Genomic DNA, 54,739 nt, shown 5'->3' with positions numbered 1-54,739 from the left:
GTGGCCTGCGACCTCCAGCGCCCGAACGCCGTGAAGCAGCTGCAGGTCGGCGGCGAGCGCGCCGGCGTCCCGGTCTACGCGCCGCACCCCGGCGTCTCCTCCGAGTTCGAGGCCGCCACCGGCGACCCGGTGCAGGTGGCCCGCGACGGCGTCGCCGAGGCCAACACGAAGTACCACGACGTGGTCATCATCGACACCGCGGGCCGCCTCGGTGTGGACGCCGAGCTCATGCAGCAGGCCGCGGACATCCGCGCCGCCGTGGACCCGGACGAGGTGCTCTTCGTCATCGACGCGATGATCGGCCAGGACGCCGTGGCCACGGCCCAGGCGTTCAACGAGGGCGTCGGCTTCACCGGCGTCGTGCTCACCAAGCTCGACGGCGACGCGCGCGGCGGCGCCGCGCTGTCCGTCCGCCACGTGACCGGCAAGCCGATCATGTTCGCCTCCACGGGCGAGGGCCTGAAGGACTTCGAGGTCTTCCACCCGGACCGCATGGCATCGCGCATCCTCGACATGGGCGACGTGCTCTCCCTGATCGAGCAGGCCGAGCAGAACTGGGACCGCACCGAGGCCGAGAAGATGGCCCGCAAGTTCGCGGACCAGGAGGACTTCACCCTCGACGACTTCCTCGCCCAGATGCAGCAGCTCAAGAAGATGGGCTCGCTGAAGAAGATGCTCATGATGATGCCGGGCGCCCAGGGCATGCGGCAGCAGCTCGAGCAGTTCGACGAGTCGTCGATCGGCCGCGTCGAGGCGATTATCCACTCGATGACCCCGCACGAGCGCGTGGCCCCCAAGATCATCAACGGCTCCCGCCGTGCCCGCATCGCCCGCGGCTCGGGCGTGAGCGTGTCCGAGGTCAACGGCCTGCTCGAGCGCTTCGCCGAGGCACAGAAGATGATGAAGCGCATGGCCGCCGGCGGCGGCATCCCGGGCATGCCCGGCACGCCGGGCGGCGCCTCCCGCAAGGCGAAGGGGAAGGGCAAGAACGCCAAGCGCGATCGCGTGAAGTCCGGCAACCCGGCCAAGGCCGCGGCCGAGCGCAAGGCGATCGAGGAGCGGCGCGCCCGCGCCGCCCAGGCGCAGGCCGGGGCCGTGTTCGGCCGCGACGGCGCGGGGATGGACGGCTTCGACCCGTCCACCCTCAACCTGCCGGCGGGCTTCGAGAAGTACCTCAAGGACCGCTGAGTCGCCCGCTGCCCGGTCGCGGCGCGCCGGGTGTGCACCGGCCCGCCCGATCTGGCAGAATGGCACGGTACTGAGCGTGAGCCCGGACGACCCTCTATGCTCCGCTGCGCTCCGTTCCGTGTGCCAGGTCGTCGACGCCCGCTGCCCCCACGCGGCGTCGTGCCCCGGCCCCCCAGATCCACTGAAGGAGAACCACACTCGTGGCTGTCAAGATTCGTCTGAAGCGGTTCGGCAAGATCCGCGCCCCGTTCTACCGCGTCGTCGTCATGGACTCGCGCACCCGCCGCGATGGCCGTGCCATCGAGGAGATCGGCAAGTACCACCCCACCGAGGAGCCCTCGTTCATCGAGATCGACTCGGAGCGCGCCCAGTACTGGCTCTCCGTCGGCGCCCAGCCGACCGAGCAGGTCGCCGCGCTGCTGAAGGTCACCGGTGACTGGCAGAAGTTCAAGGGCGAGTCGGGCGCCGAGGGCACCCTGAAGTCCAAGTCCGAGAAGGAGGCCTTCGTGGCCCCCGAGAAGGGCTCGGTCATCCTGCCGGAGGAGCCGAAGCAGGAGGAGGCCCCGGCCGAGTCCGAGCAGGCCGACGAGGCCCCGGCCGAGGAGGCCGCTGAGGCGCCGGCCGAGGACGCCGAGAAGTCCGAGTGACCATGCTGACCGAGGCCCTCGAGCACCTGGTGCGCGGCATCGTGGATACGCCCGAGGCGGTCCGCGTGGACGCCCGCTCCCAGCGGCGCGGCGACATGCTGGAGGTCCGCGTGGCCCCCGAGGACCTGGGTCGCGTGATCGGCCGCCAGGGTCGCACCGCCACCGCGCTGCGCACCGTGCTGGACGGCCTGGCCGGCCACCCCGTCCGCGTGGACGTGGTGGAGACCGACCGCCGCTCCTGACGGCCCGTGACGCACGGCCCGCCCGCCCCTCACCGGGCCGGCGGGCCGTCGTCGTCTGCGGCCCCGCCCCCTCCCGCCACCGACCGTCCCACCCAGGAGAGCCCATGAGTCCCGCAGCCCAGGACGACCTCGTCCGCGTCGCCCGCATCGGCAAGCCGCACGGCATCCGCGGCGAGGTGACCGTGCAGGTCTTCACCGACGACCCGGACGCCCGCTTCGCCCCCGGCGAGCGCCTCGTGGTGCGCGACGGCGCCCCGGGCCTGCCGGCGGAGCTCACCGTCACCCGGGCCCGGTGGAACAAGCAGATCCTCGTGGTCGGCTTCGCCGAGTCGCTGGACCGCAACGTCGCCGAGACCCTGCGCGGCGCCCAGCTGTTCGCCGTTCCCGCCGCGCCCGAGGAGTCCGACGAGTGGTACGAGGAGGACCTCGTGGACCTCGAGGTGCGGGTCGACGGCGAGCGCATCGGCGTCGTCACGGCCCTGACCACCGGGGCGGTCCAGGATCTGCTGCACGTCGCCGTGGACGGCGTCGAGGGGGAGGCCCTGGTGCCCTTCGTCGAGGAGATCGTCCCGGAGATCGACCCCGAGGCCGGCGTGCTCGTGCTCACCCCGCCGCCGGGGCTGCTCGAGCTCGCCACCGGCGAGGACGAGGACGCCGCAGACGGGCCCGCCTCCGCGAGCCCCGCCGATGCGGATGCGGAGGGCTGAGCGGTGCGCTTCGACGTCGTCACGATCTTCCCCGAGTACCTCGCGGTCCTCGACGTCTCGCTGCTGGGCCGTGCCCGCCGCGAGGGCCTCGTGGACGTGCACGTCCACGACCTGCGCGACTTCACCGTCGACCGGCACCGCACCGTGGACGACACGCCCTACGGTGGCGGCGCCGGGATGGTGATGAAACCCGAGCCGTGGGCACTCGCGCTCGAGCACGTGGCGGCCCAGGGGTCTGTGGCGCCGGCCCCCGCCGATCCGGCGTCGGCGGGGCCGGGGGACCGCCCCGTGCTGCTCGTGCCGACGCCCTCGGGGGAGCGCTTCACCCAGCGGCTCGCCCGCGAACTGGCGGGCCGGGAGCACGTGGCGATCGCGTGCGGCCGCTACGAGGGCATCGACGAGCGCGTCTTCGGCTGGGCCGAGGAGCTCTTCGAGGTGCGGCTGGTCTCGCTGGGCGACTACGTGCTCAACGGCGGCGAGGTCGCGGCGCTGGCGATGATCGAGGCCGTCGGCCGCCTCGTGCCGGGCGTCGTGGGCAACCCGGCCTCGCTCGTCGAGGAGTCCCACGAGGACGGCCTGCTGGAGTACCCGGTCTACACCAAGCCCGCGGACTGGCGGGGCCGTGCGGTGCCGCCCGTGCTGCTCTCGGGCGACCACGGCAAGGTCGCGGCCTGGCGTCGGGCCCAGCAGGAGGAGCGCACGCGCGAGCGACGTCCGGACCTGTGGGCGGCGTACGACTCCGAGGACTGACCCGCCACGCCCGACGGGCTGGAGGGGCGTCGCGACGTCGTCGGCTGTGGCATAATGGGTCCTCGTGTCCGCCGGACGCCCGACCTGCCACAGGGGGCGCGCGTCAACGGATCGGACCCCGGGACCGCACCCCACGTGCGGAGCCCGGCCCTCGGCTCGGGACCCGGCCCCCTCGTCATGCGGACGTGGACGGGCCGTGCGCCCGCATACCACGCGGTTGACCTGTGGCATCCGCCAGGAGAGACGACATGCACATTCTCGACTCGTTCGACAAGAAGACGCTGCGCGACGACATCCCGGAGTTCGCCCCCGGCGACACCGTCAAGGTGCACGTGAACATCATCGAGGGCAAGACCGCCCGCGTCCAGGTGTTCCAGGGCTACGTCATGGGCCGTCAGGGCTACGGCGTGCGCGAGACCTTCCGCGTCCGCAAGGTGTCCTTCGGTGTCGGCGTGGAGCGCGTGTTCCCGGTGCACTCCCCGGTCATCGACAAGATCGAGGTCGTCACCAAGGGCGACGTGCGCCGCGCGAAGCTGTACTACATGCGCGACCGCCACGGCAAGGCCGCCCGCATCCGCGAGAAGCGCGTCGACGCCAAGTGATCATCCCGGTCGGCCCCGCCGACCGGTGATCGACCCATGCGCACCTCGGAGCCCCGTGACCCCCGCCGGTCACGGGGCTCCGTCGCGTCCGGGGCCAGCTCCTCCTCGAGCACGACGGCGGCCCCCGCCTCCGGCGCGAGCCGCTGGTGGGCGTGGCTCGGCCTGACCGTGGTGGCCGCCGTCGTGGTGGCCGCGGTGCTGCGGGCCCTCACCGGCCCCGTCTACCTCATCCCCTCCGGGTCGATGGAGCCGACCCTGCAGCCCGGCGACCGCGTGCGGGTGGACGCCGCCGCGGCGGGCGGGCAGGGCCTGCACCACGGCGACGTGGTGGTGTTCGACGGCGCCGGCAGCCTGGCGCCGTACCGTTCGGCCGGATCGCTCGAGCGCGGCCTCGAGGACGTCGCCCGGTGGTGGGGTGTCGGCGCGGCCGAGGACGTGTTCGTCAAGCGCGTGCTGGCCCTGCCGGGGGACCGCCTCGAATGCTGTGCCCCGGACGGTCGGCTGCTGCGCAACGGCGAGCCGCTGGATGAGCCGTATCTCGGCAGGCCCGTGACCGCGGACGAGCCGGCCGCGGCGGGGACCTGGTCCTTCGAGGTGCCCGACGGGCGCATGGTCGTCCTGGGCGACCACCGCGCCGCCTCCCGGGATTCCCGCGCACTGCTGGGCGCCCCCGGCGGCGGGCTGATCCCGCTCGAGCGGGTCGAGGGCCGGGTCGCGGAGGTCGTGTGGCCGCTGGCCCGCCGCGGGACCGTGGACGTCCCCTCCGGGGACACGCCGTGACCGGGCGCCGCACCGCGCTGATCGCCGCCGCCGTGACCGTGCTCGCCTGCGTGCTGGCGTGGGCGTTCCTGGCGCGCATGTACGCCATCCCGTCCTCGTCCATGGAGCCCGGGCTGCAGGCCGGCGACCGCGTGGTCGCCACGCTGCTCACCCCGGATCCGTTCCCGGTGCGCCGCGGTGACGTGGTGGTCTTCGAGGACACGAAGGGCTGGCTGCCCGGGGGCGGCCACGTGATCAAGCGGGCCGTCGGACTGCCGGGGGACACCGTCTCCTGGACGCCCGGCGAGGAGACGCTGCGCGTGAACGGGGTGCCCGTCGAGGAGCCGTACCTCGCGCCGGGGGAGACGCCCGCGCAGGAGGCGTTCGAGGTGACCGTCCCCGAGGGGCGGCTGTGGGTGCTCGGCGACCATCGTTCGGCGTCGGCGGACTCCCGCGCGCACCGCGCCGGGCCCGGGGGCGGGTTCGTGGCCCTCGACGACGTGGTGGGCCGCGCCCGGTTCGTGGTCTGGCCGCTGGACCGGGTCGGCGGCGCCGGCGCCGACCCCGACGCGTTCGCCGCCGTGCCGGACGCGCCCGTGCCGGGGGCTCGCACGTGACCGTCCGTCGGGGCGGCGGCCGGCCGACGGTGCGCGCCGGTCTGGACGTCGAGGCGGGGCTGGCCGCGCCGGTCCTCGCCGCGCGGGGAGTGGACCGGGTGCTGGTGGCGGGCATGGACGAGGTGGGCCGGGGCGCGCTGGCCGGGCCCGTCGTCGTCGGGGTGTGCGCCGCGTGGCTGCCCGCCGCGGGGCAGATCCCTCCGGTGCGCGACTCCAAGGCGCTCACGGACCGACGCCGGCGCGCCCTGGTCCCGCAGATCGAGGACTGGGCGGCCGGGGTGGCGCTCGGGGAGGCCGGCCCCGCGGAGATCGACGCGCTCGGGATCTCGGCGGCCCTCGGTCTCGCCGGGCGCCGGGCGTGGGCGGCGCTGTGCGACGCGGTGGGGCAGGAGCCGGTCGCCCTCGTGCTCGACGGCCGGGACGACTGGCTGAGCCGCTCCGATCCCGACGCCGGCCCCGTGCCCGCGCCGCGCCCGGTGCCGCCCGTGCCCACGATGCTGGTGCGGGCCGAGGACCGGTGCGCGACGGTGGCGGCCGCGTCGATCGCCGCGAAGGTGGCCCGCGACGACGTCATGATCGCCCTCGACGCGGCGCACCCGGGGTACGGGTGGGCCGGGAACAAGGGGTACGGCTCGGCCGCGCACCGGGCCGCCCTGGCCGAGCGCGGGGCGAGCGAGCAGCACCGGCGCAGCTGGAACCTCGGTCTGCCGGGCGCGCCCGCGCAGGCGCCGCCCACGCTGTTCGACTGAGTCCCCGGGGCCGGGCGAGGCCGCCCGTTCGACGTGCGACCCCCGGACGGGGGAGGATGGAGGCCGTGCGTGCCCGGACTGTCGGGGGTGCGCGGCGAACACTGAGGAGGCATGTCATGAGCGCAGACGACGTCGAGGACTTCGAGGCCGAGGCCGAGCTGCTGCTCTACCGCGAGTACCGGGACGTGGTGGGCCTGTTCCGCTACGTCGTGGAGACCGAGCGGCGCTTCTACCTCGCCAACGACGTGCGGCTGACGCCCCGCCAGGCGGACGGGGACGTGTTCTTCGAGATCGTGCTCGAGGACGCCTGGGTGTGGGACGTGTACCGCACGCAGCGGTTCATCAAGCGCGTGAAGGTGCTGACCTTCAAGGACGTGAACATCGAGGAGCTGCCCACCGAGGACCTGACGGTCCCGCCGGACGGCCAGCTGCCGAGCTGACCCACCCCTGATCGGCCCCGAGGGCGGGGCGCCGACGTCCACTCCTGCACAGGCGTCCGGCCCCGCACAATCCCCGCCGTCGCCGACCCGGTGAACCCGCCCCAGGCCACCCTGGTGCCCAGGAGGTGGTCGGGATGACGGGGACCGCGGAACGGACCGGGGCGCAGCCGCCCGGAGACAGGCGCGCCAGCCGCGCGCACACGGCGCTGGGCCGGTTCGGCGAGGACGCCGCCGCGCGCTGGCTCGCCGAGCGCGGCTACGTGATCGCCGACCGCAACTGGCGGGGCGAGGCCGGAGAGCTGGACATCGTGGCCCACCACGCCGGCTGGTGGGTGGGCGTCGAGGTGAAGACCCGCTCGGGCCTGGCCTTCGGCGACCCGTTCGAGTCGATCGACCGGCGCAAGCTCACCCGGCTGCACCGCCTCACCGCGGCGTGGGTGCGGGCCCACGCCGCGGACCGCCGGGGAACGCCCTGGCGCGTCGACGCCGTCGCCGTGCTGGTGCCGCGCACGGGAGGGATCCGCTTCGATCTGCTGCAGGACGTGCGGCCGTGAGCGGCATCGGACGCACCCGCTCCATCACGCTGGCGGGTCTGCGCGGGGAGGTCGTGCACGTCGAGGCGGACATCGCCCAGTCCCTGCCCGGGTTCACCCTCCTCGGCCTGCCGGACCAGGCGCTGCAGGAGAGCCGGGACCGCATCCGCTCCGCCGCGCGCAACGCCGGACTGCCCCTGACCCGGCGGCACCTGACCGTGAACCTGCTGCCGGCGGGGGTGCACAAGCGGGGTGCGTGCCACGACCTGGCGATCGTCCTGGCGGCCTACGCCGCGGACGGGCGGGTGCGGAACGTCGAGGGGCCCGTGTTCCTGGCCGAGCTCGGCCTCGACGGCGCCCTGCACCGCTCGCCGGAGACCGTGGCGATGGTGATGGCCGCCGTCGACGCGGGGTGCTCCGAGGTGGTCGTCGCCGAGGATGCGGAGGCCGAGGCCCGACTGGTCCCCGGCGCCGAGGTCCGCGGCTTCGCCCATCTGCACGACGTCATCCGCGCCTTCGGCGGGGAACCGGACGGAGAGCCGCCCCACCGCCCGGCCCGACGGCAGGTGACAGCCCCGGAACCGGAGCCGGCCCGTGCGGTGCCCGACCTCGCCGAGGTCGCCGGACAGGCCGAGGCCCGGTTCGCGCTCGAGGTCGCAGCCGCCGGCGCCCACCACCTGCTGCTCATGGGCGCCCCGGGGGCGGGCAAGACCATGCTCGCCGAGCGCCTGCCCGGAATCCTGCCTCCCCTGGACCGGCGCACCGCGCTCGAGTGCGCCGCCCTGCGCTCCCTCCGCGGCGGCGACGCCCGTGTCCGGCGCAGGGGCGGGACGGCCCAGGGGTTCGACGGTGACATCGACCGGACCCCGCCGTTCGAGGCACCCCACCACTCGGCGTCCCGCTCGGCCCTCGTGGGCGGCGGCAGCGGCCTCGCCCGGCCGGGAGCGGCCTCCCTCGCCCACGGCGGCGTGCTGTTCCTGGACGAGGCCCCCGAGTTCGAACGGCGCACCCTCGAGGCGCTGCGCCAGCCCCTCGAGTCCGGGGAGGTGCTGCTGCACCGGGCCCTCGGCGCCGTCGTCTACCCGGCCCGGTTCCAGCTCGTGCTGGCCGCCAACCCCTGCCCGTGCGGCAAGGGCGGTGGCACGGGCGTCGAGTGCCGGTGCAGCGTGCCCGAACGCCGCCGCTACGCCCAGCGGCTCTCCGGGCCGCTGCTGGACCGCGTCGACCTGCAGGTCACCGTGCGGCCCGTCGAAGCGCGGCAGCTCACGGGGGCGCCCGCGTCCGAGACCACGTCGCAGGTGGCCGCCCGGGTCGCCGCGGCCGCCGACCGCCAGGCCCGGCGCTGGGCCACCGCCGCCGAGCGCGGGCTCGCCCCGTCCGGGCTGCGCCGCAACGCGCACGTCCCCGCCGGGGTGCTGCGGCACGGCCCGTACGCCGTGCCCCGGGCGGCCCGCCGGCCCGCGGACGACGCCGTCGACCAGGGCCTGCTGAGCGCGCGCGGCCACGCCCGCGTCCTGCGCCTCGCCTGGACCCTGGCAGACCTGCGCGGCGCCGAACGGCCCGCACCCGAGGACACCGACGTGGCACTCACGCTGCGCCACCAGAACGAGGAGGACGCATGACCACCCACGTCACCCCGGCGGCAGACCACGTCGCCGGGCCGCGCCGGCCGGACGCCGCCCGGCTCGCCCGCGCCGCCCTGACCCGGCTGGTCGAGCCCGGGGACGCGCTCGCGGTGCAGACCGTCACGGCGCTGGGGCCGGAGCGGGCGCTCGCCCTGCTCACGGGCCGGGAGACGATCCAGCCCGCCGAGCGCGATCTGCTCGCCGATCTCGCCGGCGCGCCCGACACGCTGCCCCGGCGCTGGGCCGCGGGGCTGGCCCGCTGGGCGCCCCGGGCCGCCCGGCTGGAGCCGGAGCGTGACCTCGTGACTCTGCACCGGCTCGGGGGAGGCCTGCTGATCCCCGAGGACGACGCCTGGCCCGCCGCCCTGGCGGACCTGGGCGAGGAGGCGCCCCTGGGCCTGTGGTTCCGCGGCTCCGGAACGCTGCCTCCCGCGGACCGGATGCTCGCCGTCGTCGGCAGCCGGGAGGCGACCGCGTACGGGCGGACGGTGACCGCCCGCTGCGCCGCCCACGCCGTCCAGCAGGGCGCGTGCGTGATCTCCGGCGGTGCGTACGGCATCGACGGCGCCGCCCACCGGGCCGCGCTGCAGGCGCCCGCCGCACCGGAAGACGCGGCGGATCGCGACGGCGTCCCGCCCACGGTGGCGGTGCTGGCCGGCGGCCTCGACCGGTTCTACCCGGCCGGCCACGAGGACCTGCTTCGCGCGGTGATGGCCGCCGGGCTGCTCGTGTCCGAGATGCCGCCCGGTGCGAGTCCCACGCGGTACCGGTTCCTGCAGCGCAACCGGGTCATCGCCGCGCTCGCGGGGGCCGTGCTGGTGGTCGAGGCGCGCTGGCGGTCGGGAGCGCAGAACACGGCGGGCCACGCGTTCGGCCTCGGCCGCGAGGTGGGCGTGGTCCCCGGCCCCGTGACCTCGCCCAGCTCCGCCGGCTGCCACCGTCTGCTGCAGGAGAGCCCCGCCCGTCTCGTGACCACCGAGCAGGAGGCCCTCGCCCTGCTCGGCCAGGGGCCCGCCCGGAGCGGCGGCGCGGGCGGGAGGACCTCCACCCGGGCAGCTCCCGAGTCCGCCGCGCGGCCCACCGACGGGCTCACGATGGAGGAGGCCCTCGTCCACGAGGCGCTGCCCCTGCGCCAGGCGGTGCCCGTCGACCGGATCACCGTCAGCGCCGGGCTCGCGCTGCCCACCGTCCTGGCGTGCCTGTCCCGGCTGCAGCGGGCGGGCCTGGCCGAACGGGTCGAGGACCGGTGGCGGCGGGGATGACCTCCGGCCGCGTGCTCCCGGGCGGCGCCGCCCTGGGGCGGATGGCAGAGTGGGGGGATGACCCCGTCGTCCTCCGTCCGTCCCGTCCCGGTCCCGCGCGCCCCCTCGCCCCGGGACACGGCCTGGCTCGAGGCGTTCGAGGAGCACCTGCGCCACGAGCGGAACCGCAGCCCCCAGACCGTGCGCGCGTACCTCGCCGATCTGCGCGCCCTCATCGACCACGTCGCCGGCACAGCCGGCACCGCGGCGGCGCCCGCCGTGGATGACGACGCCCCCGCTCGCCACGTGCCCAGCGCACCGGACGTCCTCGCCGAGCTGGACATCGAGGACCTGCGTGGCTGGTTGGCGGCCATGAGCGGGGCCGGCCTCGCCCGCGCGACCCTGGCCCGCCGGGTGGCCGCCGTCCGCACCTTCACGGCCTGGCTGCGCCGGGAGGGCCTGCGCTCGGACGACCCCGCCCTGCGGCTGCGCTCGCCCCGACCCGAGGGGACGCTGCCCCACGTGCTCCAGGAGCAGCAGGCGAGGCGGCTCCTCGCGGCTGCCCAGGAGCGTGTGGACGCCGCCGCCGCGGGCGACGACCCTGCCGCCCACGCGCTGGCCCTGCGGGACGCCGCCCTGCTCGAGCTGCTCTACGCCACCGGCGCCCGGGTGGCCGAACTCTCCGCCCTGGACGTGGACGACCTCGAGGCCGGCCGCGGCGTCGTCCGGCTGACCGGCAAGGGAGACCGGCAGCGCACCGTCCCCTACGGCGCACCCGCGGGCCGCGCCCTCCAGGAGTGGCAGCGGCTCGGTCGCCCCCGCCTGGCCCGGCCGGACTCCGGCCCCGCCCTCTTCCTCGGCGCGCGCGGCGGCCGGCTGGGGGTGCGCCAGGCGCGCACCGTCGTCGACCGGGCACTCGAGGGCCTGGGGGACACCGCGGCGCGCGGGCCGCACGCGCTGCGCCACACGGCCGCGACCCACCTCCTCGACGGCGGCGCCGACCTGCGCAGCGTGCAGGAGCTGCTGGGGCATGCGTCCCTGCGCACCACGCAGGTCTACACACACGTCTCGATCGATCGCCTCCGCGAGGGCTACCGGCAGGCCCACCCACGCGCCTGACGCCTCCCCGGAGCACCCCCGGCCCGTCCCCTGCGCCGCCACGACACGCAGGGCGCCGCGCCGCCTCGTTGCCGGCCCAGCATCCCTGGTGCACAATGGCCCCAGGATCCACCGGAGCCGCGACGTGGTCGTAGGGGAAGACGCACCGCATCGCACCCTCGGAGGCATCCATGACCAGCACCCATACCCGCGGCGTGGTCCACATCCTCTCCGCCCCCACCGCCCTCTGCCCCCACGTGGAGTGGGCGCTGAGCTCCGTGCTCGGCCCCGCGACCTCGGTGGAGTGGGAGGGTCAGCCGGTCGCGCCCGGCCAGCACCGCGCCGAGGTGCACTGGACGGCGCCCGCCGGCACCGGCGCGCGTCTGGCCTCCGCCCTGCGTGGCTGGCCGCACCTGCGCTTCGAGATCACGGAGGAGCCGTCCGCCGGGGTCGACGGCTCGCGCTGGTCCCACACCCCGGACCTCGGCATCTTCCACGCCACCACGGACGTCTCCGGCAACATCATGGTCTCCGAGGACCGCATCCGGTACGCCTACGAGGCCGGTGCGGGCGACCCCAGCGTGCTGATGCACGAACTCTCCCTCGCGCTCGGCGAGGCCTGGGACGATGAGCTCGAGCCGTTCCGGCTGGCCGCCGCCCACGCCAACGTGCGCTGGCTGCACCGCGCTGTCTGAGCCTTCGCCCGGCCGGCGGCGCTCCGGCTCAGACGCTGCGGAACACGGCCACCGCGTTGTGGCCGCCGAACCCGAACGAGTTCTTCACGGCCACGCGCGGCCCCTCGGGCAGGCGGGCGGGGGAGCCGGTGACCACGTTCAGCGGGATCTCCGGGTCCTGGTGGTCCAGGTTGATGGTCACGGGCGCCTGGCCGTGGTGCACGGCGAGCACGGACAGGATCGACTCGATCGCGCCCGAGGCGCCCAGCAGGTGGCCGGTCTGGGACTTCGTGGCCGAGACCTGCACCTGGTCCAGGTGGTCGCCGAACACGGCCCGCATGGCCAGGTACTCCGGGGCGTCGCCCTTGGGTGTGGACGTCGCGTGGGCGTTCACGTGGCACACGTCCTCGGGGGTGATGTCGGCCGACCTCAGGGCGGCGCGCATCGCACGGGTCGCGCCCAGGCCCTCGGGCTCGGGCGCGGTGATGTGGTGGGAGTCGGAGCTGACGCCCGCGCCGGCCAGCTCGGCGTACACGCGCGCGCCGCGGGCCTTCGCGTGCTCCTCCGACTCGATCACCATGACGCCGGCGCCCTCACCGAGGACGAAGCCGTCGCGGTCCACGTCGTAGGGGCGGGACGCGGCCTGCGGGTCGTCGTTGCGCTTGGACAGCGCCTGCATCGCGGCGAACGCGGCCATCGGCAGCGGGTGCACGGCGGCCTCGGCGGCGCCGCAGATCACGACGTCGGCCTGGCCGGAGCGGACGAGCAGCAGCGCGGTCTCGAGCGCCTCGGTGCCGGCGGCGCACGCGGACACCACCGTGCGGGCGCCGGCACGGGCGCCGAACTCGAGGGAGAGCGCGCCGGCGGCGCCGTTGGGCATGAGCATCGGGACGGTCATGGGCAGCACGCGGCGCGGGCCGCGCTCGCGCAGGGTGTCCCAGCCGTCCAGGAGGGTCCACACGCCGCCGATGCCGGTGCCGAAGGCCACGGCGAGCCGGTCGCCGTCGACCTCCGCGCCCTCGAGGCCGGCGTCCTTCCAGGCCTCGCGCGCGGCGACGGTCGCCATCTGGGTGACCGGGTCCTGGCGTTTCTGCTCCACCTTGGAGAGGACCTCTGAGGTGGGCACGGCCAGCTCGGCCGCGAAGGTGACGGGCAGCTCGTACTTCTCCACCCAGTCGTGCTCCATGGTGCGCGCACCGGAGACGCCCTGCAGGGCGTGGGACCAGAAGGTGGGCACGTCGCCGCCGATGGGCGTGGTGGCGCCGAGGCCGGTGATCACTGCGGTGCGGGTCATGGGTCTGCTGCCTCTGGGTCTCGAGTGGGGATCGGGCGGAGGGGGAGTCGTCGGCACGACGCGCGGCGCTCGCCGGGGTGCCGGAAGTCGAGGGTGGCGGGGCCGGGGGCGCTCACGCGCCCCCGGCGCTCACCGAGGGGACGGGACGGGCCGGGCCCGCCGCCGTCGTGGGCCGATCAGGCCTGGGCGCCGTCGATGAAGTCGACGGCGCCCTGGACGGTCTTGAGGTTCTTGACCTCCTCGTCCGGGATCTTCACGCCGAACTTGTCCTCGGCGTTGACCACGATGGTCATCATCGAGATCGAGTCGATGTCCAGGTCGTCCGTGAAGGACTTCTCCGGCTGCACCTCGGCGGTGTCGAGACCGGTCTCCTCGTTCACGATCTCGGCGAGGCCGGCGAGGATCTCTTCCTTGGAAGCCATGGGGCGTCTCCTTCGGTAGGGGTGTGAGGTGTACGTGGACAGTGAATCAGACGGCGCCGCCTCAGGGGAGGCGGACCACCTGGACGCCGTAGACCAGCCCGGCGCCGAAGCCGATCTGCAGGGCCAGGCCGCCGGAGAGCTCGGGGTTCTCCTCCAGCAGACGGTGCATGGCCAGCGGGATGGACGCGGCCGACGTGTTGCCGGCGTCCGCGATGTCCCGGGCCACGACGACGGACTCCGGCAGCTTCAGCTGCTTGGCGAACTCGTCGATGATCCGCATGTTGGCCTGGTGCGGGATGAACGCGGCGAGGTCCTCGGGCTCCACGCCCGCGGCGTCGAGGGCCTCGCGGGCCACCTTCGCCATCGACCACACGGCCCAGCGGAAGACGGAGGGCCCGTCCTGGCGCAGCGTGGGCCAGAGCATCCCCTCCGCGCCGGTGATCGCCGAGGCGTCGCCCGTGGTGCGGGCGTGCTCCACGGCATCGCGCAGCTCCAGCTGCGAGTGCGTCATGGAGATCGTGGACCAGCGCTCCCCGTCCGAACCCCACACCGAGGGGGAGATGCCCGGCTCGTCCGCGGCCGACACGATCACGGCGCCCGCGCCGTCGCCCAGGAGGAAGGAGATGGAGCGGTCCGTGGGATCCACGACGTCGGAGAGGCGCTCGACGCCGACCACGAGCACGTGCCGCGCGGTGCCGGAGCGCACGAGCGCGTCGGCCTGCGCGACGCCGTAGCAGTAGCCGGCGCACGCGGCGGAGACGTCGTAGGCGGGCGCCGGGGTGGCGCCGATCTCGTGCGCCACGAGGGCCGCGGCCGAGGGGGTGGCGTGCGGGAAGGTGACGGTCGAGACGATCACGGCGTCCAGGTCCGAGCCCTGCAGGCCGGCCCGCTCGAGGGCCTCCCGGGCGGCGCCCACGGCCATGACGGGCACGGTCTCCTCCGCCGTGGCGCGCTGGCGCGTGACGATGCCGGTGCGCTGGCGGATCCACTCGTCCGACGAGTCGATGGGGCCGACGAGGTCCTCATTGGGGACCAGGTTCGCCGGGCGGTAGGCGCCCACGGCCACGATGCGGCTGGCCGCGGGGCGCTCGTGCTGCTTCAGGGTGACGGTCATGGTGCTTCTCTCTGCCGGGCGGTGCGCGGGGTTCAGGCCGAGTGCTCGGCCAGGAACGCCCGCGCGGCGTCCAGGTCCTCGGGGGTCTTCACGGCGAGCTGCGCGGTGCCCTTGAGACCGCGCTTGGCCAGTCCGGTCAGTGTGCCACCGGGCAGCAGCTCCAGGACGCCCGTGACCTGCCGCGTGGCCATGGTCGCCATGCACAGGTCCCAGCGGACCGGGCGGGTGACCTGGTCCACGATCCGGGCGAGCACGTCCGTGCCGGACTCGACGGCCTCGCCGTCCCGGTTGGACAGCAGGGGCAGGCGCGGGTCCGAGGGGGAGAGGCCGGCGACGTGGGCCGCGAGGTCGTCCACGGCGGGGCGCATGTGCTCCGTGTGGAACGCGCCGGCCACCTTGAGCGGGATCACGCGGGCGCGGGCGGGGGCGGACTCGGCGAGCGCGCCGAGGGCCTCCGCGGTGCCGGCGGCGACGATCTGGCCGGCGCCGTTGACATTGGCGGGCGTCAGGCCCGCCGCGTCGATGGCCGCGAGGACCTCGTCCTGGTCCCCACCCACGACGGCGGCCATGCCCGTGGGCGTGGCCGCGGCGGCCCGGGCCATGCCGGTGGCGCGCACGCGCACCAGGGAGAGGGCCTCGGCGGGGGACAGCACGCCGGTGACGGCGGCCGCGGTGACCTCGCCCACGGAGTGGCCGGCCACGACGGTCGACTTCGGTGCGGCGGCGTCCGCCTCGAGGGCCGCGGCGGCCACGAGGCCGGCCGCCACGATCAGCGGCTGGGCGACGGCGGTGTCCTTGATGGTCTCCTCGTCCGACTCAGTGCCGTGGCGGATCAGGTCCACGCCCGCGGCGTCGGAGAGGGATGCGAGCAGGTCGCGGGTCCCGTCCAGCTCGAGCCAGGGGGCGAGGAAGCCGGGCGTCTGGGACCCCTGTCCGGGGCACACGATGGCAAGCATTCCTCCATCGTGTCAGGATCGGCCGCCATCCCGGGCAGATCGCGCCACGAAGCACGGCGAGTCGGTTTGGAGGGTTTCTACAAGCGGGGGTGTGCGCCGCCCCGGCTCAGTCCGACCCGTCCCCGGTCGTCTGCCGCGCCCCCGCGAGCCGGCCCAGGGTGATCGCGGTCTGCAGGACGTACGCGTCGCGGGGGACCAGCGGGTCCCAGCCGGTCACCTCAGCCACCCGCTTGAGGCGGTACCGCACGGTGTTCGCGTGGACGAACAGCTCGCGGGCCGTGCCCTCGAGCGAGTGGCCCAGCGCGCCGTACGCGTCCACGGTCTCCAGCAGGGAGGTGCCGGCGTCGGCCAGGGGCGTGAACACCCCGTCCACGAGGGCCTCCCGGGCCGTGGGGTCGCCCAGCAGCGCCCGCTCGGGCAGCAGGTCCTCCGCCGGGGTGGGCCGGCTCGCCCGGGGGTGGGCGGCCGCGGCGCTGAGCCCGGCGAGGGTGTGCCGCGCCGAGACGTGCGCCGAGACCAGCGAGTCCACGACGGGTCCCACGATCACCGGTCCCGGCGCGAACCAGGGCGCGAGCGCCTCGCCCACCGCCCGCGCGTCCCGCACCGAGCCGACCACGAGGACGAGCCGTTCGGACTGCACGCCCACGAGCAGGTCGCAGTCGAGCCTCGCCGCGGCCCGCCGCAGGTCCGGGATGAACGCGGGCTTGTCCTGCCCCGGGGCGAGACCCGCCATGACCATCACGTCGTGGTCCCCACGCCAGCCCAGCGCGGTGGCCCGGTGCCGGATCTCGTCCGGGTCCTGCCCGCGCAGCACCGCGTCCAGCAGGACCGACTCGAGCCGCGAGTCCATCGCTCCGCGCATCTCCGCGGCCCGGGCGTACACGTCTGCGAGCGCGAACGCGACCTCGCGCGAGTAGTGGAGGATGTGCTCGCGGACGGGCGCCTGGTCGCGCTCGGCCAGCAGCTCCGGCACCCGCGTCTCGACGACGTCCACCATCGTCCGGATGAGCTGGAGGGCCCGCTGCAGCGAGATCGCCCCGGTGAGATCGGTGGGCGCGGGCCCGAAGACGTCCTGCAGGACGTGGCCCGTGGAGGTGGGCCGCTCGAACCACGTGAGGAAGCCCTGCAGGGCGCGCTGGGCCACGAGCCCGAGGGCGCTGCGCTCGTCCGGGGTGAGTCGGCGGTACCAGGGCAGGGTGGCGTCCAGCCGCTGCAGCACCGCCGTGTTCAGGGCCCCCAGGTGGCTCCTGAGGCGGGCCAGCCCGTCGGTGCTCACGGGGCGAGGGGCGGCGGGGCGGGGCTCGGGCATGCGCTTCATCCTAGGCGCGTGTTGTGGGGTTCCTACAGCGACGACGCCGGCCGCTCGCCTCCCTGGCGGAGGCGAGCGGCCGGCGTCGGGACGGGAGGGCGTCGGCCTCCCCGCGGCATGCGGGTCAGGCGTCGCCGCCCGCGATGCCGGTGGTGCCGGCGTTGACGTCGTCCAGGCGGTACTTCTCGTGCGCCTTCGCGGCCGTGCCCCGCTCGACCTCGCCCTCCTCCTCGAGGAGCTGCAGCGCGCGGACCACCATCGAGTGGGTGTCGATGAGGAAGTACCGACGGGCGGCGGCGCGGGTGTCCGCGAAGCCGAACTCGTCGGCGCCGAGCGCCGAGAAGCGGTTCGGCACGAACGGGCGGATCTGGTTCGTCCACGAGGTGGAGTAGTCCGAGGTGGCCACGATCGGGCCCTCGGCCCCCTGCAGCGCCTGCGTCACGTAGGGCACGCGCGGGGTGGCGGACGGGTCCTTCAGGGCGTCCTTCTCCGCCGCGACGGCGTCGCGGTACAGCTCGTTGTAGGAGGTCACCGACCACACGGAGGCGTTCACGCCCCACTCCTCGGAGAGGATCCGCTGGGCGTCGAGCGCCCACGGCACGGAGACGCCGGAGCCCAGGAGCTGGACCTTCGGGCCGTCGCCCTGGCCCTCGGAGAGGCGGTAGATGCCCTTGAGCAGGCCCTCCACGTCGAGGCCCTCGGGCTCCTCGATGTGGGTGATCGGCTCGTTGTACACCGTGAGGTAGTAGATGACGTTGCGGACGTCGTCCCCGCGGTCGTGGTCGCCGTACATGTCCTCCAGGCCCTGGCGCACGATGTGGGCGATCTCGTACGAGTACGCCGGGTCGTAGTGCTTCACGGCCGGGTTCGTGGACGCCAGGACGGGGGAGTGACCGTCCATGTGCTGGGTGCCCTCGCCGGCGAGGGTGGTGCGCCCGGCGGTGGCGCCGATCATGAAGCCGCGCGCGAGCTGGTCGCCTGCGGCCCAGATGTTGTCCGCGGTCCGCTGGAAGCCGAACATCGAGTAGAAGATGTACACCGGGATCATCGGCTCGCCGTGCGTGGAGTACGCCGTGCCGACCGCGTTGAATGCCGCGGTGGCGCCGTCCTCGTTGATGCCGACGTGGTAGATCTTCCCCTGCGGGGACTCCTTGTAGGACAGGAACAGATCCCGGTCCACGGACAGGTAGTTCTGGCCCTTGGGGTTGTAGATCTTCGCGGTCGGGAAGAACGAGTCCATGCCGAAGGTGCGGGCCTCGTCCGGGATGATCGGCACGAAGCGCGGTCCCATGTTCTTGTCCCGCATCAGGTCCTTGAGCAGGCGCACGAACGCCATGGTCGTGGCGGCCTGCTGCTTGCCCGATCCCTTGCGAGCCTGCTTGTACGCGGACTCCGGAGGCAGCGGGATCGCGTGGTAGTCGCTGCGCCGCTCCGGCACGAAGCCGCCCAGCTCCTTGCGCCGCTCCATCATGTACGTGATCTCCGGAGCGTCGGCGCCCGGGTGGTAGTACGGGATGTCGTACGGGTCCTTCTCGATCTGCTCGTCCGAGATCGGGATGCGGTGGCGGTCCCGGAACACCTTGAGGTCGTCCACCGTCAGCTTCTTCATCTGGTGCGTGGCGTTGCGACCCTCGAAGGACTTGCCCAGGCCGTAGCCCTTGATGGTGTGGGCCAGGATCACGGTGGGCTGGCCCTTGTGCTCCATGGCGGCCTTGTAGGCGGCGTACACCTTCTTGTAGTCGTGGCCGCCACGCTTGAGGCCCCAGATCTCGTCGTCGGTCATGTCCGCCACCATCTCCTTGGTGACGGAGGACCGGCCGAAGAAGTGGTCGCGCACGAAGCCGCCGGACTCGGCCTTGTAGGTCTGGTAGTCGCCGTCGAGCGTCTCGTTCATGATGCGCACGAGCTCGCCCTCGTCGTCGGCCTCGAGCAGCGGATCCCACTCGCGGCCCCACAGGACCTTGATGACGTTCCAGCCGGCGCCCCGGAAGTAGGACTCCAGCTCCTGGACGATCTTGCCGTTGCCGCGCACCGGCCCGTCGAGACGCTGCAGGTTGCAGTTGATGACGAAGGTGAGGTTGTCGAGCTTGTCGTTGGCCGCGATGTGCAGCTGGCCGCGCGACTCCGGTTCGTCCATCTCGCCGTCGCCGAGGAAGGCCCACACGTGCTGGTCGGAGGTGTCCTTGATGCCGTTGTTGTGCAGGTACCGGTTGGTCTGCGCCTGGAAGATGGCGTTCATCGGCCCCAGGCCCATGGACACGGTGGGGTACTGCCAGAAGTGCGGCATCATCCGCGGGTGCGGGTAGGAGGGCAGGCCGTGGCCCTGGCGGGACTTCTCCTGGCGGAAGCCGTCGAGGTCCTCCTCGGTCAGGCGGCCCTCGAGGAAGGCTCGGGCGTAGTTGCCCGGCGAGGAGTGGCCCTGGAAGAAGATGTGGTCGCCGCCGCCCGGGTGGTCCTGGCCGCGGAAGAAGTGGTTCAGGCCCACCTCGTAGAGGGTCGCCTGGCCTGCGTAGGAGGAGATATGGCCGCCGACGCCGACGCGTTGGGCGCGCTGCACCAGGGCCATGGCGTTCCACCGCAGGTAGTTGCGGTAGCGGCGCTCGAGCTCCTCGTCGCCCGGGTACTCCGGCTCCTGGTCCGCCGGGATCGTGTTCACGTAGTCCGTGGTGGTCACGTAGGGCAGGGCGACGGACTGGGCGCTCGCGCGCTGCATGAGGGAGCGCATGATGTACTGCGCCCGCTCCGTGCCGCGCTCCTCGATGAGTCCGTCGAGGGACTCGATCCACTCCGACGTCTCCTGCGGATCCTTGTCCGGGAGCTGGTCGGTCAGACCGCTGCGGATCTGCGAGCTCTCTTCAGCTGCGCTCACGGTGCCTCCTGGTTCTCGTGCGGAGGGGTGCTCCGCGGTGGGCTGCGGGCAGACGATCCGGTCCGGGCCCGCGACGCCGAGCCGGGCGCGTCGCCCGGAGAGTGCGTCTGTTCCTCCCCAGAGTAGACCGGAGCCGCCGCGTCCGCCCGGCCGGAGGCCCCGGAACGGCGGCGTCCACGGCGTATGGTGGTCATCATCACCCGCTCGACGGCGCGGGCCGCAGTGCCCGCCACCATCAAGGAGGACCGGACACTATGCAGGCTGGGTCGACGCCGACCTCGACGGACAGCGCCCTGCTGGCGGAGCTCGCCCTCTCGAGGGGCGACCTGGTGCAGGAGTGGGGGTACGACGACGACGTCGACGTCACCTTCCGCGACGCGCTCGAGGACGCGCTCGGCGAGGAGCTGCTGACCGAGGACGACCAGGAGCCGGCGGACGCGGTCCTCTTCTGGTGGCGCGCGGACGACGGCGACGTCATGGATCTCGCGGACGCCCTCGTGGACGCCCAGCGCTCCCTCGATGCCGGCCCCGTCTGGATCATGACCCCCCGCAAGGGGCGCCCCGGCCACGTCAGCCCGGCGGACGTCGCCGAGGCCGCCTCCACCGCGGGCCTGCACGCCACCACCGGGGCCGGTGCCTCCGAGGACTGGGCCGCTCAGAAGCTCGTCCAGAAGCGCGGTGGCTGAGCCCCCGTCCGGCGGGACGCGGGGCGCCGACGTCGTCCCCGCGCTGCGCGACGACCACGGCCAGACGTGGCCGTGGCCGCCGACGCGCGGGCCCCAGGACGCCGCCGGGCCGCGGGGCACGTGGCTCGTCTTCCTGCCCGGGGCGTTCACGCCGGTGTGCACGGACGAGCTCGGCTGGCTCGGGGCGCTCGCCGAGGACGTGGCGGTCGACGATGTGGCTGTCCGCGTGGTCTCGTGTGATGCCGCCCCCGTGCTGCGCCGCGTCCGCGAGGAGCTGGCACTGCCGGAGCCGCTCACCCTGCTCTCCGATTTCTGGCCCCACGGCGCGGCCTGCCGTGCCCTCGACGTCTTCGACGTGGAGACCGGGCGGCCCCGCCGCGTCTCCGTGCTGCTCGACGCGGACGGGGTCGAGGCCGCGCGCGTGGTCGCCGCCCCGGGACAGGCACGCACCCGGAGCGAGCACGAGGCGGCGACGCGCGACCTGCTCGCTCACCGGTAGCCTGGACGGACACCGGCACCCGTAGCTCAGTCGGTCAGAGCATCTCGTTTACACCGAGAGGGTCGGGGGTTCGAGTCCCTCCGGGTGCACCGATCGCGGGGCCATGACACGGCGTGACGCCGCGGCTCCGTCATGCCGACCGCCCGTCAGGCGCCTATGAGAGCATGCTCACCATCATGGGCTCCTCGTCAGCGTCCTCGCGCGCCTCCGCTCCGCCCTCGCGGTGGGCCGAGGTGCGCTCCGGCGTCGCCGTGACGCTGGGCGCCGGCCTCGGCCTGTTCCCGCTGGGCATGGCCTTCGGGATGCTCGTGGTCCAGGCCGGGCTGCCCGCGTGGGTCGCACCCCTGTTCTCCGTGGTCGTGTTCGCCGGGTCCGTCGAGCTGCTGCTCGTCTCGCTGGTGGTGGCGGGCACCCCGCTGCTCACGATCGCCGTGACGGTGTTCCTGGTGAACTTCCGCCACGTGTTCTATGCGTTCAGCTTCCCGCTGCGCGTGGTCCGGGGGCGCTTCGCGCGGATCTACTCGATGGGCGCCCTGATCGACGAGGCCTACGCCATCGCCGCCGCCCGGCCTCGCGGCTGGACCGGCCCCCGACTGGTCGCCATGCAGGTCGCGCTGCATGCGTACTGGGTGCTCGGGGGCCTCGCCGGGGTGGCCGTGGCCTGGCTGCTGCCCGGACCGGTGGAGGGCCTGGAGTTCGCGCTCGTCGCCCTCTTCATCGTGCTCGCCATGGACGCCGCCCGCACGCGGGCCCAGCTGCCCCTCGTGCTGGCGGCCGCGGTCGCCGTCGGGGTGGCCCTGCTGCTGGCGCCGGCGCAGGTGCTCGTCGTCGCCTTCGCCCTCTACGCCGCGGTGCTGATCGCGTTCCACGTGCTCGCCGCACGCGGGACCGCCCTGCCGCTGCCCGAGCCCGTGCCCGTCACCGGACCGGTGCCCGTCGTCGCCGCGACGGGGGAGCGGGCCGGCACGGATGCCGAGCCCGGCGCCGGGGAGGACCCCCGATGACCGGCGCCGCGTACCTGGTGGCCGCGGCCGTCGTCGCGGGCCTCGTGACCTTCTGCCTGCGCGCGTTGCCGTTCGCCCTGCTGCAGCCGTTGCGGGAGTCCGTGCTCGCCGCGCGGCTGGCGGTGTGGATGCCCGCCGGCGTGCTGACCATCCTGGCCCTGGTGATGCTGCTCGACGCCGCGGCGCTGGCCCCCGGAGAGCCCGTGGACGGGACGCGGGTGGCCCACGCGCTGATCGCGGCGGCGGTGACGGTCGTCGTGCATCTGCTGGCCGGGCGGCGGACCCTGGTCTCGATCGCCTCCGGCACGCTGGCCTACGTGCTGTTGGTCAACCTGGCCTGAGCGGCGGCGGGGCGGGTTCGCCCAGGCGTTCGGCCCACGCGCGGCTCGCCGCGGCGAGGCGCCTGCCGTAGGCGGTGACGCCGTGGGCGAGTGTCCCGGCGTTGTAGAGCGTCCCCGCCCGGGCGATCCCCTCCGCGGAGAGGTCGCCACGCAGGTGCCCGCGGAGGATCTCCAGCCCGAAGGCCAGGTTGTCCTCCGGCTCCCACAGGCGGAGGCCGCGCTCGGCCGCCTGTGCGAAGTACGGCGGCCACGTGATCTGCGCGGGCCCCACCCCGTTCGACGTCTCACCCTGCGCCACCCGGGCCACGAGCTCCTCGTAGCGCTCCCGGGTCACGGGGACGTCCGTCCCGCGCGGGGCACTGTGCACGCCGCCGGCGTCGTGCCCGAAGACGTTCCGGCCACCGGACTCGAGCTCGGCCAGGGCCGCCGCCACCGCGAGGGGAACGTCCGCCCGGCGTGCGGCGGCCACGATCGCCGCGGCGTTGTCGAGGTGTCGGCCGAGCGTCGCCGGCGGGTCGGAGGAGCGGTCGCGGGCGGAGCGGCGGGTGAGGAGGTCGCGGAGCAGGCCCATCGGCCCACCCTCCCGCATCCCGGGTTGAGTTGTCGCGGGTGACGGGCCCGCGCACCCGCGACAACTCAACCCGGGATGCGGGGCAGGGGCCGGGCGGCGGCGCGTCGTCGGCGTCCGGGGCGCACTAGGGTGGAGCGCATGTCCGCGACCCCCCTCGGCTTCTGGAAGCTGCCCGCACGTCCCGACGGCGCCGCCCGTCACCTCGCCGTCATCACCGGGGGCGAGGCGCAGCAGACCATGCTCTTCCTCCAGGACGGGCAATGGTCCATCCTCGCCCTCTTCCAGGACGAGCTGGCCGGCAAGGCCGCCGCCCGCACCCTGGACGCGCTCCTGCAGTCCGTCACCTGTCTGCGCATGGGCGGCCGTGACGTCCTCGACGGTGCCGACACCCCGCGGCCCGGTATCGAGTGGGCCGGCTACGACCGCGAGTTCGAGGAGGCCGACGTGGCCGAGCAGCGCGACGTCGAGCCGCGCGGCCGGATCTGGATCCTCCCCGCCACGGACGGCGCCTCCGTCGGCCTCAAGCTTCCCGGGCACCGCCGGTACGACGACGCCGTCGCCCAGTTCGCCGACGTCGACGCGGCGCGTGCCGCCGTCGCGGCGATCGACGAGCTCCTGGGCGTCGGCCCGCGCGGCTGAGCCGGCCGGCGTTCGTCGGCCCGGGGTCGTGACCGTTCGCCTCCCAGGGTTCACCTGCTGTTCACCCGGCTGCGCTGCCGGGCCCGGCTTCCTCGTCCGCCGCCCACCCATAATGGTGTGAAGAGCACAGGCCGCGGCCCGCCTCCGTCGTACCGAGGAGGGGACGGGCGGGCACGGTGACGCACCCAGTGAAGGAGACGGTCCATGGAGCTGCTGCAGCCCGACGCCCCCCGCGAGAACCTGCGCGAGTTCATCGACAAGCTGCGCGACGGCGGCTACACCGTCTCGGACGGCCACACCAACGATCCCGACCTGATCGATCCGCAGGGCCGTGCCGTGGAGACGTGGAAAGAGGACTACCCGTACGAGACGCGCATGACGCGCGAGGAGTACGAGCTGGAGAAGTACCGCCTGCAGATCGAACTGCTCAAGCTGCAGTACTGGGGCGAGGACACCGGCCAGCGCCACATCATCGTCTTCGAGGGCCGCGACGCCGCCGGCAAGGGCGGCACCATCAAGCGCTTCACCGAGCACATGAACCCCCGCACCGCCCGCGTCGTGGCCCTCAACAAGCCCTCGGACCGCGAGCTCGGCCAGTGGTACTTCCAGCGCTACATCCAGCACTTCCCCACGGCGGGCGAGATCGTGCTGTTCGACCGCTCGTGGTACAACCGCGCCGGCGTCGAGCGCGTGATGGGCTTCGCCACGGACGAGCAGTACCGCCGCTTCATGAACCAGGTGCCGCTGTTCGAGAAGATGCTCGTGGACGACGGCATCCACCTCACCAAGTTCTGGTTCTCCGTGACACAGACCGAGCAGCGCACGCGCTTCGCGATCCGCCAGATCGACCCGGTCCGCCAGTGGAAGCTCTCGCCCATGGACCTCGAGTCCCTGGACCGCTGGGAGGCGTACACGGAGGCCAAGGAGGCCATGTTCCTCCACACGGACACGGACCACGCCCCGTGGATCTCCATCCGCTCCAACGACAAGAAGCGGGCCCGCCTCAACGCGATGCGCTACTTCCTGTCCCAGTTCGAGTACGAGGGCAAGGACCACGAGGTCGTCGGCACCCCGGACCCGCTGATCGTGCGCCGCGGCCGCGACGCCGTGGGGGACTGACCGCGGTCGACGTAGGCTGGGGGCGGGTCCGTGTCCGGCACGGCCCGTCCCACCGTCCGAGCCACAGGAGGCCCCCGCGATGACCGAGCAGACCACCACCGTCCCCGTCGGCGCCGCCGACATCGGCGTCACGGGCCTGGCGGTGATGGGCGCGAACCTCGCGCGCAACTTCGCCCGCCACGGCTACACGGTGGCCCTGCACAACCGCAGCCGGGCCCGCACGGACCAGCTCGTGGCCGAGCACGGTGACGAGGGCGCGTTCGTGGCGACGGAGACGCTCGCCGAGCTCGTGCAGTCCCTCGCCGTGCCGCGCCGGGTGCTCATCATGGTCAAGGCGGGCGCCCCCGTGGACGCCGTCATCGACCAACTCGTCCCCCTGCTGGACGAGGGCGACATCGTCATCGACGCCGGCAACTCCCATTTCGAGGACACCCGCCGCCGCGAGGCGGCCCTCGCCGAGAAGGGCCTGCACTTCGTGGGCGTCGGTGTCTCCGGCGGCGAGGAGGGTGCCCTGCACGGTCCGGCGATCATGCCCGGCGGTCCGGAGAAGTCCTACGAGGCCCTCGGCCCGATGCTCGAGAAGATCGCCGCGCAGTTTGAGGGGGAGCCGTGCTGCGCCTGGGTCGGCACGGACGGCGCCGGCCACTACGTGAAGATGGTCCACAACGGCATCGAGTACGCGGACATGCAGGTCATCGGCGAGGCCTACGACCTGCTGCGCCGTGTGGGCGGCCTCGAGCCCGCCGAGCAGGCCGAGGTGTTCACGGCGTGGAACCAGACCGACCTGGCCTCCTACCTCATCGAGATCACGGCCGAGGTGCTCGCGCAGGTGGACGCGGCCACGGGCCGCCCGCTCGTGGACGTGATCGTGGACGAGGCCGGGCAGAAGGGCACCGGCCGCTGGACCGCGATCTCGGGTCTCGACGTCGGCTCCCCGGTGGCCGCGATCGCCGAGTCCGTCTTCGCCCGCTCGCTGTCCTCTCAGCGCGCGGTGCGCGAGGTCGCCCGTGAGACCCTCGCGGCCGGCGTCGACGAGGAGGCGCAGCGCGCCCCGCAGGACACGGACGCGTTCGTGGAGGACGTGCGCCAGGCGCTGTTCGCCTCCAAGCTCGTGGCCTACGCGCAGGGCATGGACATGCTCGCGGCCGCCGCCGAGGAGTACGGCTGGTCGCTGGACCTGGGCACCATCGCCTCGCTGTGGCGGGACGGCTGCATCATCCGCGCCGACCTGCTCGACGTGATCATGCAGGCCTTCGGCGGCCGCGACACCTCCCGCCATCCGGCGCCGGGCACCCGCGCCCCCGGCCAGCCGCTCAACCTGCTCTTCGCCCCCGAGTTCGCCCAGGCGATCGCCGAGGCCCTGCCGGCCTGGCGCCGCGTCGTCGGCACCGCCGTCGCCGCGGGCGTGCCGGTCCCGGTGTTCTCCTCGGCCCTGGCGTACTACGACGGCCTGCGGGCCGACCGCTTGCCGGCCGCCCTCGTGCAGGGCCAGCGCGACTACTTCGGCGCCCACACCTACCTGCGCGTGGACCGCGAGGGCTCGTTCCACACGCTGTGGTCCGGCGACCGCACCGAGGTCGACGGCGAGGGCGTGCCCGTGGTCATGCCGCAGCCGACCGAGGGCGACCCCACGCAGGACTGACCCGGCGTGGACCCGGCCCTCAGATCCAGAGGGCCGGGTCCACGTACTCCGCGGGGTCCACGAGCGGCTTGCCCTCGGACGGGCCCTTGCGCGGTCGGACGGTGGCCGGCACGCCGGTGGCGATCGCGTCGGCGGGGGTGTCCTTCACGACGACGGCGTTGGCGCCCACCGCCGTTCCCTCCCCGATCTCGACGGGTCCGAGGATCTTGGCGCCGGCCCCCACCACGACGCCGTCGCGCAGCGTGGGGTGCCGCTTCACCTTGGCCAGGGAGCGGCCGCCGAGGGTGACCCCGTGGTACAGCATCACGTCGTCGCCGATCTCCGCGGTCTCGCCGATCACGACGCCCATGCCGTGGTCGATGAAGAACCGACGACCGATCGACGCGCCGGGGTGGATCTCGATGCCCGTGGCCGCGCGCGTGACCTGCGAGAGCACGCGCGCGGGCATCTTCAGCCGGTCGTGCCGCCACATCCGGTGCGCGACGCGGTGCGCCCACACGGCGTGCAGACCCGAGTAGACGAGGGCCACCTCGAGGTCACCGCGCGCCGCCGGGTCATGGCTGCGGACGGTCGCGATGTCTTCCTTGATGCGGGAGAACAGTCCCACGGGCGGCCCCTTCGGGTCGGTGCGGTCGGTGAGCGGGCGGCGGTCAGCCGCGGATGTCCTCGAAGAGGGCGGTGGAGATGTAGCGCTCGCCGAAGTCACACACGATGGCGACGATCAGCTTGCCCTCGGACTCGGGCTTGGCGGCCTCCTTGAGGGCGGCCGAGATGATCGCGCCGGTGGAGATGCCGCCGAGGATGCCCTCCTCGGTCCCGAGCCGACGGGCGGTCTCGATGGACTCCTCGAAGGTGGCCGGGTAGACCTCGTCGTAGAGGTCGGTGTCGAGGATCTCGGGCACGAAGTTCGCGCCGATGCCCTGGATCTTGTGCGGGCCGGCCTGGCCACCGGAGAGGATGGGGGAGTCGGCCGGCTCGACGGCGATGAGCTTCACGTCCGGCTTCTGCTCGCGCAGGTACCGGCCCGCGCCCGTGATGGTGCCGCCGGTGCCGACGCCGGCGATGAACACGTCCACGGCGCCCTCGGACGCGTCCCAGATCTCCGGGCCGGTGCCCGTGTAGTGGGCCTGGACGTTGGCCTGGTTCGCGAACTGCTGGGCCCAGATGGAGTTCGGGGTGCTGCGGACGATCTCCTGGGCGCGCTCGAGGGCGCCGCGCATGCCGTCTGCACCGGGGGTCAGCACGATCTCGGCGCCGAACGCCTTGAGCATCACGCGGCGCTCGGTGGACATGGTCTCAGGCATGGTCAGGATCACGCGGTAGCCGCGCGCCGCGCCGACCATGGCCAGGGCGATGCCGGTGTTGCCGGAGGTGCCCTCCACGATGGTGCCGCCGGGGGTCAGCTCGCCGGCCGCCTCCGCGGCGTCGACGATGGCGGTGCCGATGCGGTCCTTCACCGAGTTGGCCGGGTTGTAGAACTCGACCTTCACGGCGACGTCGCCGGGCAGGTCCTGCGCGAGGCGGTTCAGCCGGACCAGGGGCGTGTTGCCGACCGCCTGGGTGATGTCGTCAAGGATGCGGGCCATGGTGATACCTCCGGTGGTGGTGCGCCTCGGGGCGCGGGCGATCTAGTGGGTGTTCCTGCGTCAGGCTATCGAGCCGCGGCGCCGCTCAGGCGTCCACGAGCCACGCGGAGTAGTTCCGGCGCACCTTCGCGAGCTTCGGATCGATGACCACACGGCAGTATCCGTTGGAACGGCGCCGCGCATAGAAGTCCTGGTGAATGTCCTCGGCCGGGTGCCACGCGGACGCCGGCTCGACGCGTGTGACGATGGGGCTGTCATAGTTCGCCTGCGCCCGGGCGATCTCGTCCGCGAAGAACCGGGCCTCGGCCTCGTCGTGGGCGAAGACGGCCGATCGGTACTGGGTGCCGACGTCGGCCCCCTGGCGGTTCAACGACGTGGGGTCGTGGCCGGTGAAGAACAGATCCATGATCACCTCGGGCGGCACGACGGCGGCGTCGAAGCGCACGCGGACCGCTTCGGCGTGGCCGGTGGTCCCGGTGCACACGGACTCGTAGCTCGGGGCGGGGTCGTCGCCTCCGGTGTAGCCGGACTCGACGGCGAGCACGCCCCGCACGCGACGGTAGACGGCGTCGAGGCACCAGAAGCAGCCGCCGGCGAGCGTCAGCTCGCGGACGTCGGCGGGCGCGTCGGAGGCGCCGAGGGGCTCGGTACGGGGGGAGTCGGTCATGGCAGGCACAGCAACGCGGCCCGCGCTTTTCATTCCCGACGGCGCCGCGCCGTGCCCTCACCCAGGGCCGCCGGGTCGTGCGTGCCCGGGCCGGGTGGGCCATCATGGCCGGTATGACCGTGTCCCGTCCCACCGTCCCCGTCTCGCCGGTGCATGCCCTGGCCCCGCCGACGCTCGGGCAGGTCCTCGAGGTCGTCCAGGGGCTGTGGCCGCGGGAGCTGGCGGAGCCGTGGGACGCCGTCGGGCCGGTGGCCGGGCGCCCGGAGGCCCCGGTGCGGACCGTCCTGTGGGCGCTGGATCCCGTGCAGGCCGTGGCCGACGAGGCCGTCGCCCGCGGGGCCGACCTCGTGGTCACCCACCACCCGCTCCTGCTGCGCGGGACCTCGTCCGTCGCCGCCGTCGGACACGCCGCCGCCGCGAAGGGCCGCCTGCTGCACACCCTGATCGAGCACCGCATCGCCCTGCTGGCCGCGCACACCAACGCCGACGTCGTCGTGGACGGCGTCTCGGACGTGCTGGCCCGTGCCGTCGGCGTCACCGGAGCGCTCTCGCCCCTGACGGCCTCCGCCGCCGGCACCGGGGCCGAAGGCATCGGCCGGGTGGGCGACCTGCCCGAGGAGACCGACCTGGCCGCCTTCGCCCGGGCCGTGCACGCGGCGCTGCCCGCCACGGCCGGCGGCGTGCGCGTGGCGGGCGACCCCGCCCAGCGCATCCGCCGCGTCGCCGTGTGCGGCGGTGCCGGAGACAGCCTCTTCGACGCGGTCCGCGCGTCCGGTGCGGACGTCTACGTGACCGCCGATCTGCGCCACCACCCGGCCTCGGAGGCCCGGGAGACGGCCGCGACGGGGGAGGGGCGTCCTGCGCTCGTGGACGTCTCGCACTGGGCGAGCGAGTCCCTGTGGCTCGAGCACGGCGCCCGCGCCCTGGAGGCTGCCCTGGCGGAGCGGGGACTGGGCGTCACCACCCTGTTCTCAGATCACCGCAGCGACCCCTGGGACTTCCTGGTCGGGGGAGAGCGGGCCGACGAGGGGAGTCACGCGTGAGTGAGGTCACCGCACCGCCGGCGGTCCAAGCCCGGCTGCTGGAGCTGCAGGAGCTCGACACGGCCCTGGATCAGGCCCGCGCCGCCGTCCGTCGGCTCAAGGCGGACCCGGAGCACGCCCGGCTGCGCGCCCGTGCGCAGGAGTTCGAGGAGGCGCTGCCCGGTCTGCAGGACGCCGCCCGCACCGCCGACCGGGCGGGGGCCGAGGCCACCGAGAGGGCCGCCGCCACCCGCGCCCGTCGGGACCGGACCCGAGAGCGGCTCGAAGCGGGCCAGGGCGGGTCCAAGGAGCTGCAGGCCATGCAGCACGAGGACGATACGCTCACCGCGCTGCTCGATGATCACGAGGCCGCGGCCCTCGAGGCCATGGAGGCCGCCGACGCCGCCGAGTCCCGGCTCGTGAAGGGCCAGGCTGCTCTGGAGCAGGCGCGGGACGAGGTCGAGGCCCGCGCGGCGGAGGTGCGCCGCGTGGGGCAGGCCGTGACCCAGCGTGGCCGGGACCTCATCCAGCGCCGGGCGGCGTTGGCCGCGGAGTTCCCCGCGTCGTTGCTGGCCCTGTACGAGCAGGCGCGGGAGCGCAACGGCGGCATCGGCGCGGCCCGGCTCGTCGGGAACCGGTCCGCGGCCGCGGGCACGGAGCTGTCGCCCGCGGAGGTCGCGCGCATCCGGGCCCTCCCGCCGGCCGCCGTCGCCCGTTGCCCCGAGTCCGGCGCCATCCTCATCCGGGACTGACCCCGGGCCCCGCCCCCGGCGCGATCAGTAGAGTGGGGGGCCGCGTCGGACGGCGCGACCACGGACACGAGGAGGCGCACGGTGAGCGGACGAGTCCTGCAGGTGGAGGCCGACGGCGGGTCGCGGGGCAACCCCGGCGTCGCCGGCTATGGTGCCCTGGTGCGCGACCCGGCCACGGGCGAGATCCTCCGGACCGACGCCGCCCCGCTGGGGAAGGCGTCGAACAACGTGGCCGAGTACTCCGGGCTCGTGGCCGGGCTGCGGATGGCCCGGGACCTCGACCCCGAGGCGCGGGTGCACGTGCTGATGGACTCCAAGCTCGTGGTGGAGCAGATGTCCGGGCGGTGGAAGATCAAGCACGAGGACATGCGGCGCCTCGCGGCCGAGGCCCGGTCCGTGTTGCCCCCCGAGCGCGTCACCTACGAATGGATCCCGCGCAACCGGAACAAGGACGCCGACCGCCTCTCCAACGAGGCCATGGACGCCGGCGCGCGGGGCGGCCAATGGGACGCGGGCGCGTCCGAGGTGCCGGTCGCGGCCCCCGCGGCCGCGGGGTCGACCGCCGCGGAGGCGTCCACGACCCCCGCATCGGCGGTGGCCGGGTCCGGCCTCGACGCGGACGCGGACGTCCGGGCCGTGGAGGCGGACGGGCCCGACGCCGTCGCCTCGCCGGAGGGTGCGACCCCGGCGCCCGCGCCCACGGGCCGGCTGCACCACGTGGAGATCTGGGTCGCCGACCTCGCGGCGGCCGAGGCGAGCCTCGGCTGGCTGTTCGGCGAGCTCGGCTACGTGCCGGGCGAGGGGTGGGCCGAGGGCCGGACGTACCAGGGGGCGGGGGAGTACCTCGTGCTCGAGGCCGGGCCCGACGTCGCCGCGGGCGCCCACGAGCGCACCCGCCCGGGCCTGAACCACCTGGCCTTCCGGGCCGGATCGCGCGCCCGCGTGGACGAGCTCACCGCCGCCGCGCGCGACCGGGGGTTCCGCCTGCTCTTCGAGGACCGCCACCCGCACGCCGGGGGAGCGGACCACTACGCCGCCTACCTCGAGACCGCGGACGGCTTCGAGGTGGAGCTGGTGGCCGTCGAGGACTGAGGCCGCGTCCGGGCAGACCGCGCCTCGCCCGGGGTCACCCCTCGGGCAGGATCACCCGCAGCGCGCCGGGCTTCGCGCCGGACGGCCGGGCCAGCTCGACCTCCCAGCCGTGGCCGTCCCCGGCCCGCGCGACCACGTCCGCCACGCGGTCCAGCGTCGAGGTCTCCCGCGCCCCCGCCTCCAGGAGCGCGCGGGCCACGAGGCCGCGGGTGTGCTTGGCGAAGTGCGAGACGACCGTACGCTGGCCGTCGCGCAGCTGGAACACGTCCACTGCGAGGGTCCGCTCCGCCGGTGCCCGCCACTGGGCCGCATAGCCGCCGGAGCGGCAGTCGACGACGGGCCCGCCGTCCCGTGCGGCGAGCGCGTCGAGGGCGGGGGTCAGGACGGGGCGCCAGTGCGCGGCCAGCCCGGGCAGCCCCGGCAGCTTCGCGCCGACGGGCAGCCGGAAGGCGGGGATCCGGTCCGCCAGCGCGGTGGCGCCGAACAGCGCGGAGAAGACCAGCACGGACGCGCGGGCGCGGCGCTTCGCCGCCGCGGACAGGGAGGCGTGGTCGAGCGCATCGAAGAGCACGCCCGTGAACACCCGGTGACCGGGCGCGGCGGGGGCGACGGCCAGGCGCGTGTTCGCCTCGACCTCGCCGGTGAGCGACGCCCCGACGCCGAGAGCCGCCAGGGCATCCGGGGCGGCCGAGACCGCGGCGAGCCGCGTGAGCAGGTCCGCGCGGGCGCCCGTCACCGCGGCGTCATCGGCCAACGCGAGGGCATCGAGGTCGAGCGGGGCCCCGGAGCGGGGCGCGGTCTTGCCCTCGGAGGGCGGCAGCAGGATCAGCACCGGGCCAGCCTAGCCAGGCGCCCCCGGACCGACGCGCGGACGGGCCGGGCCGACGTCGTCGTCCGGACCTGGCACAGTGGTGGGGTCCGCACAGCCGCCCCGCATCCCAGGAGTCGCCCGATGACCGCCATGAACGTGTTCGGCGTGGTGTACCCGTTCGTCCTGCTCGTGATCGCGGCCGCCGTGTGGCTCGGGATCCGCTCCAGTGGGCGGGAGCGCACGCACGCCTCCGCTCTGGAGCAGCGCCTGCGGGAGCGCACCTTCACGGGGCAGGACCGCGTGACGCTCGAATGGCCGCGGGACCGGCGACGCCCGAGCCTGGCGAAGGTCGTCTCGATCGGCGAGTCGTACGGGTACCGCCTGCTGGACAAGCGGGAGCGCGAGCACGTGGTGGAGCTCGAGTTCGAGCGGATCCTCGACGACGAGGGGTTCTGACCCTCGCCGGGGGCCGTGAGGCGGGACGGACCGGCTGTAAGCCGGGTTCTGTGCCTCGCGCGCGTTGCCCCGCGCGAGGTGACGGCCATCCATCTGGGCCCGCCATCGCTGACGGGCTCGAGCGGCCAACCCGGACGCTGGGGCGAGCAGCCCTCGTGACGCGTCCTGTTCGGCCTTGCACCGGATGGGGTTTACCGAGCCGGCCCCGTCACCGGGGCCGCTGGTGGTCTCTTACACCACCCTTTCACCCTTACCGCCGCGCCAGCGGCGCGGAGGCGGTCTTCTCTCTGTGGCACTGGCCCGCGGGTCGCCCCGGGTGGATGTTGTCCACCATCCTGCTCTGCGGTGCCCGGACTTTCCTCGCACCCCCGCAGGGGCACGCGGCCGTCCGCCGATCCGTCCCGACCGACCAGTCTACGCCCCGCCGAGGCCGCGGGGGCGCTCCGGACGTGTCCTCACTTAGAATGGAGGCGTCCGCCGACAACGAGGTCGGGGGATGGGGCCTGCCCAGGACGGCCCCGCCAGGTTTCAAGGAAGGACTCCCGTGGCAGACACCGCCTCGACCCAGACCCCTGAGTGGAACACGCAGCAGAAGCTCGCGGAGAAGATGGTCCCCCTGCTGGGCACCCTGTACCGCGAGCACAACGTGGTCACCTCGATCTACGGGCGCTCCCTCGTGAACCGCGGCGTGATCGACATCATCAAGGCCCACCGCTACGCCCGCCGCGTGCAGGAGGCCCCGCTGAGCGTCGAGTCCACCTACCCCCTGGTCGAGGCGATGGCTGCGATGGACCTGGGCGCCGCCACCGTCGACCTGGCCGAGCTGGCCGCCAAGCAGAAGGCCTCGGGGCAGGACGTCCAGGCCTTCCTGGACGCCGAGCTCGCCGAGGTCAAGGGCAAGGCCGGTGAGGGCCTGGGCGAGACCCAGGACGTCGTGCTCTACGGCTTCGGTCGCATCGGCCGCCTGCTGGCCCGCATCCTCCTCGACCACGCCGGCGGTGGCTCCAAGCTGCGCCTGCGTGCCGTCGTCGTGCGCAAGAACTCGGAGGACGACCTGATCAAGCGCGCCTCCCTGCTGCGCCGCGACTCGATCCACGGCCCGTTCGACGGGACGATCGTGGTGGACGAGGACCGCGACGTGATCACCGCCAACGGCACCGAGATCCAGGTCATCTACTCGAACGACCCGACCACGGTGGACTACACCTCCTACGGCATCAAGGACGCGCTGGTCGTCGACAACACCGGACGCTGGCGCGACGACGAGGGCCTGTCCCAGCACCTGCAGGCCAAGGGCGCCGCGAAGGTTCTGCTGACCGCCCCGGGCAAGGGCGAGATGAAGAACATCGTGTTCGGCGTGAACTCGGACGACATCACGCCCCAGGACACGATCGTCTCGGCAGCCTCCTGCACCACCAACGGCATCACCCCGGTGCTCAAGGTCATCCAGGACGACTACGGCATCGACCACGGCCACGTGGAGACCGTGCACGCCTACACCAACGACCAGAACCTCGTGGACAACTTCCACAAGGGCGCCCGTCGTGGCCGTGCCGCCGGCATGAACATGGTCCTCACCGAGACCGGCGCCGCCAAGGCCGTGGCCAAGGCCCTGCCCGAGCTCAAGGGCAAGCTCTCCGGCAACGCCATCCGCGTCCCCACCCCGGACGTGTCCATGGCCATCCTCAACCTCGAGCTGACCAAGCCCACCTCGGTGGAGGAGCTCAACGCCCGCCTGAAGCAGGAGTCCCTCACCGGCCCCCTGCGCGGCCAGGTCGGCTACGTGGACTCCCCGGAGGTCGTGTCCACCGACTTCGTCGGCTCGGACCGCGCCGGCGTCGTGGACGGCCTGGCGACCCTCGTGAACAACGACGGCAAGAACGCGATCCTCTACGTCTGGTACGACAACGAGTACGGCTACTCGCACCAGGTGATCCGCGTGGTGGAGAAGATGGCGGGCCAGCAGGTCCCCGCCTTCCCGCAGGCCTGACCCGCAGACGACCGACGGCCCGTCCCCGCGGAGGGGACGGGCCGTCGTCGTGTGCCGACCGGGTCGGACCTCGAGCCGAGGCTCAGGCCTCGTCGTCCCCGTGGTCGCCGTCGGGGCCGTGCTCGTGGTCCGCGTGGTCGTCGGCGTCATGGCCGAAGGGGTCCTCGTCGGTACCGGGCAGCCACGTCACGCCGGGCACGTTCAGGCGCTCGGCCCGCTGCGCGCGCTTCCAGCGCCGCTGCCACTTGCCCTCGAGCCGGTTCACGTAGAGGGTGCCGTTGAGGTGGTCGTACTCGTGCTGCATGATGCGCGCGAACCAGCCCTCGGCCTCGAACTCGAACATCTCGCCGTCCACGCGCTGGCCGGACAGGCGCACGCGGGTCGGGCGCTGCAGGGGGAAGCCGAGCCCGGGCACCGAGAGGCAGCCCTCGGTGTGCTCGTCCGGGTGCGGGTCCTCCCGCGGCGCCTTGTCCAGGTGGGTCAGCACGGGGTTGATCACGTGGCCCACGTTCGGCGCGTCGCCGGAGTCCGGGAACGTCCACGTGAAGATCCGCAGCCCGACCCCGACCTGCGGGGCGGCCAGGCCCACGCCGTGCGCGGCGTCCTGCGTGACGTACATGTCCTCGATCAGCTCGCGGATCTCGTCGTCGATCACCTCCACCTCGGCCGCGCGCCTGTGCAGCACGGGCTCGCCGTAGACGGTGATGGGACGGATGGAGGCCATGGCACTGCGCTTCCCGGCCCGGGCTGCGGGCCTGCGTGGGTAGGAGGACGGGGGGAGTCCCCAGCCTACCGCCGGGGACGTCACGACGACGGCGGTCATTCCGCGGCAAGGGCCTCCAGCGCATCCGGGTTCAGCAGCGTCACCCGCGGGCCCTCGATGGCGATCAGGCCGTCGTCGGCGAGGCGGCGCAGCCCGCGGCTGAACGCCTCGGGGGTGGTGCCCAGCAGCGAGGCGACGTCCTTCTTCGGCGCGGCCAGCACCACGACGAGGTCGGCCTCGTCCCGGAGGGCCGGCAGGCCGAGCAGATGTCCGGCGATCCGCGCGGTGACAGGCTGACGCTCCCATGCCAGCCGTTGTTCCGCCTCGGCCAGGCGGACGGCCAGCGCCCGCATCACGCGTCCCCCGATGCCCGGATGCTCGGCCAGGAGTCGGGCGACCTCGGCGTGGGAGAAGGTGCACAGGCGGGTCGCGACCACGGCGCGCGCCCCGTGCCGGGCCGGCTCGCCCGTGAGGAACTCGTGCTCGCCCACGGAGTCGCCGGGCTCGACCATCCGCACCACGCGTTCCCGGCCGGTCGCTGAGCCGAGCGTCAGCGCCAGGCGGCCGCTGTGCACGACGCACAGGCGGTCCGTGCGGTCACCGGCCAGGTGCAGGGCATCGCCGGCCTCGAGCACGAGCGGCCGCGCCAGGGCGGAGACCCGGCGCAGCTGCTCCAGATCCAGCCCGGTGAACAGCGGGACCCGGGCCGCGCACGGCTCTGGTTCGTCCATGGGGGCGAGGGGCAGGTCCATACGCACGCCATCAGCCTCCCACACGGCGGCTTGACCGCGGTCAAGGCGTACCCGCCGACCCCTTCGTAGCGTCAGTGACATCCCCGGAGGCCGGGGATCGGACCGGGCGCCCGCCCGTCCGCTCAGCCTCATCGGCGGCCGCGCCGGTGACGACCCACAGGAGTGACCATGACCGCCACCACGCACACCCTGCTCCGCGCCGAGGGCTTCAGCTGCCCCTCGTGCGTCCGGAAGATCGAGAAGGCCCTCGACGCCCTGCCCGGCGTGACCGGCGCGCAGGTCCACTTCGAGACCCAGCGCATCGAGGTCGACCACGACCCGCAGACCACCACTGCCCAGGACCTCGTCGAGGCCGTCGCCAAGGTCGGCTACACCGCCCGGCTGTCGGCCTTCTGACCCCGCCCGCCCCCGACGAACGGAGCCCGCCATGCCCACCCTCGCCGTCACACGTCCGGGCCGCACCCGTGCCCGGCTCACGTTGTCCCGCCGCTGGCGGCGCCCCGTGGTGGCCGGCCTGCTGATCGCCGTCTCGCTCGTGCTGGCGCCCGAGCAGCTGGCCCACGGGGACCGGACACCTCGTGGCGGCGGGCCTGATGCTCGCCGCCGCCGTCGTGGCCGGCCTGCCGATCGCGCGCGACGCGATCGCCGCCCTGCGGGTGAAGACCGTCGGCATCGACCTGCTCGTCGCCACCGCCGCGATCGGCGCGTCCCTGCTCGGCAATTTCTGGGAGGCCGCCGCCGTGACCTTCCTCTTCGCCCTCGGCCACGCCCTCGAGGACGCGACCCTGTCTCAGACTCGCTCGGCGCTCGCGGACCTCGTGTCCACGGCGCCCGAGACCGCCGTCGTCGTGGACGCAGACGGGACCCAGCGCACCGTGCCTGCCCACGAGGTGGCCCCCGGCGCGACCGTCCTCGTCAAGGCCGGCGCTCGGGTGCCGGTGGACGGCGTGGTGCTCACCGGGGTCGGCGCCGTGGACGAGGCATCCATCACGGGCGAGTCCATCCCGGCGGAGAAGACCGACGGTGACGCCGTGTACGCGGGCACCGTGGCCACGGCCGGCCTGCTGCAGGTGCAGGCCCGGGGCGTGGGCGCCGACACCACGCTGGCGCGCATCATCCACCGCGTCGAGGCGGCGCAGGAGGCCCGTGCGCGGACCCAGCGGTTCATGGACCGCTTCTCCCGCTGGTACACCCCGGCGATCATGGTGCTGGCCTTCGCGACCGGTCTGATCACGCGGGACGTCCCCCTGGCCCTGACCCTGCTGGTCATCGGCTGCCCGGGCGCCCTCGTGATCTCCATCCCGGTCGCGATCGTGGCAGGGATCGGCCGCGGCGCCAAGGACGGCGTGCTCATCAAGGGAGGGGAGTTCCTCGAGCGCTCCGCGAAGGTCGACGCCGTCGCCGTCGACAAGACCGGCACACTCACCTCGGGCACCCCCGAGCTGACAGACGTCGTCGCGTTCGAGCCCGGGGCCGAGGACGAGGTGCTGCGCTGGGCCGCACGGCTCGAGGCGGCCTCGGACCACCCGTTGGCCGCGCCGGTCGTCGCGGCGGGCCGGGACCGCGGCCTGCTGGACGGCCCGCTGGCCACCGATGTGGACGTCGTCCTCGGCCGTGGGCTCACCGGAGAGGTGGACGGCCGTGTCGTCGCCGTGGGCAACGTGGCGATGCTGCGCGAGCGCGGCGTGGATCCGGCCGCGACCGACCGGGTCGAGACCGTCGCGGCCGAGCTCGCGGAGGCGGGCCGGACCCCGGCGGCGGTCGTCGTCGACGGCATCCCGCTCGGCGTCCTCGCCATCGCAGACACCCTCCGGCCCGAGGCCGCGGGCATGATCCGGGCGCTGCACGGGATCGGCGTCCGCGAGGTCGTGATGCTGACCGGCGACCAGCCCGGCGTCGCGCAGGCCGTGGCCCGGCAGGTGGGCGTCGACGACGTGCGGGCGGGCCTGCTGCCCCAGGACAAGCTCGAGGCGATCGAGGCCCTGCAGGCCGAGGGCCGCGTCGTCGCGATGGTCGGTGACGGCATCAACGACGCCCCGGCCCTGGCGACGGCGGACATCGGCGTGGCCATGGGCGCGGCCGGCTCCGGCGTGGCCATCGAGACCGCGGACATCGCCCTGATGGGCGACCGGCTCGAGCGGCTGCCGCAGGCGCTCGATCTGGCCCGGCGCACGGTGCGGGTGATGCGGCAGAACATCGCGATCTCCCTCGTCACCGTCGCGGCCCTGCTGGCCGGCGTCTTCGCCGGCGGCGTCACGATGGCCGTCGGCATGCTCGTGCACGAGGCGTCCGTGCTGCTGGTCATCGTGAACGCGATGCGCCTGCTGCGGCGCCCGGGTCAGCCCAGGTCCACGACCTCGAACTCGAGCAGGTCGGCGCCCGTGGCGACCGGCGCCGGGCGGCCGCCCTGCTCGGCGGCGTGAGCGGCGGGCATGCGCCCGTCCCGCCAGCGCTGGAAGTCCTCCTCCGACGCCCACGTCGTGACCACGAAGTAGCGGTCCTCGCCCGCGGTGGGCCGGAGCAGCTGGAAGCCCTCGAAGCCCGGCTCCTGGTCCACCGCGTGCTTGCGGGCGGCGAACCGCTTCTCGAGCTCCGGGCCGGCGCCCTCGGGGACGCTGATGGCGTTGATCTTCACGACGGACACGGGGAGGCCTCCTCGTCGGCGGGGGTGCGGCGTCGGGTCGACGCCCTCACCGGCCGACTCTACGCCCGGCTGCGGACCGGGAGTCCGTCGATCGGTTGAGGCCCGGCGGCGTCGTCCCTGCGAAGTTGGAGCCGTGGGACCGGCCGCCGTGGGACCTCGGGCTGTCCCGCTCGCCATCATCGGCGACCTGCACTTGGACCTCACTGACGCGCAGTGGGTGAACAGCCTCTATGCCGTGCTGCTGGCCGCCCTGTTGCTCTCCACCGGCAACCTCGCGGACCGATGGGGTCGCAAGCGGCTCTTCCTCACCGGGTCCGCGCTGATCGCCCCGTATCCGCGCCGCCCTGCGGCACAACACCCCCTTTGTTGCTACCGTTTCGGTGTCCACTTCCACGCAACAGCGGGTGTCCGAGGTCGGTTGCTCCCCTTGGCATCGCACCGCAGATTGGTCGCCATGAACGACATGCACTCGCTGGGCCGACTGATCGCCCCAGCCCAGGAGCGGAACGGCTGGTCCCTCAGCGACCTCGCCGCCCGCGCCGACCGCGCGGGGTACGACATGAGCCACGCCAGCTTCGCGCGGCTCAAGTCCACCCCGGTCACCTCGATCAAGGGCGAGAACATCACGATGCTCGCGCTCGTGCTGAGGGTGCCCGTGGCCCACGTGGTCACCGCAGCGCTGGAGTCCATAGGAGTGGAGCTCGACTCGGCTCTTCACCCGTCGGTCCTCGACGTCGTTCAGGAATCCCCTGACCTATCGACGTATGACCAGGAGCTGCTCGCTGCAGTCCTGCGGGTCATGCTCGACCGACGTAGGACGGACCACCATGACGAGCGCGACCACGCAGACCAGGATCAGGACCGCGAGCGCGGCACGGCCGAGCGCGGGGGAGCGCGCGGCGGTGACGCTGGCGCTGAACAAAAGACCGCGGCGGCCGACGCGCCGGCCGACTTCGATCTGGCAGCACACCCCGACTTCGAGCTGACCCGCGACCGGCAGGCCCGGGAGTGGGGCGACGTCGGCGAGGAGAACCAGGACCCCGGCGACGAGGCCGGCGCATGAGCGCCAACACGAACTTCTTCACGTCGCAGCAGCCCGCCGCGGTCTTCAAGCTCAAGGTGCTGGAGGACTACCTCACACCGTGGGCCATGAAGGTTGCTAGCAAGGCCCCTCGGGAGGTGGCCTATGTCGATGGCTACGCCGGCGCGGGGCAGTACGACGACGCGCACAAGGGGTCGCCGCTCTACGCGGTGGACATCGCACGCAAGCTTGCAGCGCAGAACCGCATCATGCACATCCACCTCGTGGAGCGAGATAGGGCTCATGCGGAGACCCTCCGGCACGCGGTCGCCGCGCAGGGGCAGGGGGCCGGTCCCGTCTATCTGCACCACGGCGCCGTGGAGGAGCAGATCGACGCGATCCTCAACGACATCGGCACCCGCCCAGCTCTGTTCTTTCTCGACCCGTTCGGCACGGCCCTGCCGTACGACGTCGTCGCCTCGAAGCTGCTCCTGCGGCCAGCGCGGTCGACCGAGGTCCTCTTGAACTTCAGTCTCTCCACCGTGTGGCGCATCGGAGGGATCGTCCGGAAGGGAGCCTCCGCCTCAAGTGGCGAGACCGTCACCCTCCTCCGCGGTGACCGTTTTCTTGGTGGGCCGTGGTGGCGGGAGGTCTTCGCTGAGGCTCGGCGGCAGGCTGACGTGAGTGGCGACAGCTCCTCCGCCGCTACAGCCGCCTCCTACGTGGCGCGCGAGTACATGCAGCGCATGACCGGAGAGACCGCCCACAACGTCATCTCCGTCCCAATCCGCCGGACCCCGTCTGAGGGGCCGATCTTCACGCTGATGCTCTTCTACCAGCACTTCGCTGCGCCCATGCTCTTCGCTGACGCCGCGGCTCGGGCTCACAGGAAGTGGCGGCAGGTCAACTCCGAGAACTACTACCAGGGACTGCTCGACGACACCCAGGGGTCGCTCTTCGACCTGCAGGAGACGTTCGACCAGCAGGTGGTCGCAGAGCAGACCGACGTCAGAAACCGGGCCATCGCCGCTATCCAGACGAGGCTCTCGTCTCACCTCGGTCAAGGCCAGGCGGTGCGGATCTGCGACGACGTGCCCCACTGGCTAGGCGAACACCTCGGCACGGCAGGCGCCTCAGAGGTACGGCAGGCCATCAAGAATCTCCAGAAGGCCGGGATCACCCAGGGCTACACCAAAGACATGGTGGATGGGCGCGCGGTCATCCTGCCAGCGCGGCGCGGGAGGTAGGCATCTCGTCCCAGGTGCGCCCCTCCAAGAGCCGCCCGTTGGCCTTAGGCGTCCGCCCACCCCACTGCTTGAAGAAGAACGCCACGTCGGCAGACACGCATTGGTCGCGGATGTCCTCCACCCAGGCCTGGTCCATGGGGCGATGGTTCGCACCAGACTCGCCGCCCGCGATGACCCAGTCGATGCCGGCCAAATCCAGATCCCGCAGGGGTCCGATGAGGGGCTCGCAGGAGAGGAACCGGACCGCTGCCGGCACCTCGCGGAGATGGTCGATGCGGCCCGTCACAGTCTCGTCCTCCACGGAGACGCCCATCCACAAGTTGGCCGGCCAGTCGAGGCGATCGGCTAGACGGGCCATCCGCAGTGAGCGCTTCGTCAGCGCCTGATATGTGTGCTGCGGCGTCTCGCGCATGACGTCGAAGATGTCCCGGATGAACCCCAACGGAACTTTGGCGTGGAAGAGATCGCTCATGGAGTTCACGAACACCACGCGCGGGGCCTTCCACGAGCGGGGCTGGCCCAGGGCCTTCGGATGGAGGGTGACGCCAAACCCGGGGCCGGACGTCACCGGGTTCCCATCGTTCTGGTACTTCTCAGCACCCATCGCCTTGAGCCGCTTGGCTAAGGTCAGCGCGTAGCAGTTGTCGCAGCCGGCCGCCACGCGGTCGCAACCGGTCACGGGGTTCCACGTCACCTCGGTCCACTCAATCGCTGAGGTGTTCGCCATCGCGATCGCTCCTTCCCTGGAAGACCTGCTCCAGTCGAACAGATGTTCGACCCTTTGTCACGCAGGCGCGCTCAGTCCACCACAGTCCAGCTCGTGCTCACCCATACCGTGTCCGTCCCCACAACGACGATGGTCGCATGTTCCACCCCTGGCGGGCGCTGCGCACGCTGACGTACGTCGTCGTGGTCTGGGCCCGCCCACACCCGACGGCGCCAGCCGCGACCGATGGCGCGACGGTGATCTGGCTCGACCCCCGCATGACGCAGGCCGAGCGGCGGTGCGCGCTCACCCACGAGCTCGTGCACCTCGAGCACGGCCACCGCGGCTGCCAGCCGCCGGCCGTCGAGCACGCCGTACGCGCGGCCGCGGCCCGGCAGCTGATTACGCTCGAGCAGCTCGCCGACGCCCTGCCTTGGTCCATGAGCCTGGACGAGCTCGCCGACGAACTGTGGGTGACCCCGCTCGTGCTTACCGACCGACTGGCCGGCCTCACCCGGACCGAGCGGGAGCATCTCGCCGCGTTGGCCACCGAGCACTCTGCCTGAGCGCCTGCTAGGCGGGGGCCATCGGCTAGGTCAGAATCAAGGCAACGCGCCGCGCAGGGCGCACCACCAAGGAGGGCGACATGGCGAAGACGACCAAGTACACGGCGGAAGTGTCAGAGGGGCGAGACGAGCTGCTCGACGGCAAGACGATCGCACGCCTACGCACCATCGCAGTGAAGAACCAGCGCGGCGAGACCGTACGGGAGCTCAAGGCCGCGGACAACGACGAGGACGTGCGCGCGAAGCTGCGCGCCGCGGGCTACACCCTCAAGGACTGGGCCGGCGGCACTACGCCCGCCACCCTGGAGCGTGGGCGCAACCCGCTCGTCGCGGGCTGCCTCTGGCCCCTCGTGGCCGTGATGGCACTGCTCGCGTGGGCAATCTTCTCTGCCTTCAGCAACGCCAGCCCTGACGAGCCGGAGGAGTGGGACGCGAAGATTGCCTGCCAGACCCTCGTCAAGGAGAAGCTGCGCGCCCCCAGCACCGCCAAGTTCTCCCGCGAGACGGCATCCGGGGGGCCGAAGGCATGGACAGTGACCGGAGCGGTCGAAGCGGAGAACGCGTTGGGCGGCACGGTTGGGCACCGGTACTCCTGCTCGGTGACCTTTACCGGCGACGACGAGTACCGCGGAACGGCCACCATCACGGACCGCTGATCCCACGTACTACGTCCACCCCCGGGCGTACCGTCCCGACATGACCACCACCACCCAGGCGCCCGCGTGCGCCGGCCACCTGTCCGTTCGTGACCACATGGCGCTGCAGCTGTGGGGGCGGCGGTGGCGGCACGGGGCCGCGCGTGACCGGGCCGCTGAGCATCTGGTCGGGTTGCAGGGCACGGCGCTGGCGATGCGCGTGGCCACGCTCGCCGAGGACCCGGTGGCGATCGCCGCCTACCCGGTGATCACGCGGCGGGCCCGGGAGGCTCGGCAGACCCGCGAGCGCGCGGTACGGGTGCCAGCTGCTTAACGTGTCCGCCCCCTCGGGGAGCGTGGAGGCCGCGAAGGGAAGCGCAAGAGAGGCCCCGTCCAGCAGCCAGCTGGACGGGGCCTCTCGCTGCGCCAGGGGTCAGGCGCCGGGGGGAGGCTCCCAGCCGATCGCGTCGACCGCGGCACGCTGGGCGTCCAGCAGCAGGTGCGCGTACACGCGGGAGGTGGTCTGCAGCGACTCGTGACCGAGGCGGTGCTGGACGACCTGTGCGGGGACCCCATCCATGAGGGCCCACGAGGCGAACGTGTGCCGCAGGCTGTGCGGGGTCAGGTGCTTGGCGATCCCGGCGGCCGCGAGCGCCGGCTTCCAGTGGCGCTCGACGAAGTTCGTGCGGTGGATGACGCCGCCGCCGGGGGCGGTCAGGAGGAACTCGTCGGCGGCACGGCCGGCGGCCAATGGCTCGAGTGTTTCGACGGCCCAGTCGGGGAGCATGATCGTGCGGCGGCCGCGGGCGGTCTTGGGGACGCCGAGGACGGCGCCCTCCTTGCCCTTCTTCCAGGCGCGGCGCACGTGGATGACGCTGGCTGCGACGTCGAGGTCGCGGACCTGCAGGGCGGTGGCCTCGCCCCAGCGGGCGCCGGTGACGAGCAGGACGATCAGCAGCGGCTGGTACGACTCGGATATGGCTGCGTAGAAGCGCGCCCACTCGGCTCGGCTGAAGATGCCGCGCTCCTCCTCGACGTCGTCGTCGGGCAGGTCGGCGCCGCGCGCGGGGTTGGCTGGCAGGATGCCCTCCTGGACGGCGAGGCCGAGGACCGCGGAGAGCAGGGCGTGCGCGTTGCGGACCGTCTTCGGAGACACCGTGGCCAGCGGCGGCTCGGGCCGCGGGGGAGTGGCGGCCGCGGCGCGGGCGGCGGCCGCGCGCCAGCGGGCCGTGGGCTGCTGCAGCTGCCACCGGATCCACTCGGCCACCGTGCGGCGGTCGATCATGTCCACGGGCAGCTCGCCGAGGCGGGGCAGGAACGTGCGCGCGGCCTCTGCCTCGTACCCGGCCAGGGTGCCCGGGGTGCAGCGGAGCCCGCGGTGCTCGATGTACCGCGGGAAGAACTCGGCGAGCGTGGGCATGCCCGGGGCACTGTCCACCTGGGCCTCGAGGATCCGGCGGGCCACCGTGGGCCCCTGCCGCGGGTCCTCCACGATCGCCTTGACGCGCTGGGCGCCGGCCTCGCGGGCGAGGGCCGGCAGCCACTGGAACCGGCCGGCCTCGTAGAAGCCGACCCGGTACGTGGTCCGGCCGGCCTTGTTCGTGCGCGTCTGGATGGTAGCCAACGCATCTCTCCTGGTGCTCTCCGATGATGTGCGTACCCCGTGGGGACCGAGCACTACCCAACAGCACTACCAAGACGAGATAAGGCCCGGAATCATCCGCATGATTCCGGGCCTTACGGTGGGGTGAGCGACGGGGATTGAACCCGCGACCTTCTGGACCACAACCAGACGCTCTGCCGACTGAGCTACGCCCACCATGCCTGCTCCACACGGACGGATCCGCGCGGCGCAGCGGGGTCCACAGTACACGAGATCCCGCGCAGCGCCGAATCGGGGCGGCGAGGCCGGGGTGCCGGCTCAGGCCTGCGCCCCGGACACCACCTCCGCAATGGCGCGGGCCTCCTCCGTGGTGGGGCCGGGGGCGGGGGCCATGACGGCGGCCCGGTAGTAGCGCAGCTCGGTGATGGAGTCCTTGATGTCCCCGAGAGCGCGGTGGCCCCCGGTCTTGGCGGGGGCCTGGTAGTAGGCGCGCGGGTACCAGCGCCGGGCCAGCTCCTTCACGGTGGACACGTCCACGATCCGGTAGTGCAGATGGTCGACGACGGCGGGCATGTAGCGGGCGAGGAACAGCTTGTCCTGGCCCACCGTGTTGCCGGCCAGCAGGCCCTTGCCGGCCGGCACGCGGGCCGCGATGTACTCGAGGACGCGCGCTGCGGCGTCGTCGAGCTCGAGACCCTCCGCCAGCTCCGGCAGCAGGCCGGAGGTGGTGTGCATGTCCCGGACGAACGGGTCCATCTGCTCGAGGGCCGCCGCGGAGGGACGGATCACCAGGTCGATGCCCTCGTCCAGGATGTTCAGCTCGGCGTCCGTGATGAGCACCGCCACCTCGACGAGCTCGTCGACCTGGGGGTGCAGGCCGGTCATCTCGCAGTCGATCCAGACCAGGGGGGCGCTCTCCGGCGCGGGGGTGCTCGTCTCGCTCATGCCCCCAGGCTACTCGCGTGTCACGATGGTAGATTCGAGCGAGCCGCGCCCTCGCGCGCCCTCGCAGGACCGCACGGAAGGACCCGTCGCATGAGCGTGTCGACCCCGCGTCCGTCCGGGTCCACGGCCCACCGGCCGGAGTACGTCGGCGTCGGCGGCCTCCGCGCGGACCCCCAGGTCGCCGGCGCGGACTGGTGGCCCATCCTGGTGGGGACCCTCGGCTCCCTCCTCCTGGTGGTGGGCTCGTACTCCGTCGGCTGGCTGGCCTCGGCCTCCCCGATCAACCGCTGGCAGTGGCTGATCCCGTGGCGCACCCAGGAGACCGGCGTGCTCGCCGGCACAGCGCTCCTCACCCTCGGCTGCTGGGTGATGTTCTGGGCCTGGCTGCGCCTGGGCCAGACGATCCGCCCCTTCGGTCGCGGCGCCCTGCGCACGGTCAACCTCGCCACCGTCCTGTGGTGCCTGCCCCAGGTCGTGGCCCTGCCGATCTTCAGCCGGGACATCTTCGCCTACGTGGGACAGGGCCGTCTCATGGAGGCGGGGCAGGACCCCTACGTGGACACGATCTCCTCGCTGTCCAACTGGTTCCAGCTCGGAGCGGACGCCACCTGGGCGGACTCCGAGACCCCGTACGGTCCGATCTTCCTCTGGATCGAGCAGGCCGTCGTCGCGATCTCGGGGGACATGAACCCGGACCTGGCGATCTTCCTGTTCCGCCTGGTGGCGGTGGCCGGCGTCGCGCTGATCATGGTCTTCGTGCCGTTGCTGGCCCGCCGGCTGGGCGTCAACGGTGCGTGGGCGCAGTGGATCAGCGTCGCCAACCCGCTCTTCACCATCAGCTTCGTCGCGTCCGGGCACAACGACGCCCTCATGGTCGGCCTCGCCCTGGCCGGCACGTGGTGCGCGCTGCGCGCCGGGCATCCGCTCCGCCCCCAGCGGCCCGGGCAGTCCGTCGCGTGGGGGGTGGCCGGCGTCGTGCTGGTCACCCTGTCCCTGGGCATCAAGCCCATCACGCTCGTGCTGCTCCCGTTCATCGGCCTGCTGTGGGCCGGCCCGACGGCCCGATGGCCGCGCCGGTTCGCCTTCTGGGCCCTCACCGCCGGGATCTCCTTCGGCCTCATGGCCCTGGTGGGGGTGCTCAACGGCTTCGGCTTCGGCTGGGTGGCCGTCATGGTCGGCACGGGCACGGGCACCGTGCCGTGGGGGCCGATCGGCATGCTGTCCCTCATCACGGTGGGGGCGAGCGAGCTCTTCGGACAGGGGGCGGACGTGCAGGCCGTCGAGGGCGTGTACAAGACCGCCGGACGCGCGCTCTCGGTGCTCATCGTGCTGGCCCTGATGTTCCTCGGCCGCCAGGACCGCGTGATGACGCGCATGACCTGGGCGTTCACCGCGCTGGTGATCCTCTCGCCCATCATCCAGCCCTGGTACCTGCTGTGGCTGCTGCCGTTCTTCGCCGTGCTCGGCATCCGGGACAACTGGCAGATCAAGTGGGTCGTGTTCACGGTCGGCTACTTCCTGGCGTTCGGCGCCGCGGACCAGCTCTTCACCTGGCAGTTCCTGGACATCGCGGACCAGGTCAAGGCCGTGTCCCTGATCGTCTCCGCCGTGTGTCTGCTGTGGATCCTCGTCGTGGACCGCCGCACCAGCCGGTTCGTGAAGGACCACTGGCACGTGCGCCCCGCCGTACGCGCCGGCCTGGCCCGGCTCCGTGGCGCCCCTCGACCCGCGGAGCCGGCGGAGTGAGGCCCGCCGCCTCCGCGACGACCGGCGCCCGAGGGCCCCGTCCGAGCCGCGTGACGGCGCAGCCCGAGCCGGAGGCGGCCGTCCGCCGGGGCACGTGGGCGTCCGTGCTCATCACGGTGGGCTCCTGGGGCGTGGGGTGGCTGCCGATGACGCCCGACTCGGTGTTCTCCGGCACCACCCTGCTCAACCCGCTGCGGGTCTACCTTCCCGGCGTGCTGCTCAGCACCGTGCTGCTGGCCGCCGGCTCGCTGCTCCTCGTCCGATCCTGGCTCGAGCTGGGGCGCGCGCTGCGGGGCCGCTGGGAGGAGCACGGCCGCCTGGTGGCCCGGGCCGCCTGGTGGTGGTCCGCCCCGCTGATGCTCGCGCTGCCGATCTTCTCCCGCGATGTGTTCTCCTACCTCCAGCAGGGCCGGCTCCTCGCGTCGGGTCTCGACCCGTATTCCCAGGGCGTGTCCGCCCTGCCCGGCTGGTTCATGCAGGGAGCGGACTCCATCTGGGCCGAGTCCCCGTCCCCCTACGGGCCGCTGTTCCTGCTGTTCGCCGAGACGACGTGGCGGGCCACGGGCGGCAACATCGAGCTCTCCGTCACGGCGTTCCGGCTCCTGGCGCTCGCGGGCCTGGCGCTGTGCCTGTGGGCGGTGCCGCGGCTGGCCGCCGTCGCGGGCCGATGCGGGGTGTGGGCCACGTGGGTGGCCGTGGCGAACCCACTGTTCCTGCTCTACATGATCGCCGGCGCCCACAACGACGCGCTGATGTCGGGGCTGATGCTCGCGGGCATCCTGCTCATGGTCCGCCCGCCCCGCCGCCGCGTGCATGCGCTGTGGGGGATCGTGCTGATCGCCCTGTCCGTTGCGATCAAGCCCCTGACAGCTTTGGTGCTGCCCTTCGTGGCCCTGCTCCTGCCCACCGGCTGGGCCCGGTTCCGCGCGGCCGATCCGCGCCTGCGCCGGCGGGACCGGCTCGGCCCGTGGTTCACGACGGCGGTGATCTCCCTGGCCGTCCTCACGATCCTCGGCGCCGGCTCCGGCCTCTGGTTCGGCTGGGTCCCGGCCATGCTCACGAGCGGGGACGCGGCGTTCCCGTATGCCCCCGTGGGCCTGCTCGGCCTGCTGCTCGGCGCGGTCGTCGAAGCCGTGACGCCCCTGGGGGCGCGCGACGTGGCCGCGGCCTTCTACACCGCGATGACGGTGTCGGCCCTCGGCTTCACGGCCTGGCTGGCCCTGCGCCGCCGGCCCCTGGACCCGGTGTTCAGCGCGGCGGCCGTGCTCGTGGTGGCCGTCGCCACCGCCCCGATCGTCCAGCCGTGGTACCTGCTCTGGGTCCTGCCGCTGCTGGCGTGCGCCCTCCGCCCGCTGCCGTGGGGCGCCGACCATCCCCGCTGGCTCGGGTGGGTCACCGCGCTCGCGGTCCTGTTGCTCACCGGCGTCGGCGTGGTGGACCAGCTCTCCGTGGCGCAGTGGCTGCCGGTCCTGGCCGTCCGCGTGTTCACCCTGGTCCTGATGCTCGCGGGGATCGGATGGATCATCCACCGCGATCCCGTCACCGCGCCCCTGTTCCCCGGGCGGCGGCGTCCTCCCCTGGAGGTGGTCGAGCCGCGGGCCGCGGCGGCGTCGCCGACGCCTCCGGAGGCGGGCGTGCCGCCGGACGCGCCGCCCGACGGGCCGCCGTCGACCGCCGCGCACCCCGCCTCCTCGTCCACCCGCATCCCCCAGGAGAGACCGTGACCTCCCACCCCCGCAGTCCCGCCCCGTCCCGTCCGAGCGGCCGCTGGGTCGGCCTGCTCGTCGGCCTGACCGTGGTGGCCGCCGCCGTCGGCGTGCTGACCAAGCAGTGGTGCCGCGTGAACGGCTGGGCGGCCCCCGGCGTGCACGCGCACATGTGCTATTCGGACTTCGCCCAGCTGTTCCCCACGCGGGGCCTCTCGGACGGCCACTTCCCCTTCTACACGCCGCTGCCGCCCGAGCAGTGGATGGAGTACCCGGCGTTGCTGGCCGTGGTCGCGGGTGTGACCATGTGGCTCGTGCCCGCCTCCGGCGACCTGCACGAGCGCACCGTGACCTACTTCGACGTGAACGCGATCGGCGTGGTGCTGTGCTGGATCGTGCTGGTCGTCGCGACCGCGTACACCGCGCGCGGTCGCTCCCGGGACGCCCTGCTCGTGGCCCTGGCCCCGGGGATCATCCTGACCTCGATGCTCAACTGGGACCTGTGGGCCGTGATGCTGGCCGCCCTGGCCCTGTGGGCGTGGACGGCGGGCCGTCCGACCCTCGCCGGCCTGCTCATCGGGCTCGGCACCGCCACGAAGCTCTACCCGCTGTTCTTCTTCGGCGCGATCTTCGTGCTGGCGCTGCGCACGGGCCGCTGGGCCGGGTTCGTGAAGGCGGCCCTGGCCGGGGCCGCGGCCTGGCTCGCGGTGAACCTCCCGTTCATGCTGACGGCGTTCGACCAGTGGTCGCGCTTCTACACGTTCTCGGGGGACCGCGCGGTCTCCTTCTCCTCGACCTGGCTGGCGCTGGCCTGGACAGGATGGTCCGGGGAGACGTTCACGACGCTTCAGAACGGCCTGTTCCTGGTGTGCTGCGTGGGGATCGCCTACCTCGCCCTCGCGGCGCGGCACCGTCCGCGCATGGCCCAGCTGTGCTTCCTGATCGTGGCGTCCTTCATCCTGTGGGGGAAGGTGTACTCGCCGCAGTTCGTGATGTGGCTGATCCCGCTCGTGGTCCTCGCGACGCCGCGGTGGCGCGCGTTCTGGATCTGGCAGGCCGTGGAGGTCTACCACTGGGGCGGGGTGTGGATGGAGTCGGCGCGCATCACCTCCGACGGGGCGTTCGCCGGCGGCGCCTGGTGGATCACCGCCTGGTATGCCTCGGGGATCGTGGCGCACATCGTCGCCCTCGTGTGGCTCATGACCACGGTGGTCAAGGACATCCTGGACCCCGTCCGCGACCCGGTGCGCCGCACCGCACTCGACCAGGGGGCCCCCGAGATCGCCCCGGGGGTGGCCGAGGACCCGCACGCCGGCGTCTTCACCGGTGCCCGTGACCGACTGCTCCTGCCCCCGGCCGGACTCGGCCTGCAGCCACTCGGCGAGTCCGCGGGCCGCTGACGGCGGAGCGGGTCCGCCGGCGCCGTGGGGTTCCGCTCAGCGGTGCTCGAGGTACGTCGTGCAGGTGGGCGAGACCGCGCGGTCCGGGTGGTGCAGGACGACGACGTCGCCCGCGGACCAGACCCGCTCGAAGCCGAGCCGCTCGGCGCGGGCCAGCGCCTGCTCCGGGGTGAGGGGGTCCCAGCCGCCGAGCTCGGGCACCGAGGTGTCCACGATCATCCACGTGGCCAGCTCGTCGCCGATGTCCCCGTGCAGCCCGACGTGGGTGCGGGCCGTCAGGTGCGGCACGGCGTTGTCGGCGGCCTCGACGCACACCCCGTCCGGGATCAGCCCGACCGCGTGGTCGAGGTCGCGGGCGTGCTGCGTCATCGTCATGTCGCCGGCGATCGTGCGGTGCAGCGGGTACACCTGCGGGAAGAACGCGGTGCCGATCAGACCGGCGGCCAGTGCCGCGGAGACGAGGACGGCGGGCAGCCGGCGCAGCGTGTCCCGGCGTCCGGCCAGCCGGTGGGCCGCCTCGAGCGCGGCCATGAGCAGCAGCGGGGCGAGGATCGCGTCGTACTGGTACACGGGGGCCCACACGTTGAGGCGGTCGTTGAACAGCCGCGAGAGCAGGATCGGCAGGGCCATCAGCGTGAGCGGGCTCAGGACCGGCAGGAACAGCAGCGGGACGAAGTGCAGGAGCCAGAGGGCCACCTTCAGCGGGTGGTCGAACAGCACCGCGACGGCGTTCCACGGCTGGGTCAGCAGGAACAGGACCGAACTGCGCATGTCCGGGCCCAGGGCGGTGAACTGCCAGTAGCCGAACGCGCCGGTGGGGGAGTAGTGGGGGATCACCACGGACGTGGCGAACCAGTAGCCGAGCACGCCCAGCACGGCGGTGACCGCGGCCTGCGGCCAGAAGCGACGGATCGCCATCACCAGGGCCACGGCCAGCAGGGTCACGCCCATGTCCTCTCGGACCGTGAGCAGCAGCGCCGCCAGGCCGGTGGCGAGCCACGCCCGCTGCCCGTCCAGGGCCCACACGAGCCAGGCGAGGATCGGCACGCCGAGGGTGACCTCGTGGAAGTCCCAGTTCACCATCGCCTGGAAGGGCCAGGAGAGCAGCAGGGCGGCGACGGCGGCCAGGGCCACCCCGTGTCCCGCGCGACGACGGGCGAACAGGTACACCGGCACGGCGGACGCGGCGAGGGCCAGCGCCATGACCACGCCGAGCATGCGGGGGTCCGGCCATACCCAGTAGAAGGGCGCCAGCAGCGCGAGGATCGGGTGGAAGTGGTCGCCGAGGATGTGGAAGTCCACGCCCTTGACGGAGCTGAGGGGGGCGTTGAACAGCGCGTACTGCCGCACCACCTGGTCGAAGATGCCCAGGTCGTAGCCCTTGGCCTCGTAGGTGGCGTACCGGAGGAAGGAGTGCGTCACGTACAGGGCCGCGGCCGCGACGAGCAGGGCGGCCAGCTGGACGCCCTCGCGACGGGTCACACGGACCTCGGGGACGGCGGGTCGCGGGGCGCGGAGCCAGGAGCGCAGACGGTCCAGGACGGTCTCCTTCGGGCGGTCGTCGGGCGTGCTCGGACGGCTCCGCCCCTGGTCTGGGTGCCCCAGGAGGGATTCGAACCCCCGACCGGCGGATTAGAAGGCCGCTGCTCTGTCCAGCTGAGCTACTGGGGCTGGGCCGTGTCAGTCTAACGGCCGCCGGCCGCGGCGCCGTCGGCTCCTGCACAGTCGCCCGGGGACCTCCGCGCGTCCCCAGACCGGCCCCGATCCTGCCGGGGTGCCCCGCGGTGGGGTTGTCTGGCCATGGCGGATCAGCCGATGCGCCGACGACCCGCCCCGGCGCCCACCGGGGCCCAGCCCAGGAGGCACACCATGCAGGACCTCATCACCGTGCGCGGCTTCGTGGCCACGGACCCCGCCACCCGCCACACCGCATCGGGGGCCGCCGTGACCGGCTTCCGCCTGGCCACCACCGAGCGGCGCTTCGACCGCGAGACCGCTGAGTGGGTGGACGCCCACACCAACTGGTACAGCATCTCGGCGTTCGGCCAGCTCGGCTCGAACACCGCCCAGTCCGTGAAGAAGGGCAACCCCGTGATCGTCACCGGTCGACTCCGGGTCCGCGACTGGTCCTCGGGCGAGCGCTCCGGCACGTCCGTGGACGTGGTGGCGGACGCCGTCGGGCTGGACCTGGGCTTCGGCTCGGCGGCGTTCCAGCGCAGCCAGCGCGCGGCCGTGCCGCGCCCCGAGTCGGCCCCGCGCGACGACGACGCGTCGGGCGGGCGGGCCGGCGCGGTCGGCGACGGGTTCAGCGCGGGCCTGCCGGACGGGTTCCAGGGTGGCGACGCCCCGGCCTCGCCCGGCCCGGACGAGTCGGACGCGGGCGCCCCCGGGCGCGAGCCGGCGGCGGCCGGCGTCGCCTGACCACGGGGCGGCACGGAGCACGGAGGGGGAGCGGGCTCGGTGGTCGCGGGATCGGCACGATGAGTGGAATCCCGCGGCCACCGACTAGCCTGGGCCGCATGGCGGAATTCATCTACACGATGGTCAAGGCCCGCAAGAAGGTGGGCGACAAACTGATCCTGGACGACGTCACCATGTCGTTCTACCCCGGGGCGAAGATCGGCATGGTCGGCCCCAACGGCGCCGGCAAGTCGACGATCCTGAAGATCATGGCCGGGCTGGACGAGCCCTCGAACGGCGAGGCGCGGCTCTCTCCCGGCTACTCGGTGGGCATCCTGATGCAGGAGCCCAAGCTGGACGAGTCCAAGACGGTGCTCGAGAACGTCCAGGAGGGCGTCGGCGAGATCTACGGCAAGATCCAGCGCTACAACCAGATCTCCGAGGAGATGGCGAACCCGGACGCGGACTTCGACGCCCTCATGGAGGAGATGGGCGAGCTGCAGTCCGCCATCGACGCCGCGGACGCGTGGGACATCGACTCCCAGCTCGAGCAGGCGATGGACGCCCTGCGCACGCCCCCGGGGGACGAGCCGGTCACGAACCTCTCCGGCGGCGAGAAGCGGCGCGTCGCACTGTGCAAGCTGCTGCTGGAGAAGCCCGACCTGCTCCTGCTCGACGAGCCCACCAACCACCTGGACGCCGAGTCCGTGCTGTGGCTCGAGCAGCACCTGGCCTCCTACCCGGGCGCCGTCATCGCCGTCACCCACGACCGGTACTTCCTCGACCACGTCGCGGAGTGGATCGCGGAGGTCGACCGCGGCCGCCTCTACCCGTACGAGGGCAACTACTCCACCTACCTGGAGACCAAGCGTGCCCGCCTCGAGGTGCAGGGCAAGAAGGACGCCAAGCTCGCCAAGCGCCTGGCCGAGGAGCTCGACTGGGTCCGCTCCAACACGAAGGGCCGTCAGGCGAAGTCCAAGGCCCGCCTGGCCCGCTACGAGGAGATGGCGGCCGAGGCCGAGAAGACCCGCAAGCTGGACTTCGAGGAGATCCAGATCCCGCCGGGCCCGCGGCTGGGCACCGTCGTGATCGAGGCCAAGGACCTGAAGAAGGGCTTCGGGGACCGCGTCCTCATCGACGGCCTGTCCTTCTCCCTGCCCCGCAACGGCATCGTCGGCGTGATCGGCCCGAACGGCGTCGGCAAGACCACCCTGTTCAAGACCATCGTCGGCCTCGAGCCCCTGGACGGCGGTGAGCTGAAGATCGGCGAGACCGTGAAGATCTCGTACGTGGACCAGTCTCGCTCCAACATCGACCCCGAGAAGTCGCTGTGGGAGGTCGTCTCGGACGGCCTGGACTACATCAAGGTCGGCAACGTCGAGATGCCCTCGCGCGCCTACGTGTCCGCGTTCGGCTTCAAGGGCCCGGACCAGCAGAAGAAGGCCGGCGTGCTCTCCGGCGGTGAGCGCAACCGCCTGAACCTGGCCCTGACCCTCAAGGAGGGCGGCAACCTGCTGCTCCTCGACGAGCCCACCAACGACCTCGACGTGGAGACCCTGACCTCCCTCGAGAACGCGCTGCTCGAGTTCCCGGGCTGCGCCGTCGTCGTCTCGCACGACCGCTGGTTCCTGGACCGCGTGGCCACCCACATGCTGGCCTACGAGGGCACCGCGGAGGACCCGGCCAACTGGTACTGGTACGAGGGCAACTTCGAGTCCTACGAGGCCAACAAGGTCGATCGGCTCGGCCCCGAGGCCGCCCGCCCGCACCGCATGACGCACCGCAAGCTCACGCGCGACTGAGCCGACGCGCCCCCGGGCGCCGCGCCGACGACGGCCCGCCGCGATCACGTGATCGCGACGGGCCGTCGTCGTGCCGGGGCCGGGTCCACG

57 protein-coding genes, 3 tRNA genes and 1 other RNA gene (1 of these 61 cut by a window edge) are annotated in these 54,739 nt (G+C 73.3%); 40 read left to right on the top strand and 21 right to left on the bottom strand.

The genetic code is table 11. The annotated features are described in order from the left end of the window. From ffh to ACUJ8O_RS00235, 15 genes are all read left to right on the top strand, one after another. Positions 1-1,188 carry the 3' portion of a signal recognition particle protein gene (gene ffh, locus ACUJ8O_RS00305; RefSeq protein WP_402846780.1) on the top strand. Its footprint begins 399 nt before the window's first position, so the window shows 1,188 of its 1,587 coding nt (coding positions 400-1,587); the start codon falls outside the window, past its left edge; it ends in the stop codon at positions 1,186-1,188. Positions 1,189-1,388: 200 nt separating this feature from the next. Beyond that, complete coding sequence (gene rpsP / locus ACUJ8O_RS00300; RefSeq protein WP_044659141.1) at positions 1,389-1,835, top strand: 30S ribosomal protein S16; 447 nt, start codon at positions 1,389-1,391, stop codon at positions 1,833-1,835. Positions 1,836-1,837: 2 nt separating this feature from the next. After that, a complete protein-coding gene (locus ACUJ8O_RS00295) occupies positions 1,838-2,077 on the top strand; it encodes an RNA-binding protein (RefSeq protein WP_029248213.1) in 240 nt (79 codons plus the stop codon). Positions 2,078-2,181: 104 nt separating this feature from the next. Then, the gene (gene rimM / locus ACUJ8O_RS00290) at positions 2,182-2,784 is read left to right on the top strand and encodes a ribosome maturation factor RimM (RefSeq protein WP_445373034.1); all 603 of its coding nucleotides are present in this window, start codon (positions 2,182-2,184) and stop codon (positions 2,782-2,784) included. Between the two features lie 3 nt (positions 2,785-2,787). Continuing rightward, on the top strand, positions 2,788-3,534 hold the full coding sequence (trmD, locus tag ACUJ8O_RS00285) for a tRNA (guanosine(37)-N1)-methyltransferase TrmD (protein WP_101965523.1): 747 nt from the start codon (positions 2,788-2,790) through the stop codon (positions 3,532-3,534). Positions 3,535-3,782: 248 nt separating this feature from the next. Beyond that, complete coding sequence (gene rplS, locus ACUJ8O_RS00280; RefSeq protein ID WP_036340124.1) at positions 3,783-4,136, top strand: 50S ribosomal protein L19; 354 nt, start codon at positions 3,783-3,785, stop codon at positions 4,134-4,136. 36 nt (positions 4,137-4,172) lie between these two features. Further along, positions 4,173-4,916, top strand: a complete 744-nt coding sequence (gene lepB, locus ACUJ8O_RS00275; RefSeq protein WP_049145822.1) for a signal peptidase I — start codon at positions 4,173-4,175, stop codon at positions 4,914-4,916. Next, positions 4,913-5,512, top strand: coding sequence for a signal peptidase I (lepB, locus tag ACUJ8O_RS00270; protein WP_069941906.1), 600 nt, complete (start codon positions 4,913-4,915; stop codon positions 5,510-5,512). The genes lepB (ACUJ8O_RS00275) and lepB (ACUJ8O_RS00270) overlap by 4 nt, the downstream gene beginning before the upstream one ends. Beyond that, positions 5,509-6,261, top strand: a complete 753-nt coding sequence (locus tag ACUJ8O_RS00265) for a ribonuclease HII (RefSeq protein ID WP_101965522.1) — start codon at positions 5,509-5,511, stop codon at positions 6,259-6,261. Before lepB (ACUJ8O_RS00270) ends, ACUJ8O_RS00265 begins: the two co-directional genes overlap by 4 nt. A gap of 116 nt (positions 6,262-6,377) precedes the next feature. Then, on the top strand, positions 6,378-6,701 hold the full coding sequence (locus ACUJ8O_RS00260) for a DUF2469 domain-containing protein (RefSeq protein ID WP_445373033.1): 324 nt from the start codon (positions 6,378-6,380) through the stop codon (positions 6,699-6,701). Between the two features lie 134 nt (positions 6,702-6,835). Continuing rightward, positions 6,836-7,255: a YraN family protein gene (locus ACUJ8O_RS00255; RefSeq protein WP_098093050.1), complete on the top strand. Its 420-nt coding sequence runs from the start codon at positions 6,836-6,838 to the stop codon at positions 7,253-7,255. Next, complete coding sequence (locus ACUJ8O_RS00250) at positions 7,252-8,856, top strand: YifB family Mg chelatase-like AAA ATPase (RefSeq protein WP_101965521.1); 1,605 nt, start codon at positions 7,252-7,254, stop codon at positions 8,854-8,856. Before ACUJ8O_RS00255 ends, ACUJ8O_RS00250 begins: the two co-directional genes overlap by 4 nt. Beyond that, positions 8,853-10,121: a DNA-processing protein DprA gene (locus tag ACUJ8O_RS00245; protein WP_231119510.1), complete on the top strand. Its 1,269-nt coding sequence runs from the start codon at positions 8,853-8,855 to the stop codon at positions 10,119-10,121. The genes ACUJ8O_RS00250 and ACUJ8O_RS00245 overlap by 4 nt, the downstream gene beginning before the upstream one ends. A gap of 57 nt (positions 10,122-10,178) precedes the next feature. Continuing rightward, positions 10,179-11,219: a tyrosine recombinase XerC gene (locus tag ACUJ8O_RS00240; protein WP_371506630.1), complete on the top strand. Its 1,041-nt coding sequence runs from the start codon at positions 10,179-10,181 to the stop codon at positions 11,217-11,219. A 170-nt stretch (positions 11,220-11,389) separates the two neighbouring features. Further along, entirely contained in the window at positions 11,390-11,893 is a 504-nt protein-coding gene (locus tag ACUJ8O_RS00235) for a DUF3145 domain-containing protein (RefSeq protein WP_036340144.1), read from the top strand. A gap of 28 nt (positions 11,894-11,921) precedes the next feature. Here ACUJ8O_RS00235 and fabF read toward each other — a convergent pair whose 3' ends face one another. From fabF to aceE, 6 genes are all read right to left on the bottom strand, one after another. Continuing rightward, complete coding sequence (fabF, locus tag ACUJ8O_RS00230; protein ID WP_445373032.1) at positions 11,922-13,166, bottom strand: beta-ketoacyl-ACP synthase II; 1,245 nt, start codon at positions 13,164-13,166, stop codon at positions 11,922-11,924. A gap of 176 nt (positions 13,167-13,342) precedes the next feature. Then, the gene (locus tag ACUJ8O_RS00225) at positions 13,343-13,588 is read right to left on the bottom strand and encodes an acyl carrier protein (RefSeq protein ID WP_445373031.1); all 246 of its coding nucleotides are present in this window, start codon (positions 13,586-13,588) and stop codon (positions 13,343-13,345) included. A gap of 61 nt (positions 13,589-13,649) precedes the next feature. After that, positions 13,650-14,702: a beta-ketoacyl-ACP synthase III gene (locus ACUJ8O_RS00220; RefSeq protein WP_445373030.1), complete on the bottom strand. Its 1,053-nt coding sequence runs from the start codon at positions 14,700-14,702 to the stop codon at positions 13,650-13,652. 32 nt (positions 14,703-14,734) lie between these two features. Further along, positions 14,735-15,658 (bottom strand): ACP S-malonyltransferase, encoded by a 924-nt coding sequence (locus ACUJ8O_RS00215; RefSeq protein ID WP_113914178.1) that lies wholly within the window; start codon positions 15,656-15,658, stop codon positions 14,735-14,737. Positions 15,659-15,764: 106 nt separating this feature from the next. Next, the gene (locus tag ACUJ8O_RS00210) at positions 15,765-16,967 is read right to left on the bottom strand and encodes a PucR family transcriptional regulator (RefSeq protein ID WP_044659134.1); all 1,203 of its coding nucleotides are present in this window, start codon (positions 16,965-16,967) and stop codon (positions 15,765-15,767) included. Between the two features lie 124 nt (positions 16,968-17,091). Next, a complete protein-coding gene (gene aceE / locus ACUJ8O_RS00205) occupies positions 17,092-19,836 on the bottom strand; it encodes a pyruvate dehydrogenase (acetyl-transferring), homodimeric type (RefSeq protein ID WP_445373029.1) in 2,745 nt (914 codons plus the stop codon). Positions 19,837-20,090: 254 nt separating this feature from the next. Here aceE and ACUJ8O_RS00200 point away from each other — a divergent pair, with 254 nt between their 5' ends. The 5 genes from ACUJ8O_RS00200 (at position 20,091) to ACUJ8O_RS00180 (ending at position 22,366) form a co-directional block, all read left to right on the top strand. Then, on the top strand, positions 20,091-20,522 hold the full coding sequence (locus ACUJ8O_RS00200) for a DUF3052 domain-containing protein (RefSeq protein WP_036340159.1): 432 nt from the start codon (positions 20,091-20,093) through the stop codon (positions 20,520-20,522). Continuing rightward, positions 20,515-21,021, top strand: coding sequence for a redoxin domain-containing protein (locus ACUJ8O_RS00195; RefSeq protein WP_036340162.1), 507 nt, complete (start codon positions 20,515-20,517; stop codon positions 21,019-21,021). The genes ACUJ8O_RS00200 and ACUJ8O_RS00195 overlap by 8 nt, the downstream gene beginning before the upstream one ends. A gap of 15 nt (positions 21,022-21,036) precedes the next feature. After that, positions 21,037-21,110, top strand: a tRNA-Val gene (locus ACUJ8O_RS00190). A 75-nt stretch (positions 21,111-21,185) separates the two neighbouring features. Then, entirely contained in the window at positions 21,186-22,025 is an 840-nt protein-coding gene (locus ACUJ8O_RS00185) for an AzlC family ABC transporter permease (protein WP_158183696.1), read from the top strand. Next, entirely contained in the window at positions 22,022-22,366 is a 345-nt protein-coding gene (locus tag ACUJ8O_RS00180; RefSeq protein WP_061867838.1) for an AzlD domain-containing protein, read from the top strand. The genes ACUJ8O_RS00185 and ACUJ8O_RS00180 overlap by 4 nt, the downstream gene beginning before the upstream one ends. Here ACUJ8O_RS00180 and ACUJ8O_RS00175 read toward each other — a convergent pair. Beyond that, entirely contained in the window at positions 22,353-22,937 is a 585-nt protein-coding gene (locus ACUJ8O_RS00175) for a hypothetical protein (protein ID WP_363931587.1), read from the bottom strand. The two genes, ACUJ8O_RS00180 and ACUJ8O_RS00175, sit on opposite strands and share 14 nt — an antisense overlap. A 138-nt stretch (positions 22,938-23,075) precedes the next feature. On the opposite strand from ACUJ8O_RS00175, the gene ACUJ8O_RS00170 reads away from it, so the two are divergent. The 3 genes from ACUJ8O_RS00170 to gndA all read left to right on the top strand — a co-directional run bounded on the left by ACUJ8O_RS00170 (position 23,076) and on the right by gndA (position 26,337). Beyond that, positions 23,076-23,576 (top strand): hypothetical protein, encoded by a 501-nt coding sequence (locus ACUJ8O_RS00170; protein WP_036312781.1) that lies wholly within the window; start codon positions 23,076-23,078, stop codon positions 23,574-23,576. A 204-nt stretch (positions 23,577-23,780) separates the two neighbouring features. Continuing rightward, positions 23,781-24,695, top strand: a complete 915-nt coding sequence (gene ppk2, locus ACUJ8O_RS00165; RefSeq protein WP_036340172.1) for a polyphosphate kinase 2 — start codon at positions 23,781-23,783, stop codon at positions 24,693-24,695. A gap of 79 nt (positions 24,696-24,774) precedes the next feature. Continuing rightward, a complete protein-coding gene (gene gndA, locus ACUJ8O_RS00160) occupies positions 24,775-26,337 on the top strand; it encodes an NADP-dependent phosphogluconate dehydrogenase (protein ID WP_036340176.1) in 1,563 nt (520 codons plus the stop codon). Positions 26,338-26,356: 19 nt separating this feature from the next. Here the strand turns inward: gndA and epsC are convergent, their stop codons facing one another. The 3 genes from epsC to msrA all read right to left on the bottom strand — a co-directional run bounded on the left by epsC (position 26,357) and on the right by msrA (position 28,590). Then, a complete protein-coding gene (gene epsC, locus ACUJ8O_RS00155) occupies positions 26,357-26,944 on the bottom strand; it encodes a serine O-acetyltransferase EpsC (protein ID WP_036340179.1) in 588 nt (195 codons plus the stop codon). A gap of 43 nt (positions 26,945-26,987) precedes the next feature. Continuing rightward, positions 26,988-27,923: a cysteine synthase A gene (gene cysK / locus ACUJ8O_RS00150; RefSeq protein WP_020624781.1), complete on the bottom strand. Its 936-nt coding sequence runs from the start codon at positions 27,921-27,923 to the stop codon at positions 26,988-26,990. Between the two features lie 85 nt (positions 27,924-28,008). Next, entirely contained in the window at positions 28,009-28,590 is a 582-nt protein-coding gene (gene msrA, locus ACUJ8O_RS00145; protein ID WP_036312770.1) for a peptide-methionine (S)-S-oxide reductase MsrA, read from the bottom strand. A gap of 113 nt (positions 28,591-28,703) precedes the next feature. Between msrA and ACUJ8O_RS00140 the strand changes: the two genes are divergently transcribed. From ACUJ8O_RS00140 to ACUJ8O_RS00130, 3 genes are all read left to right on the top strand, one after another. After that, positions 28,704-29,633 (top strand): Nif3-like dinuclear metal center hexameric protein, encoded by a 930-nt coding sequence (locus ACUJ8O_RS00140; protein ID WP_036312764.1) that lies wholly within the window; start codon positions 28,704-28,706, stop codon positions 29,631-29,633. After that, entirely contained in the window at positions 29,630-30,364 is a 735-nt protein-coding gene (locus tag ACUJ8O_RS00135; protein ID WP_036312761.1) for a zinc ribbon domain-containing protein, read from the top strand. Before ACUJ8O_RS00140 ends, ACUJ8O_RS00135 begins: the two co-directional genes overlap by 4 nt. Positions 30,365-30,445: 81 nt before the next feature. Continuing rightward, the gene (locus ACUJ8O_RS00130; protein WP_036312758.1) at positions 30,446-31,456 is read left to right on the top strand and encodes a reverse transcriptase-like protein; all 1,011 of its coding nucleotides are present in this window, start codon (positions 30,446-30,448) and stop codon (positions 31,454-31,456) included. Between the two features lie 34 nt (positions 31,457-31,490). On the opposite strand, the gene ACUJ8O_RS00125 is transcribed toward ACUJ8O_RS00130, so the two are convergent. Beyond that, positions 31,491-32,288, bottom strand: a complete 798-nt coding sequence (locus tag ACUJ8O_RS00125) for a YaaA family protein (protein ID WP_230282439.1) — start codon at positions 32,286-32,288, stop codon at positions 31,491-31,493. A gap of 120 nt (positions 32,289-32,408) precedes the next feature. Here ACUJ8O_RS00125 and ACUJ8O_RS00120 point away from each other — a divergent pair, with 120 nt between their 5' ends. Continuing rightward, entirely contained in the window at positions 32,409-32,723 is a 315-nt protein-coding gene (locus tag ACUJ8O_RS00120) for a hypothetical protein (protein WP_036312752.1), read from the top strand. Between the two features lie 21 nt (positions 32,724-32,744). On the opposite strand, the gene rnpB is transcribed toward ACUJ8O_RS00120, so the two are convergent. Next, positions 32,745-33,123: RNase P RNA component class A (rnpB, locus tag ACUJ8O_RS00115), an RNA gene on the bottom strand. Between the two features lie 144 nt (positions 33,124-33,267). Here rnpB and ACUJ8O_RS00110 point away from each other — a divergent pair. Then, the gene (locus ACUJ8O_RS00110; protein ID WP_036312749.1) at positions 33,268-34,713 is read left to right on the top strand and encodes a glyceraldehyde-3-phosphate dehydrogenase; all 1,446 of its coding nucleotides are present in this window, start codon (positions 33,268-33,270) and stop codon (positions 34,711-34,713) included. A gap of 82 nt (positions 34,714-34,795) precedes the next feature. Here ACUJ8O_RS00110 and def read toward each other — a convergent pair whose 3' ends face one another. After that, positions 34,796-35,437: a peptide deformylase gene (gene def, locus ACUJ8O_RS00105; protein WP_036312746.1), complete on the bottom strand. Its 642-nt coding sequence runs from the start codon at positions 35,435-35,437 to the stop codon at positions 34,796-34,798. Between the two features lie 95 nt (positions 35,438-35,532). After that, positions 35,533-36,207 (bottom strand): Crp/Fnr family transcriptional regulator, encoded by a 675-nt coding sequence (locus ACUJ8O_RS00100; RefSeq protein ID WP_260849637.1) that lies wholly within the window; start codon positions 36,205-36,207, stop codon positions 35,533-35,535. 189 nt (positions 36,208-36,396) lie between these two features. Here ACUJ8O_RS00100 and ACUJ8O_RS00095 point away from each other — a divergent pair, with 189 nt between their 5' ends. Next, positions 36,397-36,624 carry a heavy-metal-associated domain-containing protein gene (locus ACUJ8O_RS00095; protein ID WP_440315393.1) on the top strand — a complete coding sequence of 76 codons (228 nt, stop codon included), beginning with the start codon at positions 36,397-36,399 and terminating at the stop codon, positions 36,622-36,624. 197 nt (positions 36,625-36,821) lie between these two features. Then, positions 36,822-38,651 carry a heavy metal translocating P-type ATPase gene (locus ACUJ8O_RS00090; protein WP_445373028.1) on the top strand — a complete coding sequence of 610 codons (1,830 nt, stop codon included), beginning with the start codon at positions 36,822-36,824 and terminating at the stop codon, positions 38,649-38,651. Here ACUJ8O_RS00090 and ACUJ8O_RS00085 read toward each other — a convergent pair. Continuing rightward, positions 38,567-38,872: an antibiotic biosynthesis monooxygenase family protein gene (locus ACUJ8O_RS00085; RefSeq protein ID WP_010078879.1), complete on the bottom strand. Its 306-nt coding sequence runs from the start codon at positions 38,870-38,872 to the stop codon at positions 38,567-38,569. The genes ACUJ8O_RS00090 and ACUJ8O_RS00085 overlap by 85 nt on opposite strands. Positions 38,873-39,065: 193 nt before the next feature. Here ACUJ8O_RS00085 and ACUJ8O_RS00080 point away from each other — a divergent pair, with 193 nt between their 5' ends. Continuing rightward, on the top strand, positions 39,066-39,935 hold the full coding sequence (locus ACUJ8O_RS00080) for a hypothetical protein (RefSeq protein ID WP_241252184.1): 870 nt from the start codon (positions 39,066-39,068) through the stop codon (positions 39,933-39,935). Further along, on the top strand, positions 39,932-41,140 hold the full coding sequence (tcmP, locus tag ACUJ8O_RS00075; protein ID WP_095346851.1) for a three-Cys-motif partner protein TcmP: 1,209 nt from the start codon (positions 39,932-39,934) through the stop codon (positions 41,138-41,140). The genes ACUJ8O_RS00080 and tcmP overlap by 4 nt, the downstream gene beginning before the upstream one ends. On the opposite strand, the gene ACUJ8O_RS00070 is transcribed toward tcmP, so the two are convergent. Then, positions 41,112-41,867, bottom strand: a complete 756-nt coding sequence (locus tag ACUJ8O_RS00070) for a DUF5131 family protein (protein ID WP_010078876.1) — start codon at positions 41,865-41,867, stop codon at positions 41,112-41,114. The two genes, tcmP and ACUJ8O_RS00070, sit on opposite strands and share 29 nt — an antisense overlap. Before the next feature lie 137 nt (positions 41,868-42,004). Here ACUJ8O_RS00070 and ACUJ8O_RS00065 point away from each other — a divergent pair, with 137 nt between their 5' ends. The 3 genes from ACUJ8O_RS00065 to ACUJ8O_RS00055 all read left to right on the top strand — a co-directional run bounded on the left by ACUJ8O_RS00065 (position 42,005) and on the right by ACUJ8O_RS00055 (position 43,381). Next, positions 42,005-42,412, top strand: coding sequence for an ImmA/IrrE family metallo-endopeptidase (locus tag ACUJ8O_RS00065; RefSeq protein ID WP_134417058.1), 408 nt, complete (start codon positions 42,005-42,007; stop codon positions 42,410-42,412). A gap of 80 nt (positions 42,413-42,492) precedes the next feature. Further along, a complete protein-coding gene (locus ACUJ8O_RS00060; RefSeq protein WP_095346850.1) occupies positions 42,493-43,068 on the top strand; it encodes a hypothetical protein in 576 nt (191 codons plus the stop codon). 40 nt (positions 43,069-43,108) lie between these two features. Further along, positions 43,109-43,381, top strand: a complete 273-nt coding sequence (locus tag ACUJ8O_RS00055) for a DUF3263 domain-containing protein (protein ID WP_010078873.1) — start codon at positions 43,109-43,111, stop codon at positions 43,379-43,381. Positions 43,382-43,480: 99 nt separating this feature from the next. Here the strand turns inward: ACUJ8O_RS00055 and ACUJ8O_RS00050 are convergent, their stop codons facing one another. The 3 genes from ACUJ8O_RS00050 to orn form a co-directional block, all read right to left on the bottom strand. Further along, positions 43,481-44,671 carry a tyrosine-type recombinase/integrase gene (locus ACUJ8O_RS00050; protein WP_010078872.1) on the bottom strand — a complete coding sequence of 397 codons (1,191 nt, stop codon included), beginning with the start codon at positions 44,669-44,671 and terminating at the stop codon, positions 43,481-43,483. Positions 44,672-44,790: 119 nt separating this feature from the next. Further along, positions 44,791-44,866: transfer RNA gene (locus ACUJ8O_RS00045), tRNA-His, on the bottom strand. A gap of 102 nt (positions 44,867-44,968) precedes the next feature. Continuing rightward, a complete protein-coding gene (orn, locus tag ACUJ8O_RS00040) occupies positions 44,969-45,595 on the bottom strand; it encodes an oligoribonuclease (RefSeq protein ID WP_002857127.1) in 627 nt (208 codons plus the stop codon). A 90-nt stretch (positions 45,596-45,685) separates the two neighbouring features. Here orn and mptB (ACUJ8O_RS00035) point away from each other — a divergent pair, with 90 nt between their 5' ends. From mptB (ACUJ8O_RS00035) to ACUJ8O_RS00025, 3 genes are read left to right on the top strand one after another with little or no spacing between them, the layout of a single operon-like run. Further along, complete coding sequence (gene mptB / locus ACUJ8O_RS00035; RefSeq protein ID WP_061867779.1) at positions 45,686-47,341, top strand: polyprenol phosphomannose-dependent alpha 1,6 mannosyltransferase MptB; 1,656 nt, start codon at positions 45,686-45,688, stop codon at positions 47,339-47,341. Between the two features lie 50 nt (positions 47,342-47,391). Next, positions 47,392-49,065 (top strand): polyprenol phosphomannose-dependent alpha 1,6 mannosyltransferase MptB, encoded by a 1,674-nt coding sequence (mptB, locus tag ACUJ8O_RS00030; protein ID WP_230297487.1) that lies wholly within the window; start codon positions 47,392-47,394, stop codon positions 49,063-49,065. Continuing rightward, a complete protein-coding gene (locus tag ACUJ8O_RS00025) occupies positions 49,062-50,447 on the top strand; it encodes a glycosyltransferase family 87 protein (protein WP_036316843.1) in 1,386 nt (461 codons plus the stop codon). The genes mptB (ACUJ8O_RS00030) and ACUJ8O_RS00025 overlap by 4 nt, the downstream gene beginning before the upstream one ends. 36 nt (positions 50,448-50,483) lie before the next feature. Here ACUJ8O_RS00025 and ACUJ8O_RS00020 read toward each other — a convergent pair whose 3' ends face one another. Next, positions 50,484-51,929 carry a DUF2079 domain-containing protein gene (locus ACUJ8O_RS00020; RefSeq protein WP_061867776.1) on the bottom strand — a complete coding sequence of 482 codons (1,446 nt, stop codon included), beginning with the start codon at positions 51,927-51,929 and terminating at the stop codon, positions 50,484-50,486. Positions 51,930-52,044: 115 nt separating this feature from the next. Beyond that, a tRNA-Arg gene (locus ACUJ8O_RS00015) sits at positions 52,045-52,118 on the bottom strand. Between the two features lie 198 nt (positions 52,119-52,316). Between ACUJ8O_RS00015 and ACUJ8O_RS00010 the strand changes: the two genes are divergently transcribed. Further along, a complete protein-coding gene (locus ACUJ8O_RS00010) occupies positions 52,317-52,868 on the top strand; it encodes a single-stranded DNA-binding protein (protein ID WP_036381125.1) in 552 nt (183 codons plus the stop codon). A gap of 98 nt (positions 52,869-52,966) precedes the next feature. After that, positions 52,967-54,649 carry an energy-dependent translational throttle protein EttA gene (gene ettA / locus ACUJ8O_RS00005; protein ID WP_036341629.1) on the top strand — a complete coding sequence of 561 codons (1,683 nt, stop codon included), beginning with the start codon at positions 52,967-52,969 and terminating at the stop codon, positions 54,647-54,649. Positions 54,650-54,739: the final 90 nt, after the last annotated feature.

The sequence above is a fragment of the Micrococcus sp. EWR3.9.1 genome, from assembly GCF_052615555.1.
The sequence above is the reverse complement of the archived record's forward strand: the minus strand, read 5'-3'. Positions and strand labels throughout refer to the sequence as shown.

Excerpts from the sequence above, each read along its gene's own strand:
- ACUJ8O_RS00255 (WP_098093050.1), top strand. The coding sequence starts at position 6,836 with ATGACGGGGACCGCGGAACGGACCGGGGCGCAGCCGCCCGGAGACAGG.
- ACUJ8O_RS00200 (WP_036340159.1), top strand. The coding sequence starts at position 20,091 with ATGCAGGCTGGGTCGACGCCGACCTCGACGGACAGCGCCCTGCTGGCG.
- tcmP (WP_095346851.1), top strand. The coding sequence starts at position 39,932 with ATGAGCGCCAACACGAACTTCTTCACGTCGCAGCAGCCCGCCGCGGTC.
- orn (WP_002857127.1), bottom strand. The coding sequence starts at position 45,595 with ATGAGCGAGACGAGCACCCCCGCGCCGGAGAGCGCCCCCCTGGTCTGG.
- ACUJ8O_RS00065 (WP_134417058.1), top strand. The coding sequence starts at position 42,005 with ATGTTCCACCCCTGGCGGGCGCTGCGCACGCTGACGTACGTCGTCGTG.
- ettA (WP_036341629.1), top strand. The coding sequence starts at position 52,967 with ATGGCGGAATTCATCTACACGATGGTCAAGGCCCGCAAGAAGGTGGGC.
- ACUJ8O_RS00180 (WP_061867838.1), top strand. The coding sequence starts at position 22,022 with ATGACCGGCGCCGCGTACCTGGTGGCCGCGGCCGTCGTCGCGGGCCTC.
- ACUJ8O_RS00090 (WP_445373028.1), top strand. The coding sequence starts at position 36,822 with ATGCTCGCCGCCGCCGTCGTGGCCGGCCTGCCGATCGCGCGCGACGCG.
- rplS (WP_036340124.1), top strand. The coding sequence starts at position 3,783 with ATGCACATTCTCGACTCGTTCGACAAGAAGACGCTGCGCGACGACATC.
- rimM (WP_445373034.1), top strand. The coding sequence starts at position 2,182 with ATGAGTCCCGCAGCCCAGGACGACCTCGTCCGCGTCGCCCGCATCGGC.
- ACUJ8O_RS00095 (WP_440315393.1), top strand. The coding sequence starts at position 36,397 with ATGACCGCCACCACGCACACCCTGCTCCGCGCCGAGGGCTTCAGCTGC.
- ppk2 (WP_036340172.1), top strand. The coding sequence starts at position 23,781 with ATGGAGCTGCTGCAGCCCGACGCCCCCCGCGAGAACCTGCGCGAGTTC.
- ACUJ8O_RS00010 (WP_036381125.1), top strand. The coding sequence starts at position 52,317 with ATGCAGGACCTCATCACCGTGCGCGGCTTCGTGGCCACGGACCCCGCC.
- ACUJ8O_RS00175 (WP_363931587.1), bottom strand. The coding sequence starts at position 22,937 with ATGGGCCTGCTCCGCGACCTCCTCACCCGCCGCTCCGCCCGCGACCGC.
- msrA (WP_036312770.1), bottom strand. The coding sequence starts at position 28,590 with ATGACCGACTCCCCCCGTACCGAGCCCCTCGGCGCCTCCGACGCGCCC.
- mptB (WP_061867779.1), top strand. The coding sequence starts at position 45,686 with ATGAGCGTGTCGACCCCGCGTCCGTCCGGGTCCACGGCCCACCGGCCG.
- ACUJ8O_RS00245 (WP_231119510.1), top strand. The coding sequence starts at position 8,853 with ATGACCACCCACGTCACCCCGGCGGCAGACCACGTCGCCGGGCCGCGC.
- cysK (WP_020624781.1), bottom strand. The coding sequence starts at position 27,923 with ATGGCCCGCATCCTTGACGACATCACCCAGGCGGTCGGCAACACGCCC.
- lepB (WP_049145822.1), top strand. The coding sequence starts at position 4,173 with ATGCGCACCTCGGAGCCCCGTGACCCCCGCCGGTCACGGGGCTCCGTC.
- def (WP_036312746.1), bottom strand. The coding sequence starts at position 35,437 with ATGGCCTCCATCCGTCCCATCACCGTCTACGGCGAGCCCGTGCTGCAC.
- ACUJ8O_RS00060 (WP_095346850.1), top strand. The coding sequence starts at position 42,493 with ATGGCGAAGACGACCAAGTACACGGCGGAAGTGTCAGAGGGGCGAGAC.
- ACUJ8O_RS00140 (WP_036312764.1), top strand. The coding sequence starts at position 28,704 with ATGACCGTGTCCCGTCCCACCGTCCCCGTCTCGCCGGTGCATGCCCTG.
- ACUJ8O_RS00240 (WP_371506630.1), top strand. The coding sequence starts at position 10,179 with ATGACCCCGTCGTCCTCCGTCCGTCCCGTCCCGGTCCCGCGCGCCCCC.
- gndA (WP_036340176.1), top strand. The coding sequence starts at position 24,775 with ATGACCGAGCAGACCACCACCGTCCCCGTCGGCGCCGCCGACATCGGC.
- fabF (WP_445373032.1), bottom strand. The coding sequence starts at position 13,166 with ATGACCCGCACCGCAGTGATCACCGGCCTCGGCGCCACCACGCCCATC.
- ACUJ8O_RS00100 (WP_260849637.1), bottom strand. The coding sequence starts at position 36,207 with ATGGACGAACCAGAGCCGTGCGCGGCCCGGGTCCCGCTGTTCACCGGG.
- ACUJ8O_RS00070 (WP_010078876.1), bottom strand. The coding sequence starts at position 41,867 with ATGGCGAACACCTCAGCGATTGAGTGGACCGAGGTGACGTGGAACCCC.
- ACUJ8O_RS00055 (WP_010078873.1), top strand. The coding sequence starts at position 43,109 with ATGACCACCACCACCCAGGCGCCCGCGTGCGCCGGCCACCTGTCCGTT.
- ACUJ8O_RS00260 (WP_445373033.1), top strand. The coding sequence starts at position 6,378 with ATGAGCGCAGACGACGTCGAGGACTTCGAGGCCGAGGCCGAGCTGCTG.
- ACUJ8O_RS00215 (WP_113914178.1), bottom strand. The coding sequence starts at position 15,658 with ATGCTTGCCATCGTGTGCCCCGGACAGGGGTCCCAGACGCCCGGCTTC.
- ACUJ8O_RS00220 (WP_445373030.1), bottom strand. The coding sequence starts at position 14,702 with ATGACCGTCACCCTGAAGCAGCACGAGCGCCCCGCGGCCAGCCGCATC.
- ACUJ8O_RS00210 (WP_044659134.1), bottom strand. The coding sequence starts at position 16,967 with ATGCCCGAGCCCCGCCCCGCCGCCCCTCGCCCCGTGAGCACCGACGGG.
- ACUJ8O_RS00225 (WP_445373031.1), bottom strand. The coding sequence starts at position 13,588 with ATGGCTTCCAAGGAAGAGATCCTCGCCGGCCTCGCCGAGATCGTGAAC.
- ACUJ8O_RS00295 (WP_029248213.1), top strand. The coding sequence starts at position 1,838 with ATGCTGACCGAGGCCCTCGAGCACCTGGTGCGCGGCATCGTGGATACG.
- ACUJ8O_RS00120 (WP_036312752.1), top strand. The coding sequence starts at position 32,409 with ATGACCGCCATGAACGTGTTCGGCGTGGTGTACCCGTTCGTCCTGCTC.
- ACUJ8O_RS00185 (WP_158183696.1), top strand. The coding sequence starts at position 21,186 with ATGCTCACCATCATGGGCTCCTCGTCAGCGTCCTCGCGCGCCTCCGCT.
- ACUJ8O_RS00170 (WP_036312781.1), top strand. The coding sequence starts at position 23,076 with ATGTCCGCGACCCCCCTCGGCTTCTGGAAGCTGCCCGCACGTCCCGAC.
- ACUJ8O_RS00235 (WP_036340144.1), top strand. The coding sequence starts at position 11,390 with ATGACCAGCACCCATACCCGCGGCGTGGTCCACATCCTCTCCGCCCCC.